General features: G+C 61.3%; 50 protein-coding genes and 1 tRNA gene. 25 read left to right on the top strand and 26 right to left on the bottom strand.

The window, feature by feature from the left end:
• Window positions 1-34 precede the first annotated feature (34 nt).
• Window positions 35-574 carry an IS630 family transposase gene (locus G7Y52_RS08420; protein ID WP_277424295.1) on the top strand — a complete coding sequence of 180 codons (540 nt, stop codon included), beginning with the start codon at window positions 35-37 and terminating at the stop codon, window positions 572-574.
• Between the two features lie 113 nt (window positions 575-687).
• Here G7Y52_RS08420 and G7Y52_RS08415 read toward each other — a convergent pair whose 3' ends face one another.
• From G7Y52_RS08415 to G7Y52_RS08405, 3 genes are read right to left on the bottom strand one after another with little or no spacing between them, the layout of a single operon-like run.
• Window positions 688-981: a DUF4911 domain-containing protein gene (locus G7Y52_RS08415; protein ID WP_165070070.1), complete on the bottom strand. Its 294-nt coding sequence runs from the start codon at window positions 979-981 to the stop codon at window positions 688-690.
• Window positions 981-1,322, bottom strand: coding sequence for an AzlD domain-containing protein (locus tag G7Y52_RS08410; RefSeq protein WP_165070067.1), 342 nt, complete (start codon window positions 1,320-1,322; stop codon window positions 981-983). Before G7Y52_RS08410 ends, G7Y52_RS08415 begins: the two co-directional genes overlap by 1 nt.
• Complete coding sequence (locus G7Y52_RS08405; RefSeq protein ID WP_165070065.1) at window positions 1,319-2,086, bottom strand: AzlC family ABC transporter permease; 768 nt, start codon at window positions 2,084-2,086, stop codon at window positions 1,319-1,321. The genes G7Y52_RS08410 and G7Y52_RS08405 overlap by 4 nt, the downstream gene beginning before the upstream one ends.
• Window positions 2,087-2,493: 407 nt before the next feature.
• Between G7Y52_RS08405 and G7Y52_RS08400 the strand changes: the two genes are divergently transcribed.
• Window positions 2,494-3,288 carry a putative metalloprotease CJM1_0395 family protein gene (locus G7Y52_RS08400; protein ID WP_165070061.1) on the top strand — a complete coding sequence of 265 codons (795 nt, stop codon included), beginning with the start codon at window positions 2,494-2,496 and terminating at the stop codon, window positions 3,286-3,288.
• 106 nt (window positions 3,289-3,394) lie between these two features.
• Window positions 3,395-3,616, top strand: coding sequence for a hypothetical protein (locus G7Y52_RS08395; RefSeq protein WP_165070057.1), 222 nt, complete (start codon window positions 3,395-3,397; stop codon window positions 3,614-3,616).
• A 7-nt stretch (window positions 3,617-3,623) separates the two neighbouring features.
• Here G7Y52_RS08395 and fliS read toward each other — a convergent pair whose 3' ends face one another.
• From fliS to G7Y52_RS08375, 4 genes are all read right to left on the bottom strand, one after another.
• Entirely contained in the window at window positions 3,624-4,283 is a 660-nt protein-coding gene (gene fliS, locus G7Y52_RS08390) for a flagellar export chaperone FliS (RefSeq protein ID WP_165070054.1), read from the bottom strand.
• A 167-nt stretch (window positions 4,284-4,450) separates the two neighbouring features.
• Window positions 4,451-7,594: a flagellar filament capping protein FliD gene (gene fliD / locus G7Y52_RS08385; RefSeq protein WP_165070051.1), complete on the bottom strand. Its 3,144-nt coding sequence runs from the start codon at window positions 7,592-7,594 to the stop codon at window positions 4,451-4,453.
• A 393-nt stretch (window positions 7,595-7,987) separates the two neighbouring features.
• Window positions 7,988-8,623 carry an RdgB/HAM1 family non-canonical purine NTP pyrophosphatase gene (gene rdgB, locus G7Y52_RS08380; protein WP_165070048.1) on the bottom strand — a complete coding sequence of 212 codons (636 nt, stop codon included), beginning with the start codon at window positions 8,621-8,623 and terminating at the stop codon, window positions 7,988-7,990.
• A 97-nt stretch (window positions 8,624-8,720) separates the two neighbouring features.
• Window positions 8,721-9,623: a DMT family transporter gene (locus G7Y52_RS08375; RefSeq protein ID WP_165070045.1), complete on the bottom strand. Its 903-nt coding sequence runs from the start codon at window positions 9,621-9,623 to the stop codon at window positions 8,721-8,723.
• A gap of 428 nt (window positions 9,624-10,051) precedes the next feature.
• On the opposite strand from G7Y52_RS08375, the gene G7Y52_RS08370 reads away from it, so the two are divergent.
• From G7Y52_RS08370 to G7Y52_RS08360, 3 genes are read left to right on the top strand one after another with little or no spacing between them, the layout of a single operon-like run.
• Window positions 10,052-11,113 (top strand): N-acetylneuraminate synthase family protein, encoded by a 1,062-nt coding sequence (locus G7Y52_RS08370; protein ID WP_165070042.1) that lies wholly within the window; start codon window positions 10,052-10,054, stop codon window positions 11,111-11,113.
• 8 nt (window positions 11,114-11,121) lie between these two features.
• Complete coding sequence (locus G7Y52_RS08365) at window positions 11,122-12,837, top strand: LIC12162 family protein (RefSeq protein WP_241159672.1); 1,716 nt, start codon at window positions 11,122-11,124, stop codon at window positions 12,835-12,837.
• Window positions 12,838-12,839: 2 nt separating this feature from the next.
• Entirely contained in the window at window positions 12,840-13,886 is a 1,047-nt protein-coding gene (locus G7Y52_RS08360) for an SEL1-like repeat protein (RefSeq protein ID WP_165070036.1), read from the top strand.
• 30 nt (window positions 13,887-13,916) lie between these two features.
• Here G7Y52_RS08360 and G7Y52_RS08355 read toward each other — a convergent pair whose 3' ends face one another.
• Entirely contained in the window at window positions 13,917-14,084 is a 168-nt protein-coding gene (locus G7Y52_RS08355) for a hypothetical protein (protein WP_206215238.1), read from the bottom strand.
• Between the two features lie 71 nt (window positions 14,085-14,155).
• Here G7Y52_RS08355 and G7Y52_RS08350 point away from each other — a divergent pair, with 71 nt between their 5' ends.
• The 4 genes from G7Y52_RS08350 (at window position 14,156) to G7Y52_RS08335 (ending at window position 17,533) form a co-directional block, all read left to right on the top strand.
• Complete coding sequence (locus tag G7Y52_RS08350; RefSeq protein ID WP_241159671.1) at window positions 14,156-14,452, top strand: hypothetical protein; 297 nt, start codon at window positions 14,156-14,158, stop codon at window positions 14,450-14,452.
• 259 nt (window positions 14,453-14,711) lie between these two features.
• Complete coding sequence (gene tyrS / locus G7Y52_RS08345; protein WP_165070030.1) at window positions 14,712-15,908, top strand: tyrosine--tRNA ligase; 1,197 nt, start codon at window positions 14,712-14,714, stop codon at window positions 15,906-15,908.
• A gap of 61 nt (window positions 15,909-15,969) precedes the next feature.
• The gene (locus G7Y52_RS08340; RefSeq protein ID WP_165070027.1) at window positions 15,970-17,172 is read left to right on the top strand and encodes a 6-phosphofructo-2-kinase/fructose-2,6-bisphosphatase; all 1,203 of its coding nucleotides are present in this window, start codon (window positions 15,970-15,972) and stop codon (window positions 17,170-17,172) included.
• Between the two features lie 166 nt (window positions 17,173-17,338).
• Window positions 17,339-17,533 carry a hypothetical protein gene (locus tag G7Y52_RS08335; protein ID WP_165070024.1) on the top strand — a complete coding sequence of 65 codons (195 nt, stop codon included), beginning with the start codon at window positions 17,339-17,341 and terminating at the stop codon, window positions 17,531-17,533.
• Here G7Y52_RS08335 and tsf read toward each other — a convergent pair.
• The 11 genes from tsf to hisH all read right to left on the bottom strand — a co-directional run bounded on the left by tsf (window position 17,505) and on the right by hisH (window position 29,604).
• Window positions 17,505-18,362: a translation elongation factor Ts gene (gene tsf, locus G7Y52_RS08330; protein ID WP_165070021.1), complete on the bottom strand. Its 858-nt coding sequence runs from the start codon at window positions 18,360-18,362 to the stop codon at window positions 17,505-17,507. The two genes, G7Y52_RS08335 and tsf, sit on opposite strands and share 29 nt — an antisense overlap.
• Window positions 18,363-18,479: 117 nt before the next feature.
• On the bottom strand, window positions 18,480-19,304 hold the full coding sequence (rpsB, locus tag G7Y52_RS08325; protein WP_165070019.1) for a 30S ribosomal protein S2: 825 nt from the start codon (window positions 19,302-19,304) through the stop codon (window positions 18,480-18,482).
• Window positions 19,305-19,670: 366 nt separating this feature from the next.
• Window positions 19,671-21,062: a glutamate--tRNA ligase gene (gene gltX, locus G7Y52_RS08320; protein WP_165070016.1), complete on the bottom strand. Its 1,392-nt coding sequence runs from the start codon at window positions 21,060-21,062 to the stop codon at window positions 19,671-19,673.
• Between the two features lie 318 nt (window positions 21,063-21,380).
• Window positions 21,381-22,142 carry a hypothetical protein gene (locus G7Y52_RS08315; protein ID WP_165070013.1) on the bottom strand — a complete coding sequence of 254 codons (762 nt, stop codon included), beginning with the start codon at window positions 22,140-22,142 and terminating at the stop codon, window positions 21,381-21,383.
• Window positions 22,139-24,409, bottom strand: a complete 2,271-nt coding sequence (locus G7Y52_RS08310) for a L,D-transpeptidase family protein (RefSeq protein WP_241159670.1) — start codon at window positions 24,407-24,409, stop codon at window positions 22,139-22,141. Before G7Y52_RS08310 ends, G7Y52_RS08315 begins: the two co-directional genes overlap by 4 nt.
• Complete coding sequence (gene pyrE / locus G7Y52_RS08305) at window positions 24,333-24,890, bottom strand: orotate phosphoribosyltransferase (protein WP_165070010.1); 558 nt, start codon at window positions 24,888-24,890, stop codon at window positions 24,333-24,335. The genes G7Y52_RS08310 and pyrE overlap by 77 nt, the downstream gene beginning before the upstream one ends.
• 108 nt (window positions 24,891-24,998) lie before the next feature.
• Window positions 24,999-26,309: an adenylosuccinate lyase gene (purB, locus tag G7Y52_RS08300; RefSeq protein WP_165070007.1), complete on the bottom strand. Its 1,311-nt coding sequence runs from the start codon at window positions 26,307-26,309 to the stop codon at window positions 24,999-25,001.
• A gap of 7 nt (window positions 26,310-26,316) precedes the next feature.
• The gene (locus tag G7Y52_RS08295; RefSeq protein ID WP_165070004.1) at window positions 26,317-26,700 is read right to left on the bottom strand and encodes a zinc ribbon domain-containing protein; all 384 of its coding nucleotides are present in this window, start codon (window positions 26,698-26,700) and stop codon (window positions 26,317-26,319) included.
• A gap of 564 nt (window positions 26,701-27,264) precedes the next feature.
• Window positions 27,265-28,200 carry a PP-loop family protein gene (locus tag G7Y52_RS08290; protein ID WP_241159669.1) on the bottom strand — a complete coding sequence of 312 codons (936 nt, stop codon included), beginning with the start codon at window positions 28,198-28,200 and terminating at the stop codon, window positions 27,265-27,267.
• On the bottom strand, window positions 28,194-28,973 hold the full coding sequence (gene hisF, locus G7Y52_RS08285) for an imidazole glycerol phosphate synthase subunit HisF (protein ID WP_165070001.1): 780 nt from the start codon (window positions 28,971-28,973) through the stop codon (window positions 28,194-28,196). The genes G7Y52_RS08290 and hisF overlap by 7 nt, the downstream gene beginning before the upstream one ends.
• Complete coding sequence (gene hisH / locus G7Y52_RS08280; protein ID WP_165069998.1) at window positions 28,963-29,604, bottom strand: imidazole glycerol phosphate synthase subunit HisH; 642 nt, start codon at window positions 29,602-29,604, stop codon at window positions 28,963-28,965. The genes hisF and hisH overlap by 11 nt, the downstream gene beginning before the upstream one ends.
• Window positions 29,605-29,871: 267 nt before the next feature.
• Between hisH and G7Y52_RS08275 the strand changes: the two genes are divergently transcribed.
• The 4 genes from G7Y52_RS08275 (at window position 29,872) to G7Y52_RS08260 (ending at window position 32,833) form a co-directional block, all read left to right on the top strand.
• On the top strand, window positions 29,872-30,819 hold the full coding sequence (locus G7Y52_RS08275) for a sulfite exporter TauE/SafE family protein (protein WP_165069993.1): 948 nt from the start codon (window positions 29,872-29,874) through the stop codon (window positions 30,817-30,819).
• 106 nt (window positions 30,820-30,925) lie between these two features.
• Window positions 30,926-31,753 carry a glutamate racemase gene (gene murI / locus G7Y52_RS08270; protein ID WP_165069989.1) on the top strand — a complete coding sequence of 276 codons (828 nt, stop codon included), beginning with the start codon at window positions 30,926-30,928 and terminating at the stop codon, window positions 31,751-31,753.
• Window positions 31,754-32,337: 584 nt separating this feature from the next.
• A complete protein-coding gene (locus G7Y52_RS08265; protein WP_008682784.1) occupies window positions 32,338-32,613 on the top strand; it encodes an HU family DNA-binding protein in 276 nt (91 codons plus the stop codon).
• A gap of 130 nt (window positions 32,614-32,743) precedes the next feature.
• Window positions 32,744-32,833: transfer RNA gene (locus G7Y52_RS08260), tRNA-Ser, on the top strand.
• Between the two features lie 472 nt (window positions 32,834-33,305).
• Here the strand turns inward: G7Y52_RS08260 and G7Y52_RS08250 are convergent.
• Genes G7Y52_RS08250 through G7Y52_RS15270 form a run of 4 tightly spaced genes read right to left on the bottom strand, consistent with a single transcriptional unit; the run spans window position 33,306 to window position 34,990 of the window.
• The gene (locus G7Y52_RS08250; protein WP_165069985.1) at window positions 33,306-33,536 is read right to left on the bottom strand and encodes a DNA adenine methylase; all 231 of its coding nucleotides are present in this window, start codon (window positions 33,534-33,536) and stop codon (window positions 33,306-33,308) included.
• Window positions 33,527-34,330 (bottom strand): site-specific DNA-methyltransferase, encoded by an 804-nt coding sequence (locus tag G7Y52_RS08245; protein ID WP_165069982.1) that lies wholly within the window; start codon window positions 34,328-34,330, stop codon window positions 33,527-33,529. The genes G7Y52_RS08250 and G7Y52_RS08245 overlap by 10 nt, the downstream gene beginning before the upstream one ends.
• 31 nt (window positions 34,331-34,361) lie before the next feature.
• Window positions 34,362-34,733, bottom strand: a complete 372-nt coding sequence (locus tag G7Y52_RS15275; RefSeq protein WP_241159668.1) for a GyrI-like domain-containing protein — start codon at window positions 34,731-34,733, stop codon at window positions 34,362-34,364.
• Window positions 34,646-34,990, bottom strand: coding sequence for a helix-turn-helix domain-containing protein (locus tag G7Y52_RS15270; protein ID WP_241159667.1), 345 nt, complete (start codon window positions 34,988-34,990; stop codon window positions 34,646-34,648). The genes G7Y52_RS15275 and G7Y52_RS15270 overlap by 88 nt, the downstream gene beginning before the upstream one ends.
• A 945-nt stretch (window positions 34,991-35,935) precedes the next feature.
• Between G7Y52_RS15270 and G7Y52_RS08235 the strand changes: the two genes are divergently transcribed.
• A complete protein-coding gene (locus G7Y52_RS08235; protein WP_165069974.1) occupies window positions 35,936-36,343 on the top strand; it encodes a thioesterase in 408 nt (135 codons plus the stop codon).
• 170 nt (window positions 36,344-36,513) lie between these two features.
• The gene (locus tag G7Y52_RS08230) at window positions 36,514-36,744 is read left to right on the top strand and encodes a hypothetical protein (RefSeq protein WP_165069969.1); all 231 of its coding nucleotides are present in this window, start codon (window positions 36,514-36,516) and stop codon (window positions 36,742-36,744) included.
• Here G7Y52_RS08230 and G7Y52_RS08225 read toward each other — a convergent pair.
• Both G7Y52_RS08225 and G7Y52_RS08220 read right to left on the bottom strand, forming a co-directional pair.
• Window positions 36,704-40,261 carry an FAD-binding and (Fe-S)-binding domain-containing protein gene (locus G7Y52_RS08225; protein ID WP_165069962.1) on the bottom strand — a complete coding sequence of 1,186 codons (3,558 nt, stop codon included), beginning with the start codon at window positions 40,259-40,261 and terminating at the stop codon, window positions 36,704-36,706. The genes G7Y52_RS08230 and G7Y52_RS08225 overlap by 41 nt on opposite strands.
• 498 nt (window positions 40,262-40,759) lie before the next feature.
• Entirely contained in the window at window positions 40,760-41,017 is a 258-nt protein-coding gene (locus G7Y52_RS08220) for a hypothetical protein (protein ID WP_165069940.1), read from the bottom strand.
• A gap of 847 nt (window positions 41,018-41,864) precedes the next feature.
• On the opposite strand from G7Y52_RS08220, the gene G7Y52_RS08215 reads away from it, so the two are divergent.
• The 9 genes from G7Y52_RS08215 (at window position 41,865) to G7Y52_RS08175 (ending at window position 49,783) form a co-directional block, all read left to right on the top strand.
• The gene (locus G7Y52_RS08215) at window positions 41,865-42,665 is read left to right on the top strand and encodes a cytochrome c3 family protein (RefSeq protein WP_165069936.1); all 801 of its coding nucleotides are present in this window, start codon (window positions 41,865-41,867) and stop codon (window positions 42,663-42,665) included.
• Window positions 42,666-42,672: 7 nt separating this feature from the next.
• Window positions 42,673-43,965, top strand: a complete 1,293-nt coding sequence (locus G7Y52_RS08210) for an electron transporter RnfC (protein WP_241159666.1) — start codon at window positions 42,673-42,675, stop codon at window positions 43,963-43,965.
• The gene (locus G7Y52_RS08205; RefSeq protein WP_165069929.1) at window positions 43,962-44,924 is read left to right on the top strand and encodes an RnfABCDGE type electron transport complex subunit D; all 963 of its coding nucleotides are present in this window, start codon (window positions 43,962-43,964) and stop codon (window positions 44,922-44,924) included. Before G7Y52_RS08210 ends, G7Y52_RS08205 begins: the two co-directional genes overlap by 4 nt.
• Window positions 44,921-45,496 carry an RnfABCDGE type electron transport complex subunit G gene (gene rnfG, locus G7Y52_RS08200; protein ID WP_165069921.1) on the top strand — a complete coding sequence of 192 codons (576 nt, stop codon included), beginning with the start codon at window positions 44,921-44,923 and terminating at the stop codon, window positions 45,494-45,496. The genes G7Y52_RS08205 and rnfG overlap by 4 nt, the downstream gene beginning before the upstream one ends.
• A gap of 64 nt (window positions 45,497-45,560) precedes the next feature.
• Complete coding sequence (locus tag G7Y52_RS08195) at window positions 45,561-46,238, top strand: electron transport complex subunit E (protein ID WP_165069917.1); 678 nt, start codon at window positions 45,561-45,563, stop codon at window positions 46,236-46,238.
• 132 nt (window positions 46,239-46,370) lie between these two features.
• Complete coding sequence (locus G7Y52_RS08190; RefSeq protein ID WP_165069913.1) at window positions 46,371-46,946, top strand: electron transport complex protein RnfA; 576 nt, start codon at window positions 46,371-46,373, stop codon at window positions 46,944-46,946.
• A 249-nt stretch (window positions 46,947-47,195) separates the two neighbouring features.
• Window positions 47,196-48,122: an RnfABCDGE type electron transport complex subunit B gene (gene rnfB, locus G7Y52_RS08185; protein WP_165069910.1), complete on the top strand. Its 927-nt coding sequence runs from the start codon at window positions 47,196-47,198 to the stop codon at window positions 48,120-48,122.
• Between the two features lie 12 nt (window positions 48,123-48,134).
• Window positions 48,135-48,629 (top strand): hypothetical protein, encoded by a 495-nt coding sequence (locus G7Y52_RS08180; protein ID WP_165069905.1) that lies wholly within the window; start codon window positions 48,135-48,137, stop codon window positions 48,627-48,629.
• Window positions 48,630-48,730: 101 nt separating this feature from the next.
• Window positions 48,731-49,783: an FAD:protein FMN transferase gene (locus G7Y52_RS08175; RefSeq protein ID WP_165069902.1), complete on the top strand. Its 1,053-nt coding sequence runs from the start codon at window positions 48,731-48,733 to the stop codon at window positions 49,781-49,783.
• A gap of 102 nt (window positions 49,784-49,885) precedes the next feature.
• Here the strand turns inward: G7Y52_RS08175 and G7Y52_RS08170 are convergent.
• Window positions 49,886-50,299 (bottom strand): transposase (locus G7Y52_RS08170; protein WP_165068458.1); only part of this gene is annotated, 414 nt, incomplete at its 5' end.

Here is a 50,299-nt window from a genome sequence, read left to right as displayed (position 1 = left end):
CGAAGATGTAAGAAGGAAACGTGAGGAATGGAAACTGTTCCAGCAAAAAGCTTCATGTAATAGATTGATATTTATTGATGAAACCGGTGCCAAAACCAATATGACGAGATTATACGGCAGAGCCAGAGATGGCCAACGTTGCCATGATCATGCGTCAGAGGGACGTTGGGAAAGGATAAGCATACTTTCAGCAATCCGGGTAACGGGAGAGACTTGCAGTGTTGTTTTTGATGGGGCACTGGATGGAAAAATGTACAATGCTTATATTGAAAAATTTCTTCTTCCAACGCTTAAAGCTAACGATGTTGTTATAATGGATAATTTGAATGTCCATAAATCAAAAACCGCCCAAAACTTGATAAGGGAAAAAGGCTGCAAGTATATTTTCCTTCCAGAATACAGCCCGGATTTAAATCCCATTGAAAAGATGTGGAGCAAAGTGAAACAATTACTTCGGGGTATGAAATCAAAAACATGTGATGAACTGTACAAATCCATTGGAAAAGCATTAAGTTGTATCACACAAAAAGACGCTGAAGGATGGTTTAAATCCTGTGGCTATGTAAAAAGTTAAAAGCAAAATGCTCTAGCTGGCGCCCGCGCCGAATGAGCGTCCAGACCGCGCTCTGGACGCGAAATGATGGCAGCGAAGTGATTGAAAATGAATATTTTCAATCAAAAAATGCTCTAAAAGGGCCAGTCTTGCGTGGTGAAAGGCAGGCTTTGGGCCATTTCCGTCAGGGCCCGGCGCAGGGCGCGCTCGCGCTGGGGCGAAAAGACCAGCTTCAGCAGTGCTGTGCGACGTTCCAGTACGGTAAAATAGGCGAGATTATCGTGCGCTTCCAGCAAAAAACGAAAGAGCGCGATGTGCTCGGGCGCGAGACGCACCAGAAGGCGGCCGCTGCCTGACGGCGCGGGCAGAGGAGGGCCGCAGGCGCGTTTTTTGCGCAGGGCCGGAGGAAGGGCGCAAGGGGCGGCCATTACTGCCAACCGAACCAGCGGGCCGCAATCACCAGGCCGATGCCGAAGGCTATGGTCAGGAAATAATTTTTGCCCCACCAGGCTACCAGCAGCGAGGGCAGGGCCACCATCAGAAAGAGATTGGAAGGGCCGGCGTTGAAGCGCCCTTCGTAAAAAAAGACATCAGGCCCCACCAGGGCGGCCATCACGGCGACGGGCACAAAGGACAGCCAGCGCCGCAACAGGACGGGCAGACTGTCGCCCTTGAGAAACATCACGGGGATCACCTTGGGCAGCACTGTGGCCAGCACGCAGCCCAGGATGCAGATCAGCAGCGCCGCGTGCCCCTCAAACCAGCTCATGAGCGATTCTCCCTTGTGGAGCTTTGGGCTTTGGGGAGGATTGGGTCAGGGCCTTCGGACGCGGCGGGCTGCTTTCGACAGAGCAGCACGGTGCCCAGGCTCGCGCCCAGAATGGTGGCTACGGCCACATTCCATTGGCTCATGCCCGCGCCCCTGAGCCCGATGGACAGGGCCGCGGTGAATACGGCCACCAGCACATGCAGGCGGCTCACGCACTGAGGAACCAGCAAAGCCAGAAACATGGCGGTCAGCGCGTAGTCCAGGCCCAGGGGTTTCACGTCGCTGACCCGTTCGCCGCAAAAGGCTCCCACGGCGCTGCCTGCCACCCAGGAAAGCCAGGTGGCGCTGTTGCAGACGTAGAGCGTGGACAGGCGCAGCTTCCAGCCCTGCTGCAAGGCAGTGACGTGCACCACAAAGGTTTCGTCGGTGAGGCCCAGGCCCAGCAGGAATCGCTGGCAGCGCGGCAACGCGGCCAGCCAGGGCGATTCGGCAGCGGACATCAGCAGATAGCGCAGGTTGACGATGAAGACGGCGGCTATGACCGACAAAATGCCCGCCCCCGCGCCCCAGAGGCTGGCCAGCACAAACTGCCCGGAGCCGGAAAACATCAGCAGGGACATGCCCACCGCCAGCGCGGGCGGGATATTGTTTTTGACCGCCAGCACGCCGAAGGCAAAGCCCACTGGCACATAGCCCAGCATGATGGGCAGAGCGCGGCGCAGGCCTTCCAGGCAGGTGCGCATGGGGGAAGATTCGCTCGACATGCCGGCAGCCTCGTGTGATGAGAAAATTTTTGCCCCCGCGTAGGGCAGGCGCAGCCTCCAACGTCCCAAGACGGCAGCGCAGGGACGGCGGCCGGGCAAGCGGCGTGCAGCCTGCCCCGTATGGCGCGTGCCGCCACGGTGCGCGCACGCGTTTTTATGGTCCCCGGACGCCGCATCCGTCAGATTTGCTATCCCTTTTGGCTGAGGCTGGCAAGCGGCTGGCTCGCCGGGCCAGGGCTGACGCATCTTCTGCGGCAGCCCTGGCGGCGGGCAGGCACGCGAGCTTGAATTTTTTTCAAGTTTGCCGCACGGAGTATACCGGGATCTCTTTCTTTCAGCCCCAAAAAGCTTTAGAATGGTTCCGCATGGCAGTGTTCTGCCAGGTTGCGACAATTGCGGAGTGAACTGTGGGCGAGCCTCTGGAAAGCATCAGCACGCACGCCATAACGGGCATCGGCCCTGAGGCCGGCGGTCGGGAAAAGCAGGAAAGCGGACGCGCGGACCTTGCGAGCCGTTCTGCGCGAGCGGACGCCCGCGGGCCCTCCAGCTTTGCGGACAGTCTGACGTTGAGCCCTGAAGCCCAGAGCCAGTTACGCGCGTTGCAGCAGCGCGACGCAAAGGTGCGCTCGCATGAGCAGGCGCATCTCGCCGCCGGGGGCGCGCATGTGACCGGCGGGGCGAGCTATACGTATCAGAAAGGCCCTGACGGGCGGCACTACGCCATTGGCGGCCAGGTTTCCATTGACGCTTCCGCGGTGCCGGGCGATGCCGAGGCCACCAGGGAGAAAGCCCGCCAGGTGCGCCGTGCCGCCCTGGCTCCGGGCGAGCCTTCCGGCCAGGATCGGCAGGTGGCCGCCAAGGCCGCACGCCTGGAGGCGCAAGCCGCTCAGGACGAGCTGGACGGCAGCCCGGAAAACAAGCAAGATCCTGGCGCATCTCCCGAAGTTGCAGGGCGTTCCGGCGGCGTCGGGCCAATGGATCTTGCCGCGGCGGCGTCAACTGACCGGAGCCGCCGCCTCCCCGATCCGGCCGAAGAGGGCGGAAGAGGCGTGAGCAGAGCCGGCGGCATCCTCCAACATCTTGCCGATGCGCAGGATCGGGCGGCAAGCAGAGCGGCAGGCGTCTATGCCGCCATGGCTATGCGCGGAACAATGCCGACCGCACTTGCTCCCGCCGGCACGGGAATTTCTCTGCAAGTCTGAAAGCCCTTCCCTAGAGCATTTTTTGATTGAAAATATTCATTTTCAATCACTTCGCCGCCATCATTTCGCGTCCAGGCTCCAGCCGTTGCGACGAAGGAAGCTACGGATGAAGACAGCAATGAGTTACCACAAAAAACATGCAACAAAACCGCTGTCGCCAGAGCGTTTAGTTAATTTCATTAGCAAAACGCTCCAGGAGCGTCCGGCGCAAAAAACGGCTAAGCCAAGCCGGGAACGGCGCGCTTCAAAACGCGCCTGCCCTCTCTTCCAGACAGATCTGCCCGCGGCCTTGCGGCTGCCGCAAAGCCTTTTCGGCATCGCAGGCTGAAAACGCGCTACGAATTTCCCGAAGGCTTGGCATACGCGCCGGACAGACGCCCGACAGGAGCCGCAGCGGGCGCAACAGGCGGCACGAAGGGCTGCACATGCGCCCTGGCCGCCACACGCTCATCCGCAGGCGAGGCCTGAGCCGGCGCAGCCGCGCGCAGGGCATTGCGCCCATAAACCGCCTGGGCGTGGGCGCGCGGCACGGCCGCAGCGGTATGGGTCATGATCGGCTGGGCCGTTTTGGTCACCGAGCCGGCGGGCTGCATGCGGCCCGCGATCTCGGCCGCCGCGCGCCGGGCCTCCGGCGTTTCGATGATCTGGGCATACGCGCCGCGCAGGCCGGAAAGAATATGCGCCACGCTGTCCAATTGCTCCACGTTCATTTTCAGATTGGCCTGCAAAAGACGCGCGGTGCAGAGAAGATACAGATTGTTCAGGTTCTCGGCCAAACTGCCGCCTTTGTCCATGTTCAGAGAGGCGGAAAGCTCGTTGACGATGTCGATGACCTTGGAAATGTAGATGCCCTTGGCCGCGAAATCCCTGGCCAGCATTTTATCCCGCGCCTGTTGCAGATAACTGAGCGCCCCGTCGTAGAGCATGAGCAAAAGCTGCCCCTGATCCGTGGTGGTCACCTTGGTTTGAAAATATGCTCGCGCCGCTTTGTTCATAGGTTCTTCCTTCTGAAAAGTCGGTTCTCAACAGTGCCGGGTCGGGGGCGACAGTCATACGCGGCGTGGCGAGCCGCGCAGACTCATGGCGCAAATGTCTCCCGACCGGGGCGGGCCGTTGCGGCAGCCCTGCCAGATCGTTTAGCTCATTTCATGAGCAAAACGCTCTAGCTGGCGCTGCCCGTCATGCCTGCTATCTGGGATTCCAGCCGCTTCTGCTGTTCATCATACTGCTTGAGCAATGTTTCCAGATTGGCGAAGATCTGCTTTTGCCGGGCTTCCCAGGTGTCAATGCGCTGTTGCTCTCGTTCGATCTTCGCATCAATATTTTCCATGATGGTCTTGTAGTTGTCGCGCAAAACCATCAGCGCGCCGTTTTTGGATTTCAGGGCAATGGCGTCGGCAATCTTGTCCGGCGAGGCATTGGGGTTGATCTGCACGTCCGTGAAGACCAGCTCGGCCTTGAAAAAGCTGTCCACCGTCTGCACAAGGCCCTGCTTGATGCGCACCTGGCCCGTGTGCGTTCCCGGGGCCAGATTGTCGATCTGGATAGAGAGGCCGCGCGCGTCGCCCTGGCCCACGCTGTAGTAATACCCGGGCATGCTCTCGTCGCGCGTGGCTTCCACGCCGCCGATGGTCACCCTGGTAATCTTTCCGTCGGCGTCCACCTCATACTTCACATCGTAGCTGCCGGCCTTGGTGATGCCTTCCACATGGCTGCCGTAGCGGAAATCGGCGCTGGTGGAGCTGCCTGTGCCGCTGGTGCAGAAAAAGTCCACCACGGCTTCCAGGTTCTCGTTGATCATCTTGCTGTAATTTTCTTTGTCCAGCGACTGAAGCTCCGCAATGCTCGATTGGGGCGCGATCTCCAGCAGCCCGTACATATCGCTGCTCTCGTCCGTATTGGTCTTGATGCCCATGTTGGCGAGATTGGCGAGCGCGTCGCCGGAAAGAATATCGTCGGCGCTCTGCCGCCCCTTGAAGCCCGGAGGCGAAGAGTTCAACAGGCTCTTGAAGCGGGTCGAGAACAACTGCACCCCGTAGTTGCCCTGCAAAAGACCGCCTTTTTCCGAAGTGAGCTGCGAGGGGCTGTAATTGTCCTTGCCCGCGTCCCTGGGATCGCTGCTGGTGACCTCCTTGTCCTCGTCATACTGGGTGAAATCACGGATAGTCAGCAGCACCGAGTTCACGGCATCCAGAAAATTCTGGATGGACTTCTCCACCGAGGGGATGTCCGTGCTTACGGAAATGCGGGCTTCGCCCACGTCCTGAATGCTGAAGACCACGCCTTCGATTACGTCGCTCACGGTATTGGAGGCCGACTCCATTTCCATGGGCCAGTTGTCCACCTGATAACGGGCGTTGGTGGCGCGCTGGATGCTCCAGTTGGAGGATGTGGCGACCTGGCCCTGCAGGCCGGGACCGCTGGCGTCGGCAATATTGTTCAGTTTCAGATACGGCTGGCCCGTGGATGTGCCCGCCGCCCAGGGCTGGCCCTCGGCGTCCACAATTTCGACGTCCGGCCCCAGCGCGGCCACAAAGGCGTCCAACACGTCCTGCATGCTTGAGCCGCTGGGCAGCGGCCCGATGTTCACCACAGTGCCGTCGTTTTTCCTGACCGTGTAATTGAGGTCCGGCGGCGCTTCCAGCGTAACCCTGGAGGAATCCGCGGGGTCAGTGTAAAACACGTCGTTGGCGGCCACGCTGGTGCTGGTCTTCACCTTGGCCGTGACCCCGGCCATGCCGCCCGAGCCGGTGGTCAGGGCAAAGCCCTGCGCATCGTCCACAGTCAGCGTGGGATTGCCGTCGGCGTCCGTGCCCGCGCTGTAGGTCAGGCCTTCGGCGTCCAGGGTGCCCCTGATCCTGTCCAGCAACTCCTGATTGGTCATGTCGCTGGTAATGTCTTTGACGTAGACGGCGCTGCCGTCCTTTTTGGTCAGCGTGTAAACAAGATCAATGGGCGGATTGGCGTCGCTGATCCTGGAGCTCAGCTTGTTCTGATCGAAAGTCAGGGCAGTTTCGGCCGTGGCTCCGGGGCCGCTCAGCGAGCCGATGATCTGCGCCGGGCTGCCCTTGGCGTCAATAGCCGTATTGGTCAGCGTGCTCATGTCAAATCCGGCGCCGCTCAACAGCGTCAGGCTGCCGTCCTGCACGCCGATCAGGTCCACGCCCCAGGAACCGTCGTCGCTCATGCTCAGATCAACGCCCTCACCGCTTTGCGTGGCCTGGGCCAACTGGATCAGAAATTCCTTTCGGGTGGCGCTGCCCTTGATCTCAAACTCGCGGGTATTGCCGTCGCTCATGGTCAGCTGAAACTTCAGAACTTCCGTGGACGTGCCGGAGATCAAGGGATCATTGATGTTGCTGCCCACGGATATGCGCGTGCCCGCCGGTCTGTAGGCGTCATCCTCGCTCTTGCGCTTGCTGAAGGATTTGACGCGCTCCAGCACCAGGTTGCCGGAGGCGTCCAGGCTGGCCACCGGGTCACCGCCGAGCTGGGTGTTGAGCGCGTCTCGCAGCTCTTCATTGGTGGCATCGCCCTTGAGTGTGATGGTCTTTTTGCGGCCGTCCTGCATGACCACGTCAAAGGCGTAGGTTCCGGGGTTCGTGAGCGTGGCCGAGGGATCAAGGGCCTTGTCGGTCAGCCAGGTGGAGGTGCTGCCCGCCGCGCTCATGCCCTTGAGATAGGCATTGTCGTGGATGATCAGATTATTGTCCGCGCCCGTGTCCTTGCCCGCGATCTGAAAAACATAGCCGCCGCCGCTCTGGATCAGGCTGACCTTGATGCCCGGGTTTTCCGTGGCATTGTTGACCAGGCTGGCAAAGGAATCCAGGGTGGTGCCTTTGGGGATATGAATACTGTGCTCTTTGCCCGCGTAGGTAAAGGTGAAGTCCGTGCCCGCAGCGGGCGTGGATTCATTGGTGATGCTCTCGGTTTTGGAGTCAAAGATCTGGCCGATGTTGGCCCAGATGGCGTTATTGGCCACCTGCGTGACCTTGATGCGGTGCTGCACGTCCTGAGCCGAGGCATTGGCCACGGCCGTGACCACATTCTGATCGCTGCTGGTGACGTTTTTGGCCACAAAGGTATTGCGGTCGCTCAGGCTGCCGAGCATTTTACTGGCGGCCTGGACCTGCTCGATGATCGTGCCGAAGGCATCGTAGCGCAACTTCCAGTCGTCTTTCCAGGCCTCAAGACGGTTCAGTTGCGTGGACTCTATTTTCTTGAGCTTGGCAAGTGCATCGTCAAAATTGGTGTCCGAGCCGCCAAGCCCGGAGATGGCGTTGGAGCCGGAAATGCTGATTGCCATATGCGCCCTCGTGTGCTCGTTGTGCAGCGCTGTCGCTGCCGCGGTTGCCTGTCGCTTTGCCTCAGAGCGGGCGACCGCAACAAGCCGCCGGAGCATTGCCGCGTTTTTCGCCGCAATCCTGCCCCAAACAGAAGATATGCGCCGCGCCAGGACGTGGGCCTGTGGCCAGTGCCACGGGCTTTGGCAAAAATCCATGCAAAATGCGTGCAAAGCATTTTTTGCCTATGCGGCGGCCGGAGCGCGACGCAGCCGCTGCGTGCTTTTCGTCTCCTCTCTCAACGGCAGGCGCGGGAAAAAGTTTAGAGCAGATTGACTGGGCAGGGGCGCGGGATTTCAATGGCGAGGCAGCCCCGTCTCTACGGCAAGAGCGCGGCCCCGCCGATCCGGCAAAAATCAGGGCCGCATGAATTCCCGCCAGCGGGCCAGCAACGCGCGCACAGCGTTGCCGCGATGGCTGCGGGCATTTTTTTCCTCCCGCGAGAGTTCGGCCGCGGCCCGACCGATGACCGGGTCAAAAAACAACGGATCATACCCGAAGCCGTTTTCGCCGCGCGGGGCCATGAGCAGCCGCCCTTCCCACAGGCCGCGCACGGTCATTTCCACGCCGTCGGGCCGCACCGCGGCCATGCAGCTCACAAAACGGCAGCTCCGCTTGCCTTCGGGCACGCCCGCCAGCACATGCAGAAGTTTGCGGATATTGCGCTGATCGCGGCTTTCGCCGGGCAGGCCGGGCCAGTCGTCCGCATACCGGGCCGAATACACGCCGGGCGCGCCGCCGAGCGCGTCCACTTCAAGCCCGGAATCGTCGGCCACGCTCACAAGCCCTGCGATCCCGGCCACGCAGCGGGCCTTGATCAAGGCGTTTTCCTCAAAGGTCGTGCCGGTTTCCTCAATTTCCGCGAGATCGGGGCAGGCTTCGGCAAGCCCCAGCACCTCCACGCCAAAGCCGGTCAGGGATTCCGCCAACTCGCGCACCTTGCCCGCGTTGTGCGTGGCCAGAACAATGCGCTGCGCCTGCGTTTTCGGCATACTGATCTCCTCTGCGCGGCAGCCGGCCCGCGCCTGTTGCCTGCTGTTGCGCCACGGCAACGATATGGCGCACACCTGTTTTCAAACACACAATGCGCTACCGGCCGCGCTGTCGCGGCACAACCAGGGTGGCCACCAGAATGCCGCCGATCACCAGCAGGCCACCCAACACCTGAGGCGGAGCAATGGTTTCGTGCAGCACCAGCACCGAAGCCACTGCCGCGAAAACCGGCAGGCTGTAATACACAATGCCCGCCTGCACCGGGCCAATCCTGTCCACCGCCAGGGTCCAGAACCAGAAAGCGGCAAAGGAGCAGCCTATGCCGGCATACAGAACGCCCGTGATCAATGTCGGGGAAAGCCGGGGCAGGGGCAACAGGCAGGCCTCGGCCACGGTAAAGGGCAGCGCGCACAGCAGGCCCAGGCTGAAGGTGGCCGCATTGAAGCTCAAAGGCGAAATCTGTCGCGGCCGCCGACGCATGAAGAGCGAATACAGGCCGAAACAGAACGCGCAGCCAAGGGCCCAGAAGTCCCCGCTGTTGATTTTGAGCCCGGCCAGACGCTGCCACTCCCCCCGGCTGACCAGAATGAGCACGCCCGCCAGCACCACAAGCACCCCGGCCAGACGGCGCGGCGTGATCGGCTCGCCATAGAGAATGCGGGAGAAGACCAGGATCACAATGGGCGCGGTAGGCACCAGCAGGGCCATGTTCAGGCTTTCCGTACTCTGCCCGGCCTTGTAGATCAGCGTATTCATGAGCGTGACGCCCAGGATGCCCATGAGCGAAAGATAGCCCCAGTGCTTCCTGATGCCGGGCCAGTCCTGCCGCAGATGAGGACCGGCAAAGGGCAGAAGCACCAGCAGGGCCACCAGCCAGCGCCAGAAATTGCACTGCCACGGCGGAATCAGATCAGCCAGGGCCCGGGCCACCACAAAGTTGCCCGACCAGATCAGAGTGGCCAAGAGGGCGCTGCCGTAGCCCAGCGCGGTTTGCTGCATGCTCTTCCCCTGCGAAATATGGCCCGAAACAACGCGCCCGCGCGATGCGCCCTGGAAACATCGCGTTTTTTCAAGGGCTTATCAAGCCGAAACGATACGCCTCGTTGCTGTGGGCAGCGACCTGTGCACAACAATGACGCCGCGCGTCGTGTGCGGCGTGAGAGCACTCAAAGGCAGGCTGCCCCGGCAGCATAGCCCAAGGGGAACGCAAAGGCAAAACGCGGCGGAATCCCCCCGCTCTGCCCGCCGCAACCCGGCGACGCACGCCGTCTTGCGCAGGCAGGATACCTGTTCTTTTCCCTTCTGTACTGCGTTATGCAGCACTCTTTTTTCCATGCCCAGCTCCTGCGGGCCCTGGCCGCACGCTTTTCTTTTGCGACGCAAAGGCGTATAAAAAATGTTTCATTCATTGCTGCAAGGAACGCGTCATGAAACTTACCGATATATTTGCCACCGCTGCTCCGGAAACCCGCATCCCGCTGCCTTATGTGATCGCCGAGGCGGGCGTGAACCACGAGGGCAGCATGGACATTGCCCGGCGGCTCATCGACGAGGCCGCGGAAGGCGGGGCCGACGCCATCAAATTCCAGACGTACAAGGCGGCCAGCCTGGCCTCCAGGGATTCCCCGGCCTACTGGGACACGAGCAAGGAACCCACCAAAAGCCAGTACGAACTTTTCAGAAAGCACGACGCGTTCTGGAAAAATGAATTTGAGGCCCTCAAAAAGCATTGCGACGCGGCGGGCATTGCCTTTTTGTCCACGCCCTTTGATGTGGAATCCGCGCATTTTCTCAACGACCTGATGGATGTGTTCAAAATTTCCTCCTCGGACATCACCAACAAGCCTTTCATTGAGATTCTCTGCGATTTCAAAAAGCCCATCCTGCTTTCCACCGGCGCGGCGCATCTGCACGAAGTGGCCGAGGCTGTGGAATGGATTGAGGCCAAAGGCAACAAGCTGGCCCTGCTGCACTGCGTGCTGAACTATCCCACAGCCGACGAAAACGCGGCCCTGGGCATGATCCCGGCGCTCAAGCGCCATTTCCCGCAGCATGTGATCGGCTATTCCGACCACACCCTGCCCAAAGACATGCACATGCTGGAAACCGCGGTGCTGCTCGGCGCGCGCGTGCTGGAAAAGCACTTCAGCCATGACAAATCCCTGCCCGGCAATGACCATTATCACGCCATGGACAAAGAGGATTTGCGGCATTTTTACGCCCGGCTCACAAACACCCTGGCCGCCGTGGGCGAGCTGGAGGTGCGCGCCCTGCCCCAGGAGGAGCCCGCCCGGCGACATGCCCGGCGCTCTCTGGTCACGGCGCGCGCCGTGCCTGCCGGGCAGGCCCTGAGCGCCGCGGATCTGACCTGGAAACGCCCGGCCCACGGCATTTCCCCGCGGCACTTCGATGAGGTTCTCGGCCTGCGCGCCCGGCGCGATCTGCCTGAAGACACGGTCCTGACCTGGGCGGATCTGGACAGAGCATGAGCGCAGAAATGAAAGACGAGACAAGCCTGATCCTGGGGCGCATGCCCCGCGACGCCGATCCCGAAACGCACTGGGCCGCGGGGCCCTGGTGCTTCGCCGGCCAGGAAGACTTCTTCCCGGACTGGGAGGACAAGTATGTCTTTGCCCCGGAGCCTTTGCGCGAGCTCAAGGTGCTGGAGCAAACCGCCAAAGAGGCCCAGGCCCTCTGCGTGGACAACCTGCCCGCCCTGGCCGCCCGGCTCTGCCCGCACAGCGCCGCCTTGCCCGCGGCCTATTGGGAAACGCTGCTCACGCCCTGGGCCGTGGACGTGGCCACACAGATCGTGGAACGCTGGCAGCGGGTCAAAGCCATGACCGCGGTCTGGGGGCATCTGCCCTTGCGCGTGCCCCTGCTGCCGGAAGAATGCGCCTTCAGCTTTTTGAGCGATCAAGACTTCAGGCTGCGCGGCGCGCTCGGGCATTCCTTCAATCACTGGCTTTTCTCCCGCCTGCTGGAAGCCCGCTGGCCCACAGCCTGGCGCAAGGAAATGCTGCCGCCGCTGGAAAGGACTTACGGCCAAAAGCCTTCCGGGGATCTCAAGCAGGTTCTGCGCCGCTGGGCGCGCCGCCAGATGCTGCGCCTGCCTTTTCCGCGGCTCAAAGGCATGAGCCTCTGGCAGAGCCTGCGCTTTTCCCTGTCCCTGCTGCACATGAGCCACGGCGAGGATCGTTCGCAGCCGCTGGCCGCCACGTTCGGCAGCGCGGCCACGGGCGCGCGCGCGGATCTGCCGCTGGACCCCCTGCCCCTTTTCCTGAAAGCCCTGCCGCACTCGCTGCGGGATCTGCGCCATCCGCAGGAACTCAAGCCGCAGATTCTGCCGCCCCGCCTGCGCGTGGCCGGCATTGCGGCCTATGAGGACGCCGCCTACCGCCAGAAGCTGGCTGTCTGGCGCGGGCGCGGCAACCGCCTGATGTATGTGCAGCACGGCGGCAACTACGGCCAGGTGCGGGTCATTTGCGATACGGCCCTGGTGGAATACAGCCAGCATGCCTTCGCCACCTGGGGCTGGAGCGAACATGCGGGCAGCCGGGGCAATTTCATTCCCCTGCCGTATCCCCAGATTGCCCGCCTGGCCGGGCGCTGGCACGGCAAGCACGCGTCGCATCTGCTCTTTGTGGGCGCGGAAATGCCCGCGTGCCAGTATCGCCTGGACGCCCACCCCACGCCCCTGCAGACGATCCAATACCGCGAGGACAAGCAGTGGTTCTTCGAGGCTCTGGATCGCGCCCTGCAAGCCCGTACCTTTTACCGGCCCTATTTTGACGTGCCCGGCGCCCTGCAGGACGCTGTCTGGCTTTTGCCGCGCTTTCCGCGCGTGCGGCTGTGCACCGGGCCCCTGACGCCGCAGATGCTGAGCTGCCGCCTGCTGGTGCTGGATCACCACGGCACCACCATGCTGGAGGCCCTGGCCGCCAATGTGCCCACAGTCCTGTACTGGACGCGCGATGTCTGGCCGCTGGCCCCGGAAAGCGAGGCCCTGCTGGATGTGCTGGCCCGCGCGGGCATCTGGCATGCCACGGCCGAGGAAGCCGCAGCCAAAGTCAACCGGGTCTGGGAAGATCCGGTCGCGTGGTGGCGCAGCGCCGCGGTGCAGGATGCCCGCCGGACCTACTGCGCCCTGCAGGCCATGATGGTCAAAGGCAGCGAAAATCCGAACTGGACCCAAACGCTGGCGAGTTTATAACCATGAAATCGCGTTGTTTTCTGATCTGCTTTCTGCTGGCCGCGCTCTGCCTCTGGCCGCTGAGCCCGCTGCTTTCCACAGCCCGCGCCGACGAGGCCGCCTCCCTGCGCCAGGCCCAGGAAGCTCTGGACAGGGAGGACTTCGCCAAGGCCGCGGCCCTGCTCAAGCCCCTGGCCGACAAGGAAAATGCCGAGGCCCTCTACGTTCTGGGCCGCCTGACCCTGGAAGGCAAGGGCGTCAAGAAAAACACGCAACGCGCGGCCACGCTGTTCCGCCAGGCCGCGGAAAAGGGCGACATCAGCGCCATGAACGCCTGGGGCACGGCTTTGGCCGCCGGGCAGGGCGTGCGCCGCAATTACCGGGAGGCCGCGCGCTGGTTCCGCAAGGCCGCCGAACAGGGGCTGGCCATGGCCCAGTACAACCTGGGCTATCTTTATGCCTACGGCCGGGGCGTGCGCAAGGACGAAAACGCGGCCGTGGACTGGTACAGCCGGGCCGCCAATCAGGGCCTTGCCTCGGCCCAGTATTCCCTGGGCTGGATCTATATGAACAGCAAGGGCGACAATCAGAGCGACACCAAAGCCGCGCACTGGTTTGAGCAGGCTGCGGAGCAGGATCACCTCAAGGCCCAGAACAATCTGGCCTATATGTATGCCGAGGGCCGCGGCTTTGCCCAGGAGCCGGCCAAGGCCGTGCAGTGGTACACGCGCGCGGCCGAGCGCGGCTACGCCGAGGCCCAGTACAACCTCGGCTTTATGTACGAGCAGGGGCGGGGCGTGCCCCAGGATTACAACAAGGCCGTGGAATGGTACCGCAAGGCCGCGGAGCAGAACGAACCCGCCGCCCAGTACAGTCTGGGCCTGATGTATGATCAGGGCACGGGCGTGCCCCGCAACCTGAGCGAGGCTACCCGCTGGTACCGGCTGGCCGCCAAAAACGGCGACCCGGACGCCAAAGCGGTGCTCCGCGCTCAAGGCAGGAGCGACCCCCGCGCGCCTCAGGCTGCTCCGGCAGCCAGGCAAACGCGCCCCAAGATACACAAGCAATAAGAACTTTTTTAGAGCGTTTTGCTAATGAAATCAGCTAGAGCAGATTACCTTTGACTTTTTATGAAAGTCAAAGGTGGCATTCAGGCGAAAACCGCGTTTTTCGCCTGAATGTACGCCGCGTTGCGGCGGCTGCCGCTTTCGCGTCAGCAGAGCATTTTCAAAGAGAAAATGCTCTGGCAAACCGCTCCAGGAAAACATCCGGCTGTTGTGTCAAATATTCTGGTATTGAACTTGCATATTCCAGAGCAGCCGCCCGCGAGGCGGAAAGTTTGACCCCAACCCGCCGCTTGCGGCGCACAGCCATAAAGGATCGCCTCATGGAAATTTCCGGCATCACCCCTTCGGCTCCCTTTTCTTTTCTTCTGCCCGACAAGGAAGATTCCAGCTCCACCCCGGCAGCCGTGCAGGACACGGTCAACATCAGCGCCCCGTCGCTTTTGCAGGATGATGAGGTGGAGGACGTGCTGGGCGACACCCTGAGCATGATCGCCGGGGACAGCGCGGGGGCTCTTGCCGCGCATGGGGGGTTGAGCGAAAGCCGCGTCTTCGCCCTGCTCGGCTTGTAGCACAGCCGGCCCTTTTCTCTTCCGGCGTGGTCAGGCTCGTCTTTTGCTCCTCATACACAGGCGTGAACTGCATCCGCGGCGCAAAAGAATTCGCCTTCCCTGCCGAAAAAAATTCGCCGGCCTGGCCTGCCATACCCGGGCAGACAGCCGTAAATTTGACAGCGCCGCGTCCAAAAGGGTATCAGATTCCGTCTTCGCGCGACGCCGCCCTGGCGTTGCGCCCGGCATTTTTTACCGCAGCTTTCACAAGGGTACGGCAATGACGGATATCGACAGGCAAATGGCCTTGATCAAGCGTGGCGTGGCCGAGCTTATCGACGAGAACGAACTGCGCAAAAAGCTCTCCCGCGGCGCGCCTCTGCGCGTGAAAGTGGGCTTTGATCCCACGGCCCCTGACCTGCACCTCGGGCACACGGTGGTAATGCACAAAATGCGCCACTTTCAGGAGCTGGGGCACACGGTCATCTTTCTGATCGGCGACTTCACGGGCCGGATCGGCGACCCTTCCGGACGCTCGGAAACCCGTCCCCCACTTACCGGGGAACAGGTTCTGGCCAATGCCGAAACCTACAAAAAGCAGGTCTTCAAAATCCTTGACCCGGCCAAAACCCTGGTGGAATTCAATTCCGGCTGGCTGGGCAAAATGGACGCCGCGGACTTCATCAAACTGGCCTCCAGCTATACTGTGGCCCGGATGATGGAGCGCGACGACTTTGAAAAGCGCTTCCGCGAGCAGCGCCCCATCTCCATCCACGAATTTCTTTATCCGCTTTGCCAGGGCTATGACTCCGTGGCCCTGAAAACCGACGTGGAAATGGGCGGCACGGACCAGAAGTTCAATCTGCTGGTGGGCCGCAACCTCCAGGCCCATTACGGTCAGGAGAGCCAGTGCATTTTGACCGTGCCCCTGCTGGAAGGCACGGACGGCGTGCGCAAGATGTCCAAATCCTACGGCAACTATATCGGCATTGACGAGCCGCCGTCAGAGATCTTCGGCAAAGTCATGGGCATTTCCGACGCGCTGATGTGGCGTTACTACGAGCTGCTCTCAGCCAAAAGCCTGGAGGAGATTGCGGCGCTGAAAGAGGACGTGGAGCAGGGCCGTCAGCACCCCAAGGCCGCCAAGGAAATGCTGGCACATGAGATGGTCTGCCGTTACCACAGCCAGAAAGACGCCGACCAGGCCCGGCAGGATTTTAACGCGGTGTTCGCTGACGGGGGGGTGCCCGCCGACGCGCCCGGGCTGACCTGTGAACACGGCGAGGCCAGCACGCCCCCGGCCTTTCTGGAAGCCGCCGGGCTGGTCAAAAGCCGGGGCGAAGCCAAGCGCCTGATCAAGGAAGGCGCGCTCTCGGTGGACGGCGTGCGTTGCGACGACGCGCTGGCTCCGCTGCCTGCCGGGGAATATGTGATCAAACTGGGCAAAAAGCGCTTTTTGAAGCTGACAGTGCAGTAGGCATACAGTATCTTCCGTTTTGCGAACTTTTCCCCTACCATGATCCCCAGGGGAGGAAAAGATGCAGAAACTCTATGTGGCCATGGTCGGCCTGCCCGCGCGCGGCAAGTCCACCCTGGCCCGCCGCATTCGCGACGGTCTGCTGGCTGAAGGCATTCAGGCCAGAATCTTCAACAACGGCGACATGCGCCGGGCCATGATGGGCGCGGAATCCACGGAGCCGGATTTTTATAATCCTGACAACAGCTTCGGCCGCGAGGCCCGCGAGCTGATCGCCCGCCGCAATATGCAGCAGGCCCGGACCTGGCTGGCCGAAGGCGGCGAGGTGGCCATTCTGGACGCCACCAACGCCAGCCGCGCCCGGCGCGCGCTCATTGAAAAGACGCTCAATGACTACCCCGTGCTCTTTGTGGAATGCGTCAACGAAGACCCGCTCCTGCTCAACGCCTGCATCCGCCGCAAGACCACGCTGCCAGAATACGCGGCCTACAGCGAGGAAGAGGCGCTGCAAAGCTTTCTCAAGCGCATCGACTACTACCAGACCATCTATGACCCGCTAGGCGAGGAAAAATTCTGGCTCTGCGTGGATTCCACGGCCAACCGCATTCTGGACGAGCGCGCCTGCGAAGGTTCGCCCTATTATCCCGCCATTCGCGAAATTCTGGTCAGCGTCTGGGTGCACAGCCTGTATCTGGCCCGCCACGGCCAGACCGAATTCAACGTGCAGGGCCGCATCGGCGGCGACCCGCCGCTCACGGCCAAGGGGCGCGCTCAGGCCGAGGCCCTGGCCCGGCATTTGCGCGGCCGGGAAGTGGAATGGGTCTTTACCTCCACCCGGCTCCGCTCGCACGAGACCGCGGCCCCGGTGCTGGCAGAACGGCCCGGCGCGCATGTCATGGCCCTCAAGGAATTCGACGAAATCTGGGCCGGAGATTGCGAGGGAATGCTCTATACCGAAATCCGCGAGCGCATGCCCGAAGTAACGGCCGGGCGCAATGCCGACAAATTCGGTTACGCCTATCCCAACGGCGAGAGTTACGCCATTCTGCGCGAGCGCGTGCAGCGCGGCCTGAGGCGCGCGCTCTTTCTGGCCGGGGATTCGCCCTTGCTGATCGTGGGGCATCAGGCCATCAACCGGGTGCTGATCACCCTTTTTCTGCGCCAGCGCAGCGAGGATGTGCCCTATATCTATATTCCCCAAAATCAGTATTACCACATTTCCCTGACCCCGCGCCGCAAGGTTTTTGAGCGGATTCCCTATTAGGGCGAGTTCCTGTCAAAAATGCCCCGGCGGCTGCGGGCTTAGAGCGTTTTGCTAATTTCATGAGCAAAACGCTCGAAAACGCGGGCAACATCCGCGCCCTGTTCGTAAAAAACAAAAAAGGGGGCCGAAGCCCCCCTGTCAACCTGACGATAACGCGTGGCGCATTTTGCGCGGCCACAGGCTGGAGCATTTTCTCTTTGAAAATGCTCTGCTGACGCGAAAGCGGCAGCCGCCGCAACGCGGCGTACATTCAGGCGAAAACCGCGTTTTTCGCCTGAATGCCACCTTTGACTTTCATAAAAAGTCAAAGGTAATCTGCTCTGATAGAGCGTTTATTCGGCGGCCAACTGAATGCGCGTGAAGCCCGTCACCGTGATCTCGTCGCCCACGGCCCTGGCCGCTTCGCGCACCACGCCACTGACGCTTTTCTTGTCGTCGCGGATATAGGGCTGCTCCAGCAGGCAGACTTCTTTCTGGAATTTCTTCACCGCGCCGTCGGCGATCTTGTCCACGATATTGGCGGGCTTGCCTTCCTCCAGGGCTTTCTGGCGGTAAACTTCGCGCTCGCGCTCCACAGCAGCCGGTTCCAGGCTGGAAGCGTCCAGGGCCAGGGGGCTGGCCGCGGCCACCTGCATGGCCAGATTCTTGGCCAGCGCCTTGACGTCGGGCGTGTCCACGCTCTCGGCCCTGCCGCAGTTCAGAAAGACCAGCACGCCGATCTTGCCGTTGGCATGAATGTACTGGCCGATGGCCTCGTTGTCGGACTGGCGGGTATGGCGCGCGAACTTGCCGAGCTGCATGTTCTCGCCCACCGCGGCGATAAGCTGCCTGACCTCGTCGCCCACCACGCCGTCCAGGGCCGTGGGGTCAGCCGGATCATGCTCCAGCACGGCCTGGGCCACGCGCGCCGCCATGCTCTGAAACTGCTCGCCGCGCGCCACAAAGTCGGTTTCGCACAGCAGCGACGCCATGGCCACATGCTTGCCGTCCGGGCTGGTCACGGCAGTGACCAGGCCCTCACAGGTGGCGCGACCGGATTTTTTGGCGGCCTTGGCCATGCCCTTCTGACGCAGCCAGTCCACAGCCTTTTCCAGATCGCCGTCCACTTCCACCAAGGCTTTCTTGCAATCCATCATGCCTGCGCCGGTCTTGTCGCGCAGTTCTTTCACCAGTTGAGCACTGATTGCCATTGCATTCTCCAAAAGATGTCCGGCTGCCCGGAGTTGGAACGCATCGCGTTCTATACGGAAGGCAGCGCCGCCCGTCACAGGTTGCGCTGCCCCGAAAAGACACAGCTGAAATCCCGCTTACTCGGCCGGAGCGGCTTGCGGCGCAGGGGCTTCGGGGGCCGGGCTGCTTTCCGCGGCGGCCTCAGGAGCGGGGGCGCTTTCCGCGGCGGCCTTCTGCATGGCTTCCTCGGCATTGGCGGCATCGGCCTTGTGATCCTTGCGCATGGCCTCGCCTTCCAGGCAGGCCTCGGAAAAGGCTGTCACAAAGAGCTTGATGGCCCGGATGGCGTCGTCATTGCCAGGGATGATGTAGTCGATCACGTCCGGATCGCAGTTGGTGTCCGTGACGGCCACAATGGGGATGCCCAGCTTGCGGCATTCCTTGACGGCAATGTCCTCGCGGTTGGGATCAATGACAAAGGCCAGTTGCGGCAGGCGATCCATATTCTTGATGCCGCCCAGGGTCTGCTCCAGCTTGTTCATCTCGCGCTCCAGCAAAAGGATTTCCTTTTTCTGGTAGCGGTTGATGGAGCCGTCGGCAAACATGGCTTCCAGCTTCTTGAGGCGCTCCACGCTTTTCTGGATGGTCACAAAATTGGTGAGCGTGCCGCCCATCCAGCGGTTGGCCACATAGAACTGCCCGGCGCGGCTGGCCTCGGCGGCCACGGCCTCCTGGGCCTGGCGCTTGGTGCCGATGAAGAGCACCTTGCCGCCCCTGGCCACCGCGTCCACCACCTTGTCGTAGGCCACGCGAAAGAGCTTCACGGTCTGTTGCAGGTCAATGATATGAATGCCGTTGCGCGCGCCGAAGATATACGGGCGCATTTTGGGGTTCCAGCGCCGGGTCTGGTGGCCGAAGTGCACCCCGGTTTCCAGCATCTGCTTCATGCTGACGTAAGCCATTGCAATCCTCCAGAGGGTTGTTTCCTCCACTCCGGTTTCTGACGGGCTCCTATCCGCCGGTGGATCAGACGCCACGCGCGCCTGCCGGCCGGACACCCCGAGCCGTGCCGGAGTGTGCGTAATGGAACGGCCTCTATAGCTCAAAGCCTCAATAATGGCAAGAGGACATGGCTGCGCGGCCTGAGGATATGGGCAAGGCGGCTGCTGCGGCTCCAGAGCATTTTCTCTCTGAAAATGCTCTAAAGCTGTGCCCCTTGAGGGGCAGACTGAAGACGCTCCCGGGAAATCGTCTTGTTATGCCAAGAAAAAAGCGCAGGCAGGGAACTTCCTGCCTGCGCGCGCAATGGGCCCTGAAAAGGCGCGGCGTCAGCCCGCGGCGCGCTCCAGACGCGCCAGGGTTTCTTCCCGGCCCAGAAAGGCCATGATCTCGTTGAGATGCGAGCCGCCCATGAAGCTCATCAGGGCGGTGCGCAGCGGCGGAGCCACTTCCTTGAATTTCAGGCCGTTGTCCGCCACATAGGCGTTGAGCGCGGATTCCAGACTCTGGGCCGTGAACGGCTCGCAGGCCTTGAATATCCCGGCCAGAGCACGCAGATGGGCCTTGCCCTGATCCGTAAAATGCCTGGCCGCGTCCTTTTCCGCATAGACCAGTTGGGCGGCGGGCACGAGCAGGGGCCGGAAGCTTTGGGCCAAAGCCTTGAGGTTGTTGGCCCGCTCGCGGAACATGACGCACAAGGCCTCAAGCCTGTCCTGGGAAATATCGCCGTAGCCCTCTTCCGCCGCGAAAGGCCTGACCAGGGCTGCCAGTTCGGGCAGGGGCAGCTCGCGCATGAAATGGGCGTTGCACCACTCCAGCTTGGCCGGATCAAAGGCCGCGGCCGCGGGGTTGAGGTTCGCGCCGTCAAAATACCGTACCAGTTCTTCCAGGCTGAACAGCTCCTGATTGCCGTGGGACCAGCCGAGCCGCACCAGATAGCTGACCAGGGCCTGCGGGAGCAGGCCGTCCTTCTGATACTCAATGACCGCGCGCGCGCCGTGGCGTTTGGAAAGCTTCTGGCGATCCGGTCCCAGAATCATGGGCACATGCCCGAAACGCGGCACAGGCAGGCCCAGGGCTTCATAGATCAGGATCTGGCGCGGGGTGTTGGAAACGTGATCGTCGCCGCGGATTACATGGCTGATGCCCATTTCGTGATCATCCACCACCACGGCCATATTGTAGGTGGGCATGCCGTCGGCCCGGCGGATGACCATATCATCCAGCTCGCCCGCGTCCACGGCGATTTTTCCCTTGACCATGTCGTCAAAAACCACCTTGCCCGCCAGCGGAGCCTTGAGGCGCACGCAGCGGCCCGGGCCCGGGCCGAGATCGCGCGTGCGACACAGCCCGCTGTAGCGCGGCTTCAGGCCCTTTTGCCGGGCCTCCGCGCGCATGGCCTCCACTTCCTCGGTCGAACAGGAGCACCAATAGGCGTGGCCTGTTTGCAGCAGCTTGTCCACATAGCTGTTGTACAGATCCGTGCGTTGCGTCTGATAGGCGGGCTCGCCGTCCCAGTCCAGGCCCAGCCAGCGCATGGAAGCCAGGATGGAATCCGTGTATTCCTGTTTGGATCGCAGCAGATCCGTATCCTCAATGCGCAGATGAAAACGGCCCTTGTAATGGCGCGCCAACAACCAGCAGAAGATGGCGGTGCGCGCGCCGCCGATGTGCAGATGCCCGGTGGGGCTGGGCGCGAAACGGGTGACGACGTTTGGCATGGTTTTTCCTTATCCTAGAGAATTTTTTGAAAGTCAAATTGCTCTAGAGCAGATTACCTTTGACTTTTTATGAAAGTCAAAGGTGGCATTCAGGCGAAAACCGCGGTTTTCGCCTGAATGTACGCCGCGTTGCGGCGGCTGCCTCTTTCGCGTCAGCAGAGCATTTTCAAAGAGAAAATGCTCTAACGCTGTCGCCAGAGCGGTTTGGATAATTTCATTATCAAACCGCTCTAAAACGCTCGCTCCGGCGCTTCACGGCGAAAGTAAATTTCGCCTGCGCCTGTCTCTGAAGAAGATGATGAAGCTCGCGCACCCGGCTCAACGTTCCACGGCAAAGATATTCCGGTAGACCACCTTGTTGTCCTGGGTGCGGACTTCCAGGATGACCTGGGCATTGACGAGGCTCACCTGCCCGGGCAAACGCGCGACCATTACCGTGCGTTTGAACCGGCTGATACGGAAATTGCCCACATCTTCCTGCTCGAATCCGAGCGCGCTCTTTCTCCCGTCAGCGGAGATCAGCGTGCCCAGCACCGTGCCGGAGGCGATCTTCTGATTGTCCGTATTGCGCAAATCCAGGGCAATGCGCAGCTTTCTGTCGTGCAGGGCTCTGGCCTGCACATTGCCGACCTTCACATAGCCGGCGTCAATGGCCGGAAATTCTTCATGGCCGGGCCCTTCGCCCATGAGCGGGCGCGCGCCGTCTTCCGCATTGTCCGCCGGAGCGCCCTGCGCCGGGGCGGCGGGCAGGCGTTGGGCCTCATCCGCGCCGGCCAGCTTGCGCAGCACCAGCTCACGACCCGGCACGCCGTCCTCGCGCAACAGCTCCTCCAGATTTTGCAGACGTTCGGCCGTGGCCTGAGCTTCCTGATAATCACTTTCAAAACGCAGAACATTGTCCCGCAGCAGGGCATTTTCCTGCCAGAGCCGCCAGGTCTGCCAGCCCAGAGCCAGCGCGAGCAAAGGCAGGCAGGCAAAAAAAGCCAGGGTCGCGTAAAACCCGCCCCGATGCACGCGAAAGCTGCGCCGGGGGCCGTTATCGCGCATGAAGATGATGCACAGCCGCTCCTTATATTTCAACGGCCCCCCTCCTGCGCGGGCGACGCGCCGGGCGCGGCAGGCCGGGCGGCCCAATCCTCGCGCTGGATACGCCATTGCGTGCCGTCAAAGCGCAACAGCATGGTCTTGACGCCCCGATCGCCGTGTCCGGCGCTGTCGGCATAGATCTGATTCATGTCCGCGCGGATGCCGCGCCTGTCCATGACCAGCCGCAGCCCGGAAAGCTGCACCAATGTGGGCCTGACCCGCGCCCAGAGGCTTTGCTTCTGGCGGCGGATGTTCTGGGCTCCGCGGCGTCCCTGCTGCACCGCGTCGGCAGCGTAAAAGGCCATGTAGTCGTCCAGCCGCCCCGCTTCCCAGGCCTTTCGCCAGGATTCCAGCGTGGCGCTGACCGCGGCGCTGACGTCTTCCAGATAGTCGGCATCCAGCTCCAGCTCTGCGGCTCTGAAGTCCGAAGCCACAATGCGCAGGCTGCCGTCCTCGCCCCGGTGCCACCAAAGCGTGCGCAAACCCTGCGTCACGCCCCCCGGCCCGGCGATCAACTGCTCCCAGCGGCTCGCAACCGCCTGCCCGTGGACTTCAAACCTGGGCGGGCGATTGATGGCGGTCAGCCAGGCTCCGCGGAAGAGGCGCTCAAGCTCACGCCGTGCCGTTGCGTATCCAGCGCCGCGCGGCACGCCGGGCACACGGTTGTACAGGGCCGGATCGTAAAGCCGGGCAATGGAGCCGGAACGCGCGGCAAAGGCCGTATTCCAGGTGCGCACGGCCTGTTCCAGATCCGCCCGCAGCTCCGCAGTCAGCTCCAGGGCCTGCGGCTGCCCGGCCTCTGCCGCGGGCCTGGCCGCCACTTCGGGAGCTGCCTGATCCTGACGCGTCACTGCCGGGGTATCCGGCGCTTCAGGAGCCTGCCCGCGCGGCGTGTCCGGCACGGGCTGCGCAGCGGGTTCGGCAAACACCTCTGGCGGCTGAGGGGCGGTCTGCGCCGGCGCCTGCTCCGCGCGCTCTTCCCGGCCTTCCAGCCGGGGCTTGCCGCCCCAGTTGACCTCGGCCGGCGGCGGCGCGGGCGTTCGCCGGGGAACCAGCGGCTCGCTGACGACCGGCAATTTTTTGGCGGGCCGGGCAGCGGGCGCGCCGGCCGCGCCGCTCTCGGGCGCCGTCTCGGGCATGTCCAGGCGCGGGGGCAGGGGCGCTTCCGAAGAGGCGTCGGTAGCCACGGGCAGGGCTTCAGCCACAAGCCTGCCTTTTTTAAAGTCCGCCAGCATGCCCACGTCACGCGGCGTCCATTCCATGCCCACAATGCGAAATTTTTTGTCTTTGCCGCGCTGCCAGTACAGACGGCGCACCCCTTCCGTGGAAAGGTTGGAAGCGGTATAAAACTGCTCGGACCAGGTCACCCAGTAGCCGGGCCCTTCCAGCACATGAATTTCACGATTGTAAATTTTGATGAAGGTAAGCATCTTGAACAGGCGTTCCTTATTCCCGCGGAACGCCGCGAAGGTTTCGGGCATGGCTCTGGAATAGGCCTCGGCATCGTAATATTCAAACATCCGGCGCGAGCGGGCGGCCCAGGCATTGCTCCAATGCTGCATCAGGCGGCGCAACTCGCGGGCCGTGCCGTTGTCCGGCCGGGGCACGTTGCGCTCATCCACTTTTTCAGCCAGCACCACGGCCGTGCCGGGCAGAAGCTGCGGCCCCACCGTCTCGATTTCCTTGAGGCCGATGGCCACGCAGCCGCGCGTAGGCACAAGGCCGAAGCCCTTGCTGTGAATCCAGATGCCGTGGCCGGTTTTGCCGCGCAGGCGATCCACCGGGTTCGGATAGTTGAGTGTATAGGCAATGCCGCCGTATTCCTTGAAGTCCAGGCCGCTGGCGATTTTATATTCCACAAAATAAATGCCTTCGGGCGTGCGCAGATCATTGAGCGTCTGCTTGTCGCCCGCCAATTGCCCGGTCACGCAGGGGAAGGCATATTTGAGCTTGAGGGGGCTTTTTTTCTCGAAAAAAAGGAAGGTCTGGCGATTTTTATCCACAGCCACCAGATGAGAAGGCAGGCCCTCGTTGTACAACGATGCCTGCCAGTTCTCGGCCAGCGCGCGCCGGGCGGACATGGGGGCGAAACAGAAGAACAGCGCCAGCGCCAGGAGCAGCGCGGGCCCGAAGGCAGCCGCCGGCCTGAATGCGGCGGCGCGGCCGGAAAGCGGCGGCCGGGCCTCAGCGGGCCAGTTCCACCAATTCCCTGCGAGTGAAAAGCGCCAACAGGTTGTAGCCTGCGTCCTGAAGCTTTTCACGCCCCCCCTCCTCTCTGTCCAAAATAGCGCAGACCGCCGCAATGGAAAGCCCGGCGTCCTTTACCCTGTCGCAGGCCTTGAGCAGCGATCCGCCCGTGGTGACCACATCCTCAAGCATGGCCACGGAATCGCCGGCGCTGAAATTGCCGAGCCCCTCCACAAACTGGCCGGTGCCGTGCCCCTTGGCCTCCTTGCGCACCAGCAGCCCGTGCAGCGGGCGGCCCTGCTCATAGGAGACGACCGTGGTGGCCGAGACCAGGGGGTCCGCGCCCATAGTCATGCCGCCAACGCCCCGGATGTCGAGATCCTTGAGCAGATCATTGAACAGCGTGCCGATGAGCCAGGCCCCTTCGGCCTGCAGCGCGGTGACCCGGCAGTCGAAATAATAGTCGCTCCTGCGGCCTGAGGCCAGAACGAAGTCGCCTTCGCGGTAGGATTTTTCCACCAAGAGGCGGGCCAGACGTCGCTTGATCTCCTGCATGTCGATTCCTCGGGGTAGCCGGTATGCGCCCGCGCGGCTCCGGCCTGATCGGAGCAGGCCGTCTGCATCCGCGTCTGTCCGGCGCGGGGGTGGACATTTTTGTCTGACTCAGTTTGCCGCCGCGCCGGAGTTGAAGACACGCTCGAAAATGGCGTCCTCATGCTGCAGATAAAAGGCGGGGTCAAAAAGCTCCGCCAGACGTGCCTCGCCCAGCCGGGCGCGCATGTCCGCATTCTCCTGCACCAGTTCCGGAAAGGGGCGGCGGCTTTCCCAACTCTGCATAGCCAGGCGCTGTACGGCCTCATAGGCCTGCTGCCGGGGAAGCCCGGCGGCAATCAGGGCCGTGAGCACGCGTTGCGAAAAATAAAGGCCAAAGGAACGCTCCATATTCTCGCGCATCCGCTCGGGCTTGACCGTCAGCCCGCGGAGCAGGCGCGCAAGACGGGCCAGAACATAGTCGGCCAGGATAGTGGAATCGGGCATGATCACCCGCTCCACCGAGGAATGGCTGATGTCGCGCTCGTGCCAGAGGGCCTGATTCTCCAGGGAGGCCAGCGCGTTGGAGCGGATCAGCCGCGACAGGCCGCTCATGTTTTCAGCGGAAATGGGATTCTTTTTGTGAGGCATGGCGGAAGAACCCTTCTGCCCCCTGGCGAAGCCCTCTTCCGCTTCCAGCACTTCCGTGCGCTGGAGATGGCGCAGCTCCACGCAGAGCCGTTCCACGCCCCCGGCCAGAATCGCCAGAGAGGTGAAAAAGTGCGCGTAGCGATCGCGCTGGATGATCTGGGTGGAATGCGGATCGACCCTGAGCCCCAGCCGGGCCAGGGCCTTGCTCTCAAGCTCCGGGGAAAGAAAGGCGTAGGTGCCCACGGCCCCGGAAATCTTGCCCACCCGCACGCTTTCAAGAGCAGCCTGGACCCGGACACGGTGGCGCGAGAATTCCGCATAAAAGCCGGCCATTTTCAAGCCAAAGCTGGTGGGCTCGGCATGGATGCCGTGCGTGCGCCCCATGCAGAGCACGCCCTTGTGCCGGAAAGCCAGATCTTTCAGCACGTCCAGAAGGGCGCCCAGATCCGTGAGAATCACTTCCCCGGCCTGAGCCAGCAACAGGGCGTTGGCCGTATCCACAATGTCCGACGAGGTGCAGCCGAGGTGAATGAAGCGGGCCTCGGGCCCTACCTTTTCCTCCAGCGCGGTCAGAAAGGCAATCACGTCATGGCGCGTGGTTTCCTCAATGGTCAGAATGCGTTCCACGTCGACTTCGGCCCTGGCCCGGATCGTTTGCATGGCCTCGGCCGGAATGCGGCCCATCTCGCACCACGCCTCGCAGACGGCCAGCTCCACGGCGAGCCAGGCGCGATAGCGGTTTTCCAGAGTCCAGATCCGGCCCATTTCCGGGCGGGTGTAGCGTTCGATCATGATTTCCTCATGAAGCCGCATTGACGCCGGTTTTGCCGCCCGCGGGGGACGCCGGGGCTTTGGGCGGGGCTGCGGATGCGTCGTTTTTGGGCGCTGCGGCAGGACTTGCGGGGCTTGCGGCCGGAGCCGCGGCCGATGGCGCGTCAGCCGCCTGGGGCTTGTCGCTCGTGCCCGGAGCCGGAGCCTCGCCCTCTTCCTTGATGCCCTTGCGGTAGCCGTAGTCGCTGACGTACCAGCCGCCGCCCTTGAGCACAAAGGACGTGTGGGAAATAACCCGGGGCGAAGGCGCGCCGCAGTGGGGGCAGGGTTCCTGCCCATGCGCGTCCGAAGCCTTGACCCATTCCTCAAACAGATGCCCACATTGCGGGCATTGATATTCATAGATAGGCATGATCGACGTCAACAGCGGGCCTGACTCGCAGGAGCCGCAGGTCCGCCATGCTGAAGATGAAGCGCCCGTTGCTGCGGACGCCGGGACGTACGGGGTTCTTTCGCGGCAAGCGAACGCGCTTTCCGCAAGGAAGCCAGAGCATTCCTGACAAGCCTTGAACCGGAAAGCCAGGCGGATATTGCCGGCCAACCCGCGCGAACGACACCCCACCCGGAGAGATCCAAGCTTCCGGGCAGGGGCACACAGTACCCTGACGGAACAGGCAAAGGCGCGGGAAAGCATAGCGCAAGCCCGCAGGGCAGATCCCCTCAGGCCACGGCCGCGCTGCGCTGCAACGCGCCTTACGCCTTGGCGGCCCTGGCTTCACGCACGCGCTGCTTCAGACGCTCGGCGCGGCGCTTGCGGCGGCGATCCAGTTCTTTTTTCCGTTCGACTTTCTTGTGAGCCATGATTTTCCTCCTGGCGGGGTGCTCCCCCGGCTCTTTTACGCAAACGATATAAGCAATTATTCTTATGCCGTTTTTTCAATAAAGTCCAGAGCCCCTTTGCGGCAACCCTGGCGGCTCACGCCTTTTTCGCAAGCGGCGCGCACGTTGCAGAATGCAGGCACGCCGCGTGCCGCAAGGGCGCAGCGTCGAAAAAGCCGCTCACGGCGCCGCTTTCCCGCAGCGTGTACGGAGTGAAACCGTAGCGCGCCAGAATTGCGTCCAGCAAGTGCCGCGCGCTTGCGGGCACGCGGGTGACCTGCAAAACAGGGGCCGGGGTCAGGCGCAGGCGAAAATCCCCCAGTGCGGGCTCTTTGTCCTGCGAGGGCAGCCTTGCCAGGGCCGCCTCGGCCGCGGCCAGACGCGCCAGCAGCGCGGAATCGGGCGCAAGGCCGTACTGCAACCGGGTCAGCAGGCAGGGCCGGGCCCGCTGGCCGGGATTGTCCAGGCCGGTGCTCGCGGCCAGCGCGCGGATTGCGGCTTTGCAAAGCCCCGCTTCAGCCAGGGGCGAGCGCACCCCGGCCTCGGCCAGAGCCCGCAGCCCGGGCCGGAAGGCTTTGCCATCGCCGGCATTGCTGCCGTCGCAGAGCAGGCGGGCCGTTTCGCCCCGGGCGGCCAGGACGGCCCGCATGGCCGCGATCAAGCCCTGCTTGCAGACATAGCAGCGCTCGCGGCTGTTGGCCGCCGCCTCCGGCAAAAGCAGCGGATTGAAATGCAGAAGCGCCAGGGGCAGGCCGTTGGCGTGCGCCCATTGGATTGCCGCGCGGCTTTCCTCCTGCGGGATATGCGGCCCGGTCGCGTGCAGAGCCAGCACGTCGACGCCACAGAGCCGCGCCGCGTGGCAGAGAAAACGGCTGTCCAGACCGCCGGAAAAAGCCACGGCCAGACGCGGACCGTTGTTGCGCTTTTGGCCCGGCCCGCCGTCTGCGTCGGCATTTTGCGCGCCGCGCAACAATCGCGTCAATGCAGCGGGCAGCTTTGCCGCCAGCGCTTGCGCCTGCCGGGCGTCTACCATGTCAGCCGCACTTTGGCCCCGGCCGCGGCCATGTATTCCTTGCAATCCCGGATGCTGTACTCGCCGTAATGCACAATGGAGGCGATCAGCGCGGCCGAGGCCCCGCCTTCGCGCACAGCCTCGAGCATGTGCCTGGGCTCGCCCGCGCCGCCGGAGGCGATCACCGGAATGGACACGGCATCGGCTATGGCCCGGGTCAGCGTAAGCTCGTACCCGTTTTTGGTGCCGTCCGCGTCAATGGAATTGACGCAAAGCTCGCCCGCGCCCAGCTCCTCGCAACGGCGCGCCCAGGCCACGGCATCCAGGCCCATGCGCTTGCGCCCGCCGTGGATCACGATTTCATAGCCCGAGGGGACGCTCTCGCCGGCAGGCACGGCCAGCACGTCCATGCCCACCACAATGGCCTGGGAGCCGAAGGCAGCCGCGCCCTCGGCGATGATGCGGGGATTTTGCACAGCCGCGGAATTGACCGAGATTTTTTCAGCGCCGGCCAGAAGCACGGCGCGCATATCCTCCACAGTGCCGATGCCGCCGCCCACGCAAAAGGGGATGAAAATCTGCGCGGCCACGCGCTCCACCACGTCCAGAAAAATGCCGCGCGCCTCGGCCGAGGCGGTAATGTCGTAAAAGACTATCTCGTCCGCGCCTTCTTCATAATAGCGCCGGGCGCTTTCCACAGGATCGCCGATGTCCTCGTTGCCGGAGAATCTGATGCCCTTGGTCAGCCGCCCGGCGCGCACGTCCAGGCAGGGGATGACCCGTTTACTGAGCATGGCGCGCCTCCAGACAATAGTCATAAAAATTGCGCAACAGGGCCAGCCCCGGCCGCCCGCTCTTTTCCGGGTGGAATTGCGCGGCCCAGAGCCCGTCGCGGCCGTAGAGGGAGCAGAATTCGCGGCCATAGCGCGTGGTGGCGATCACAAAGGCGGGATCGGGCTGCGCATAATAGCTGTGCACAAAGTAAAACTCCGCTGCGGGTTCTATGCCCGCCAGCAGGCGGCAGGAAGCGCGCGCGCGCAGGCTGTTCCAGCCCATGTGCGGCACAGGGGCCCGGGAACCGTCCTCCTGCCGGAGATCGTCCTCAAAGCGGCGGCAGATGCCGGGCACGACGCCCAGGCAGGGCGTGGCGTTTTCCTCGCTGCGCTCCAGCAGTATCTGGCAGCCCAGGCAGATGCCCAAAAGCGGTTGCCCGGCGGCCACGGCCCGGCGCAGGACAGCGTCCAGCCCGGCGGCGCGCAGCGCCCGCATGGCCTGCCCCGCCGCGCCCACGCCCGGAAAGATGATGCCCCGGGCGCTTTCCAGAATTGCGGCATCCGCCGTAATGGCGCAGGGTATTGCCAGATGCTCCAGGGCGCGGCGCACGCTTGTCTGGTTGCCTGCCTTGTAATCCAAAATGGCCAGCATGGTCCTCCCTCGGTTTGCAGCGCGGCCTGCGCCAACACGGGCCGTGCGCCAGGAATATAACGATTTCGGGCCCGGCAGGCAATGCGGGAGGATACGGGCGCGCTCCGTCCTGCCGACGCGGCCGGGCGCATTCTTGTGCGTGCGCCCGGATGACAAAAACAATAATCACGGTTATGCTTATAACCGTGATCATCCTGATCGCGCCGCCGTTGCGGCATCAACGGGCGCAGCCCGGCCGGACTTCCGGCGCGACTCGCGGGAGGAGCCATGTATTTTCCCACCGCAGGCATTGACTGCTCGCCTTTTCTGCCCTTTGCCGTGGCCCTGGGCGTTTCGTTCGTAACTTCCATGGGCGGCGTTTCCGGCGCGTTTTTGCTTCTGCCCTTTCAAATGAGCGTTCTCGGCTACGTTAACCCCAGCGTCAGCGCCACCAACCAGTTTTTCAACGTGCTGGCCTGCCCCGCCGGGGTATGGCGCTACTGGCGCGAAGGCCGCCTGCTCTGGCCGCTGACCCTGACCGTGGCCCTGGGCACCCTGCCCGGCGTCTTTGCCGGGGCTCTGATCCGGATCAACTGGTTGCCTGACCCGCATCACTTTAAAATCTTTGCGGGACTCGTGCTGCTTTATGTGGGCGGCAGAATGCTTTGGGATTTGTGGTCCAGGCGGCGGGGCGTGGTTTCTCCGGGCCGGGACAATGCCGCGAGGGCCGAGCGGGCCTTCCACGCCGCCCGCGACGGCAAGAGCCGTGCCACTGGCCTGGAGAGCTCCTGCCGGGTACAGGTCTGGAACAGCCGGGAACTGATCTTCAGCTTCCAGGAGCAAACATTTGCGGTCTCCAGCCGGGGCATTGCCCTGCTCAGCCTGATCGTGGGTCTGGTGGGCGGCATTTACGGCATCGGCGGCGGCGCGATAATGGCTCCCTTTCTGGTCTCCTTCTTCGGCCTGCCGGTCTATGCCGTGGCCGGGGCCTCGCTTTTCGCCACCTTTCTGACCTCCGTGGCGGGCGTCGGCTTTTACGCCCTGCTGGCCCCTTTCTACCCCGGCCTGACGATTGCGCCGGACTGGCGGCTGGGGCTTTTGCTGGGCCTGGGCGGCATGGCGGGCATGTATGCGGGCGCGCGCTGTCAAAAATTCGTGCCTGCCGCAGCCTTGAAATATCTTCTGGCGGCTATTTTACTCTTTACAGCTATCCGCTATTTGAGCCAAGCTTTCTGAATCCTGCGGCGCGCTTGTCCTGGACAACGCCTGGCGGCGCAACGGCACACAGAAAATCAGGCCGTTGAAAAACGGATGCCTTTTACGGCTGCCCTGAAGGATGATCATGAAAGACGTTTCCACGCTGCCTGTGGCCCTCTTTGATTCGGGCATGGGCGGCCTTACTGTGCTCAAGGCCCTGTCCCGCCGTCTTCCGACCGAAGATCTGCTCTACCTGGGCGATACGGCTCGCCTGCCCTACGGCACCAAGGGCGCTGAAACCATCGTCCGCTACACGCTGAAAGCCGCGCAAAAACTTGTGGACAGCGGCGTGAAGATGCTGGTGGTGGCCTGCAATACGGCCACGGCCGCCGCCCTGCCCCAGTTGCGCGAACGGCTCTGGCCTCTGCCCGTGCTGGGCGTGGTGGAGCCCGGCGCGCTGGCCGCGGCCAGAGCCAGCCGCAACGGGGAAATTGTGGTCATCGGAACTGAAGCGACAATCTCCGGCGGCGCATACCAGCGGGCTATTGCCCGCATCCGGCCCGAGGCGCATGTTCTGGGCAGGGCCTGCACGCTGTTTGTGCCTCTGGCCGAAGAGGGCTGGATGGACGGCCCCCTGGTTGAAGGCATAGCCCGGCGTTACCTGGCAGACATCTTTTCCCCGGCGGTCACGGCTGCGCGTCCCGACACCCTGCTGCTGGGCTGCACGCACTTTCCTCTGCTGCAAGCGGCCCTCCAGAAGGTAGTAGGCCCCCAGGTGCGCATTGTCGACTCCGCGGCTACCACCGCGGAAAGTGTGGAGGCCGAGCTCACCCGCCTGAACCTGCTGCGCCGCGGCGGCGTCGGGCACTGCCGTTTTTTGACCACAGATAATCAGAGTCGCTTTGCGCGCACCGGCAGCCTCTTTCTGGAGCAGCCGCTGAAAACAGCGGAAGTTGAGCTTGTTGACATTTAGAGCATTTTGCTTTTGAAATTATTCAATTTCAAAAGCGGCGCTGCCATCATTTCGCGTCCAGGCTTCAGCCGTTGCGACGAAGGAAGCTACGGATGAAGACAGCAACTGGTTACTGCGGCAGCCAGTCAACGCAACCGCTGTCGCTATCCGTAAGCAAGCAAAGCTTGCTAACGGCTACCGCAACGCGGTCTGGACGCTCATTCGGCGCGGGCGTCCGCTCCCGCGGCCGCCAGAGCAATTTCAAAGTGAAATTGCTCTAACACATAGAGAACCTTGCAACAACGCTACGCGCTTTCCCCACGCCTTGCCGCAGACACGGGCGCATGCGGGCTTTTGCCGAGAAAACCAGAGCGGACGGGCAAATCCGCGCTTTTTATATTGACACGGCAGGCCGCATTCCTTAGAGAAAGCAAAGTTACGGTCGCTGGGCCCTGCCCGCGGCCACGCTGCATATACTCAATGGCGCGAACCGTGGCTGAGCTTGCCGAGCAACGTATCCGAACCGCACACGATGCCGACCGGACCCGGCTCAGTCAGGCTCGGCACAAAACGGGGAACCCCGAAATCCTCTACGGAGAAATATCATGACGAAAGCTGAGCTTGTAGAAAAAATTCATGCCAAGGCCGGCTTGCCCACCAAAGCCAAGGCGGAAGAGGCCCTTGACGCCGTTGTGGCCTCGCTGCGCGAAGCCCTCGCCGACGGCGAATCCGTTACTTTCACCGGTTTCGGCAGCTTCAAGGTTGTGGCCCGCGCCGCCCGCAAAGGCCGCAATCCCCGCACCGGCAAAGAAATTACCATTCCGGCCAGCAAAGTTGCCAAGTTCACCCCCGGCAAGGGTCTCAAGGACGCCATCAAGTAAGCACGGCGGCAGCCATGTTTATTTTCGGCGGCGCCTTTGCCTCTGGGAAAGGCGCCGTCTCCCTTTTGCGACTGTTGGGCAGGAAGCGCCTCATGTTGTGGCGTGTGAAGATTTGCGGCTTTTTCCGTGTGGAAGGGTGGCAGAGCGGTTTAATGCGGCGGTCTTGAAAACCGTTGATGCCGTGAGGCATCCGGGGGTTCAAATCCCTCCCCTTCCGCCAGAAGAAATAACACTATAGACTGCGAACTGAAGATATCCGGCATAAAATTTGCTGAGGAATTTTTTTCCAAAGAATACATGCAGATGCAAGATATACCATGCCCATAAAGTTCCTCAGTCTCCGACAATACCGCGTTCGGACACGACGAAATCCTTTCAGCCACGCGAGTGTTCGTTAACCGTGCTTTTGGAACCGCAACAGGCAGGCAGCATATCCCACTGGCAGCCAGTACGGCACTTGCAGATGATGCCAGCATAGGATATTCTCTAAAATAGAACTAATTGTCTTTTGTGTAGCTTCTGTTATATTCATTATAAAATCCTTTTTAGTACTCCATCTTCCAAATCTTGAATATTGTATACTGTATCCAAAACATCAAAGGTTTCTTCGAGATTGTTTTTAGCGCTATGCCAACCACAACCATCAGTAAACCAAATAAAAGTTACGCCATCTATCGTTGCAACTTCCTTGGCTAACGTCTTATAGCTTCTTGCTGTTTCATTGAGTTTAGATCCACCGCAATATATGCATTTTGAGGTTGCAATGCAAAAAATAATGCTCCACCGCCAATAAAAGGTTCAAAATAACGATTGTAAGATTTTGGCATGTTTTTAATCAGTTCAAACATAAGTTGACGCTTGCCGCCAACCCACTTGACGATTGGATGTGTTTCACTTTTTAACTGTTCAAGAACTACTGCCATACTTTGGCCTTTTTTAAAAATACTTGTTCAAACCTTTTGATAGAAAGGTCTAAATATTCTTTTTCTACGTCTATTCCAATAAATTTCCTACCTAGCTCTACTGCCATTATACCAGTTGTTGAGCTTCCTGTGAATGGGTCGAGTATTAAATCGTCTTTGTCAGTTGAGGCGAGGATTATGCGTCTTAACAATTCTAAAGGTTTTTGTGTTGGATGTTTTCCAAAATCTTTTTCTGATGGCTTTGGTGTCTCTATCTGCCAAACCGAACGCATTTGTTTGTTTGGTTTTTTAAGAATATCATCGCCCCAATCTCCATTTTTCATAGTTTCATAGTTGAAAGTATGCCTGCCTTTCGGGTCTTTTCTTGCCCATAATAAAGTTTCATGGCTTGCAGTAAAATAGCGACAACTCATATTAGGAGAAGCGTTTGGCTTAAACCAGCAAATGTCATTCAGAATTTTAAAACCGGCTTTCTGTAAAGCAAAACCGCACATATAGATTGAATGATAGGTTCCTGAAATCCAAATAGTTCCGTTAGGTTTTAAAACTCTTTTGCAAGCATTAATCCATTTTTGCTGGAATTCAAAATCTTCATTTAAACCTTTACTTTCATCCCATTTTCCTTTGTTTACGGGAACAATTTTACCAGATTGACAAGTCATTCCGCCGTTAGAAAGCATGTACGGCGGATCTGCAAAAATCATATCAATAGATTCTGGAGTTGCCTTACTTAAAATTTCAATACAATCACCCTGAAATAAAATTACATCTTCTTTTTCATAAAATTTTTGCATGGCCTTATTTTACTATAAGCCCGTGGCTTTTTCAGTTGCGCGCCTTGCCCGGGCACACTTTTGTTACAGTCGGCGCACCGGGATTCTGAAAGTCTTCGGGCAGAACCACGCAGGCGTCGTAGCGGCATCGCTCGGGCGGCGTCAGCTCCGGATTGTCCCAACTGATGCCGAGCGCGGCGGTTTCCGGGCCGAGCAAACCATTTTTTCCGGCCCATTTCGTACTCCTGGTCCAGGCGTCCTGCAGGGTCGGCCCGTAGGGCCCGATCTGCCGCACACAGGCCACCCGACAGCCGGGAAAATTCTTGATCTCGACCTTCACTGCACCTTCTTTCGCCTGCACGGCGGCATTGGCTGCCATTGTGACGCGGACGGCATTGCCCGCAACATCGGCAACATACTCCAACAGAGAGGCCTGACAAACGGCTGCTTGCGGTTTTGCGCTCGCGGCGCAGGCGGCTTGCCTTGGCCGCAAGCTGCCCGAAACCGGCCTGGACTCTCACCCATCCATTCCCGGAACATGCGGGCGAAATTCTGTGAAGAGAAAAAAACGCAAGCATGCGCAATGGCCGTCACCGTTTGGCCCGGAGAATAACGCAGCATATTGGCCGCGGTTTCCAAACGCAGACACCGCAGGCGCGCGCCCGGCGTTTCGCCGGTCATGGCGCTGAACACCCGATGCAGATGAAAAGGGGAAAGGCAGGCTATGACTGCCAGCTCCTCAAGGGAAAAAGCATGCGCCGGCTCTCGGGAAACGGCATCCAAAACCTTGTTACTGCGCTGCTCGTAAAATTGACATTCTCCCCGCCTGAAGTCGGGGGATTTCTATCGGCAGCGGCTCTACCGAGCCGCGCCACAGGCGGGCTCCTGCTTCCTCGAGACTGCCCAGAGGAGCAAGGCTTGGTCTTCGCCGCAAACATTCCCACATGGGGAATTTACGGGTACGAACCAACCCCCTATTTCCCCAAGTCTCACTATCTCCACAGGCTGACACGGCATGCCCTGCGCCGTGTCACCTGTTAGCAAACAAAGGCAGGAAAGTCAAAATTCCAGTCACAGCGCGCCTTATATCCTCCCCCTGAAGGGAAGTTTTACGGCGCGTTGGATAAAGGGCGGATTGCGGCAAGGCATACTTTTTCCTCTCTGAAACAATCCGGGCTGGCACGACGCATTACAGCAGATCCGCGCCTGAAAGGCGCTTCGCTGCGTGCGCTTTTTTGCCCTGCGCGCAAGGCGGGAGACATTCACCTTTGTGATGATTTTTGAACTTTTTTTGCTGTGATTTCGCCTTATTCGTGTATCGCGTTCATTGAAAACGTGAATGCCTCCAAGGCGGTTTACTCTTGACAACTGCCCGGCTTGCAAGGAAAGCTTAGGGTCAGCTCTCATTGCAATGCCATCCGCGAAAGCTGCATTTTTTCGGGCGGCAAGGCGCAAAACGGAAAACAGGCCACGCTGTATGGAACTGCCGCAAGGTCAGTTTTCGTTTTGCAACGCCGACGCGCGGAAAAATGCAGCTTTGCAGCAGGCGGTGTAATGAGGACTGACCCTGGTGCGACGCCGCGCAAAGCGGCGCGCCAAACTCTGTGCCGCAAACGAGGTGTGCGCATGAAGACGACTCTGCAAACCGGGCTGCAAGGCAACTCGGAGGCGATTGTCACGGAGGCCTTGCTGGCCGACAGGATCGGCAGCGGCCTGGTGTCCGTGTATTCCACGGCCATGATGATCGCGGGCATGGAAGGCACGGCCGTGGCTACCGTGCAGGACGCCCTTGAGCAAGGCCAGACCACGGTGGGCACGCGCGTTGACGTTTCCCATCTGGCGGCAACGCCCAGCGGCATGAAAGTTCGCTTCTTCGCCGAGCTGATTGCCGTGTCTTCCAACGGCAAGGGCCTGACTTTCAGGGTGGAAGCCCATGACGAGGCGGGTCTTATCGGCAAAGGCATCCATGAACGCGTGGTGGTCGACAAGGAAAAATTTGAAAACAGAACCCGGGCCAAAGCGTCCCGGCCCTGAACCGGACGGCTTTACGCTTCTCGTGTTTGCGTGCCCGTGCAACAGACGCCGGGTCATGCCTGAACAGGCGCCCGCCGTCCGCGTGTCGAGCCATGCCCGCCGCGAGCGCCAGCCGTTGGCGGCTGTGCCGCCTTACGGATGACGACAGCAGAGAGAGGCGCAGGCGAAATGTGCTTGCGCCGTTACACGCCGCGGAGCGAGCGTTTCAAAAGCAAAACGCTCCAGAGCATTTTCTCTTTGAAAGTGCTCTGCTGACGCGAAAGCGGCAGCCGCCGCAATGCGGCGTACATTCAGGCGAAAACCGCGTTTTTCGCCTGAATGCCACCTTTGACTTTCATAAAAAGTCAAAGGTAATCTGCTCTAGATGTCAATCACGCGCACTTCCCCGCGGGTCTCATTGACCTTTTTGCGAAAACTCTGCCGCCGGTCCTCGCCGTCCAGCAAAGAGGCCAGCCACTCGACCGCATGCAGCACCGGGCGCTTGTCGTGCATCCTGATCAGGCAGCGGGCAATGCCGATCTTGCAGGAGGGACAGCCCACCACCACCGGCCCCTGGCAGCCCTCTTCAAACGCTTTGCCCAGGCGAGCCTGCTTGCGCGAACGCAGCAGGTTGTAGATCTGCGGCGAGGTCATGGCCCCCATGCCCGACTCGCCGCAGCAGCCGGGGTTAAGGCTGATTGCACGGCCGCTGAACTCCGCCAGCGCCTTGACCAGTTGTTTCTGGCCCTTGATTTTATGCACGTCCGCCCATTCGCAGTGGCAGGCCCCGTGATAGATCAGACTGCCGCCCCCTTCCGTTCCGGCCGCGCCGGTCAGGATTGCGTTTTTATCCAGCAGGGGCAGCACAAGCTGGCTCACATCCCGCCGCCGGAGTTCCGGGAACTGCTCTTCGAGATGCAGACGTTCCAGGCCGTCGCGGCAGGAGCCGCAGGCCGAAACCAGATATCCGCACGCAAAGCCCTGCTTGGCCAGATTGCGCAGCATGGCCGCCAGATACTGGCGATTCCGGGCCAGATTGTCTTCAAAAGCCGTATCCATGCCCGCGGCCAGCAACGGATAGCCGCAGCAGAGATGCCGGGGCGGCACGGCCACGGCGAAACCGGCCTTGAGCATAAGCATGATCGAGGACATGCCGATGCGATCGTAAAAGAGCGCGCCCCCGCAGCCCGGAAAATAGAGCGCGCAGGGCATGTCGGCCCGAGGCTCGCCGGGCGTGAAGAGCGAGCCTCTGTGCAGCTTGAGCGCCTCGTACAGATTGGTGTAGCCCATCTTGGGCCCGCGCCCGGAAAAGAGTGGATTTTGCATCCGCTTTTTCCAGATCTCCGGCACAAAGCCCAGAACCTTGTTCTGCATCTTCTGGCCCAGGGAAGCCATTTTGGCGGCCTTGGGCGCGCGGCGCGCAACGTCGCGCGCCAGCCATTCCAGGGCCCGCTCCTTGAGCGGGTGGCCGCCCGCGCCTTCGTGCGCCAGCATGGCGCGCAGGCTCAGGGCCACTTCGCCGGAAGGGATCTTCACCGGGCAGTTGGCCATGCAACGCCCGCAGGCCGTGCAGTGCTCCACCAGATCACGCAGCCATTTGAGCAGGCGCTCGTCAATGCGGCCCTTGTTGACCTGAGAATAATAGACCGCCTCCAGCAGCATGCCCAGCACCATGTTTTTGTTGCGGGGATGGTACTGCATGGAGCGTTCGGGATAGCACATGGCGCAGACCTGCTTGCACTTGCCGCAACGGGTGCAGATCTGAATGGCCGTGAGCAGGCTGATCAGGGTTTCCTTGTCCGGCAGGCCGCTCTCGCGGATGTCGCGGATCAGACGGTTGAAGGAAAAGGTAAAGGGGCGCACCGGCAGCTCGCGGTGCACCAGTTTGGCCGGGTTCATCACGTCGCGGGGGTCCACGCGCTCTTTAAAGGCGCGCAGGGCATCCATTTTGTCCTTGCCGAAAAAAGCGATCTTGGTGATGCCGATGCCGTGCTCGCCTGAAACCTCGCCGCCCATTTCCTGGCATTCGGCCATGACCCGCGCCGCTGTTTCCTCGGCCTCCTCCAGCATGTGCGCGTCGTTGGAATTGACCGGAATATTCACATGGCAGTTGCCGTCGCCCGCGTGCATGTGGCTGGCCACCACAATGCGGCTGGCCTCCATGTACTCGCGGATCTTGCCGATTTTTCCGGCCAGATGGGGATATTTTTCGGCCAGTTGCGCCAGAAAGGCCTCGGCCCGCGCGGTCATTTCGCTGTCCGAAAGATCCGTGGCCGTCACGTCGCCGGACGCCGCCCTGGAAGCCTGGGAAAACTCGCGGTTGAAATCCTTGTCCTCCAGGGGAAAGCCCGGCAGGCGGCCCACTTCCTGCAAGGCGTAGCGATAGGCCGCGGCAGTGCACTCCAGGTTGAGCTGTTCCAGAAAGAGCGCGAAATCCGGGATGCGCTCCATGGGGATGACCACGTCCTCATTGAGTTTGAAGCCCGAGGTACGCCTGGCAATGGCCGAGAGACGGTGGCGGTCCTCCCAGAAGCGCTCGGCCTCCTTGTCATCCCGGGCCACGATGATGTCCACGTTGTCCTGCTTCTCCACCACGCAGACGATGTCGCCCACGCATTTATCCAGCAGATAGGGGTCGTCGCCGTCGGCCTGGAGAATGATCACGGAAATGGGCAGGCCCTCGTATTTTTCGGACTTGCGCTTGTATTCAATGGCCTGCACGTATTTGGCGTTGAATTCCTCCAGGGCCGAAAGATGGGCGTAGTCCCCCTCCTGCCGGATGCGGTTGCGCAATTCCACCAGCTCGCGCACCACCACGGCCGCCGGGTGCATGGAGCGGCCGAAAAATTCCAGGACCATGACCCGGCTGTGTCGCGGCTTTTTGTGGATGATGAAACAGGCCTCGGTGATGATGCCGTCCACGCCTTCCTTCTGCATGCCGGGCAGGCCGCCCAGGGCTTTGTTGGTCACGTCCTTGCCCAGGCCGGGCAGGCGGATCTCGTCGCCGCGCAGGTGCACCACGTTGCGCACGCCTCCGCTGACGTCCTTGACCGCAAAGACGGCCGTTTCATCGGGCAGGATCTTGTGGCGGGGATGATTTTCGCGCTCCACAGTGATGATTTCGCCGGTTGGCGTGACCATCCGCCACCAGAGCAGATTGTCCAGGGTGGTGCCGTATTCAAAGGCGCTGGGACCGCCCGCGTTTTCCGAGACATTGCCGCCGATGGACGAGGCCTGCTTGGAGGCCGGATCAACAGTAAAGAACGCGCCCGCCGCATCCACGGCGTTGATCACGTCCTGGGTGATGGCTCCGGCCTGGCAGGTGACCGTCATCTGTTCCAAATCAATGGGGCCGATGCCGGTCAGGCGGGTCAGGCTGACAATCAGGGTGCGCTTGCGCGCGGGCACGGCCCCGCCGGTCATGCCCGAGCCGCCGCCGCGCGGGATCAGCGCAAACTTCATATCATTGGCCAGCCTGACCAGCCCGGCAACCTGCTCGGTGGTATCCGGCTCCACCACCAGCAGCGGCAGCTCCATGCGCAGATCCGTGGCGTCCGTGGCCGTCTCCACCAGGGCGGACGGCTCAGTGAGGATACATTCCTCCGGCAGGTGGCGGCGCAGGGCGTCAATGAGCCTGCCCCGGAATTCGGCCTCCGCCTCATAGGCGGACCAGAACATGGTGATGCCCTCGCCGATGGCCGTGGCATAATAATGCGCCAGGGCCACGGATTCCCGCTCGAAGCTCTCGCGCACGCTGCCGCGCACGGTATCGGCGTCGATAAAGGGATTATAGGCCACCAAAAAGAGCTCCTCGGCAATGGCAATGGCCAGATTGCGCACGGATTCGGGCCATTCCGCGAAATCGTCGATATTGATCTTCAGGATGCGGTTCACCACATAATCGGGCGAAATGGAAATATGCGGACCCTTATGGGGCATGATCATCTACCTCAATATGCTGCGGATGGCTGTCGTGAGTATACGGGGGCTCGTGGGGGAAGCATTTAATCTACGTTTTCCGGGCGTCAATGGCAAGCAGAGGCTGTTGCGGGAGGGATTCGCCGTTGAGAGGATTTCCGTAAAAAATTCATTGTAATTTTACATGGTTGAGAAAGGAATTTCACTCCAGAAGTGAATCCTCCCATGAGGTTGGCTTTGTTTGCCAGGTTCAGGGTCAATGGAAGTATTAGAGCGTTTTGCTCATGAAATCAGCTAAACGCTCTGGCAGGGCGGAGCCATGCCCGCCGCGCGCGTCAGCCGTTGGCGGCTGTGCCGCCGTACGGATGACGACAGCAGAGACAGGCGCAGGCGCAAGGCAAACATTGGACGAAGCTGTATTGAACATACCGCAAGGTCAATGTTGGCCTTGCAACGCCGCCGGACGTAAAAAAGCGGCTTTGCATGGTTTGATGAGGGCTGACCCCAGGCTGAGCGTTGTTATTCTTCCAGCCAGGAATCGTCTTCCAGCACTTTATAGCCGCGCACTGTAAGGTAGAACACGCCGTCCGCCTCTTCCAGCAGGCCGGTGGCCTCCACGGGCACGCTGACCTCGTCGTCCAGATCCACCCCGGCGCCCCTGGGCATCACGCGATATTCCACATCGTCCTGCACCACCGCTACGCGGGCCTGGCGGCCGTCCAGCTCGCGCGGCACTGCCGTCACATAGCCTTTGACAACAATAGGGCTCTTGTTCATACGCTCTGACATCGCCTCTGTAGAGCAGATTGGTTTGCAACGCTCCCCGGGCAAGGCCTGGAGCGCGCTCTGCAACACCGGAGCATTGTCACAGCATCAACGCTCCGCACGGTTTTTTTGCCTATAGCCTCTTTTCGCCAGCGAGGCAAGCGGCAAGGGACGATATTGCTGCAATCACGGGCCATACGCGCTTTTCCCCATGACTGCCCGCCGGGCGGCTTCCGGAATTCGCTTCCTGCTTGAGAGCATCTTTTGATTGAAAATATCCATTTTCAATCACTGCGCTGCCATCTTTTCGCGTCCAGGCTTCAGTGGGGGGCACTCTGCCGCAGTGCACAACACGGGGGAGGAATCCGTATTGTATGTCGAGCTTCATTGAATGCTCAAACAATCCAACAGGCGGCCAGGCGCGCTCTTTTTTTTCACGGCAGGCGGCTCGTGAAAAATGGAGCAGCAAAAAAAGATTCTAACTTGCCTTCCCAAAAGGAAAAATATTTGATAAGAAGGCTGAGAAGTCTCAAGAAAGCTGCGTCCGGGGCACGGCACAATTTGCATCATGCCGTATACCTTGTGCGGGCGCGTTCCGCTTCCATCACGGCCGGAACAGAGAGGGCGGCGCCTTCAGGGGCGTGAGGCATGTTCGGGGGGGGTAGGGTCAGCCCTCATTACTCCACCTGCTGCAAAGCCGCCTTTTTCCGTCCGGCGGCGTTGCAAGGCCAATTGACCTCGCGGTATGTTCAATACAGCTTCGCCCAATGTTTGCCGTGCGCCTTGCCGGCCGAAAAAATTCGGCTTTTCGCGGACGGTGTTTTCATGAAGGCTGACCCTAGCGAAGGAGTGCGAGACGTTGCAAAAGCGGTATCTGCCCATTGCGTTGTTGACTGTGGTTCTGGCGGCAGTGGCTGCTGTGGGCTATCTGCTGCCGGAGCCGCGCGAGGCGACGCCCCGGCGCGTGCTGCTGGATAATGCCGGCGGCCCGGTGGTGTTTCAGCATGCGGATCACGCCTTCCAGCTGAAGATCCCCTGTCAGAAATGCCACCATGAAAGCCCGGTACAGCGTGAAAACGTCCAACGCTGTGAATCCTGCCACGGAATCGCCGTGAACGCGGCTTTCAAAAAAAATCATATTGTCGCCTTCAATGACAATGCCGCCTGCGCCACCTGTCACCATTATGAGCTTGGCCCCAAAAAGTGGGGGCACAAAAAGCATCAGGAAGACTACGGCCTGGATTGTCGCGAATGCCACCACAAAAATACCGAAATCGAGCCTGAGCCGCAAAATTGCGCCGACTGCCATGAGTCCGGCGCGCCCACCAGCAAGAAAGCCGAGGAAGGCACGCCGCCCAATCTGGCCGATGCCGTGCACGCTCGCTGCCTGACCTGCCACGAAGAGATGTTCGCGGCCAAGGCCAGGGGCTGCGCCCAATGCCACAGTCAGAAAGCCGTGCGCGACATCCTGCCCGAAGAGGGGCTCGTCAGGCTCAATCCCATGTTCACCAATTGCGCCGTCTGCCACGGCCTGCCCGCGGAAAAGCTGATCCCCGGGCGCATGGACGCCTACCATACCTTGTGCATGGGCTGCCATGAAAAGGAGAAAAAGGGACCCTACGGCAAGGAACAGTGCGCGCAATGCCATACCAGCAAGTGAGGCGGGGATGAAAGAGTTATTCCAGATGTTGAACGACCCCCGTTTCCATTTGCTCTACGGGGTGACGCAGCGCTTCAGCACAGGGCCCGAGCCCCGGCTTGTGCGGCTCAATCGCGAAGGCTTCAAGCTGGTGGAGGGCGTCAAGAAAAAGACCCTGGTCTATCCCCGGATGCGTCTGGCCGTGCACCCCTCGCCACAAAAGGGCGACGCCTTTTCCCCCATTTTCGGGCAGATCACGGAAATCAGCAAGCGCAGTATTTTCGTGGAGGCCGTGGAGCCCGATGAGAAACTGCGACAGGCCGCCGACGCCGTGGAAAAAGTGGATCTTGCGGCCCGGCCCGAGCGCGGCGCGGATCTGGCCAAAATTCTCAAAGGATTGGGCCTGAACACCCGCTCTCTGGGCCAGGACTGCAAGACCCTGATCATCAATGGTCTGAATCCCGATCCCGGCGTGGCCTGGGCCGAGCCCATGCTGCTCACCCATCTGGACAATCTCAAGGCCGGGCTGGACGTGCTGCGCCGTCTGTCTCCGGCGGAAAAGATTTTACTGGCCGTGCCCAAGGAAATGCGCCTGCACTATCACGATATTGAGGTAGTCCATGTGCCGGCCTGGTATCCGGCCAGCGTCAACGCGCTGGTAATCAAGGCCGTCACCGGCAAGGAGCGCCCCGAGGGCGTGGGCATCGTGGGCCTGCACAATGTCTGGAGCCTTGGGCGCGTGGCGCGCACCGGCCTGCCGCTGATCGAAACCGTGCTGACCCTGGGCAGCTACACGCATTCGGGCAATTATATCGTCAAAGAGGGCAGCACGCTCGGCGAACTGCTGCACTTTGCCAACATTGAATTGCACAACGGCGATACTCTGGTGCGTGGCGGCCCGTTGCGCGGAGAAAGCCTGGATAAGCTCGATCGCAGCGTCACCAAGGGCTCCACCGGTGTATTCGTGGTGGAGGAGGGGACCATTCCGCCCATGGAGGGCCACAGCCCCTGCATCAATTGCGGCGCCTGCGTGCTGATCTGCCCGGCCCGTCTGAGCCCCAGCTTTCTGAGCCGCAATGCCGAGTTCGCCCTGCACGAACGCAACCGCGCCGAGCATATCGACTGCTGCCTTGAATGCGGGCTGTGCGGCTATGTCTGCATTGCCCGGCGACCGGTGCTGCAATATATCCGCCTGTCCAAATACAAACTGGCCCAGGCCGACGCAGCGGCCAGACTCCGGGAACTTCAGATCGCCGCGCCGCAGGGCCCGACGGCGGGCGCGGCCGCGTCCCCGGCTGCCGCGGCGCAGGGAGGTGAATGATGTCCGCCGCAACGCCGTCCGTGCTCCTGGCCATGAGCGCCCCGCCCTACTGGCATTGCGGGAGGACCATCCGCAAGACCAGTTTGTACATGCTGGCGGGCCTTGCCCCGGCCGTGCTCTCGGCCCTCTGGAACTGGGGCTTGCCCGCGGCGCGGGTTATGGCGCTGTGCGTGACAGCGGCCGTGCTCACTGAGGCCCTCTGCCAGAAAGTCATGGGCCGCGAGCTTTCCATAGACGATTTCACGGCCGTCAACTCCGGCCTGTTGCTGGCCTTTCTGCTGCCTGCCGCCGCGCCCTGGTGGCTGGTCATGCTCGGCGCGTTCGTGGCCGTGACCCTCGGCAAAATGGCCTTCGGCGGCCTGGGGGCCAACCCGGTGAACACGCCTTTGACGGGCTGGGCCGTGCTCTTCCTCTCCTTCCCTCTGCTCATGGACCCCAACGCCATGCAACTGGCCACGGATTTTGTCGATCCTCTGGCGCGGCTCAAGTATTTCGGCGCGTCTGCCGCGGCCGCCGTTCCTTTTCAGGATCTGCTGCTGGGCAGGCAAATCGGGGGCCTGGGCGCAAGTCAGGCGGGCGCGCTCTTTTTGGGCGGCTCCTTTCTGGCCGCGCGCGGGATTGTCCGCTGGCAGATCTCCCTGGGCTTCTTTCTGGGCGTGGCCGGTCTGGGGGCTCTCTACTCTATGATGGAACCGGCGCTCAACGCCTCGCCCTTTTTTCATCTCTGCACCGGCTCGGTGATGCTGGGCGGCTTCTTTCTGGCCACGGAATCGGCCAATGCCCCCTCCAGGCCGCTGCCCATGTTCATTTACGGGCTGCTCGGCGGCGCGCTGGTGATCATCATCCGCAAATACGGGAGCTATGTGGACGGCGCGCCCTTCGCCATCCTGCTGATCAATCTGCTGACCCCTTATCTGGATATGATCCGTCCCAAACCTTTTGGAGCGCGCTCGTCATGATCGGTATGCTGCGAATGGTGGTGGTGCTCTCGGTCCTCTGCGGGCTGTCCGGCTTCGCCCTGTCGTATTTGAAAATGGTCACTGCGCCGCGCATTGAGGAGCAGGTGCTCACCTATGTGCAGGGCCCGGCCCTGGCGCGGGTTTTCAGCCACATCCAGAATTCCCCCATAGCCGACCGGCGCGCCTTTGACTCGCCAGACGGCAAGGTCATGGTCTTTCCGGCCTTGCGCGACGGCACGCTGGTGGGCGTGGCCCTGGAAGAAAAAGGAAAGGGCTATGGCGGCGAGATCGGGGTCATGGTGGGCTTTGATGTGGGCAGCGATGCGCTGGCCGGCATCGGCATCACAACCCTGAAGGAGACGCCGGGCCTGGGCATGCGGGTCACGGAATCGGCCTTTGCCGGGCAGTTCTTTGGCGCTGGCCTGCCCGTGGCTCTTGCGTCGCAGGGGGGCAGCATTGATGCCGTTTCCGGCGCGACCATTTCCTCAGGCGGCGTTGTGGCTGCCGTGAACAAGGCCGCCAGGGTGTACAGCCAGCTCAAGCCGGAGATTCTCAAAGCCTGGGGCAAGTAAGCGGGCCGCGCGGGCAGGCCCCGCTCGCCGCCTTGTGCGCCGCCCTTGCCTTATGGAGGCAGTCATGACCGTGATGAAGGAATTTACCAAGGGGCTCTGGAAAGAGCTGCCCCCGTTCCGCCTGGTGCTGGGCCTCTGCCCCACCCTGGCCGTGACCAATTCGGCCGACAACGGCCTGGGCATGGGCCTTGCGGTTATTTTTGTGCTGGTGCTCTCCAATATGCTGATCTCTATGGTGCGCGGCATTATTCCGAAAAAAGTGCGCATCGCCTGCTTCATCGTCATTGCGGCCTCCCTGGTGGTGGCCGTGGAACTGCTCATGCAGGCCTATGCGTATCCACTGTATCAGCAACTGGGCATCTTTGTGCCTTTGATCGTGGTCAACTGCATCATCCTTGGCCGGGCCGAAGCCTTTGCCGCCAAAAACGGCGTGGCCGGGTCCGTGGCCGACGGCCTGGGCATGGGCCTGGGTTTTACGCTCTCCCTGACCTTTCTGGGCTCGTTGCGCGAAATTCTGGGCAATGGCACCTGGTTCGGCCACAGCGTCATGTGGGAAAACTTTGAGCCGTTCCGGATCATGGTCCAGGCCCCGGGCGCCTTCATCTGCCTGGGCCTGATCCTGGCGGGCATGAATGTGATCAATGTCTGGCAGGCCCGACGCAAGGGCGCGCAGGTTCAGGCCATGAACCAGGGGTGCGGCGGCTGCCGGGCCTGCGGCCTGGGCGCGCGCGAGGAGCAGTAAGCATGTCGGCGCGGGAGCCGATCCACAGTGCCTGTTTCCGGGTACGGTCGCGCCTGCGGCACGCGCGCTCTGAACAACGGCATCACGGCTATCTGCCCCGGGCCTGTACGCCATAGCGGCAAGGAGCGGCACATGGAAGTTTTTGCGATTTTTATTTCCGCCATTTTCGTCAATAACATCGTCCTGGCGCAGTATCTGGGCAACTGCCCTTATCTTGGCTGTTCCAGGGAAAAAGGCGTGGCTCTGGGCATGGGCAGCGCGGTGATTTTCGTGACCCTCGTCGCCACGCTGTGCACCTGGCTCATGCAGCGCCATGTGCTCGATCCGTATAATCTGGACTATTTGCAGACTATTGTCTTTATTGTGGTTATTGCCTCTCTGGTGCAGTTTGTGGAGATGTTTCTGAAAAAAGCCGTGCCCCCGCTGTATTCGGCGCTGGGCATTTTTTTGCCGCTGATCACCACCAACTGCGCGGTGATGGGCGTGGCCATTCTGGTGCAGCGCGAGGGTTTTGAGCTGGTCGATTCCCTGCTCTGGGCAGCGGCCTACAGCGTGGGCTTCACGCTGGCCCTGCTGCTGATGGCCGGCATCCGCGAGCGCCTGGACACCTGTCGCCTGCCCAAAGTCATGGCCGGAACGCCCATTGCCCTGATCATGGCCGGGCTCATGTCACTGGCCTTCATGGGCTTCAAGGGCATGGGCCAGTGACGCCCCGCGCGCGCCGGTTTTTTTGTTCTGCCCGGCGGCGGGCGCGATCCACGGCCTGAAGTTTCGGCCTGAAGCTTCGAACGACGCTTGCGGAAAGGGAAAACAGGACTATCTGATATGTACGCATTTCACGTTGCAATGCGCGTGCGACGGGCATTTGCGCCCACTGAATCAATGCGCAACGCGCTTTCGCCGATCTGGCCGGGAGCGGCGTTTTTCCGGTAATCTGTTCCAGCCGAGGATGCCGTTATGGTTGTTGTCTCCATTCTGACCCTGTTGGCCCTGGGGCTTGCGGCCTCGATCATCCTGGCCGTGGCCTCGCGGATTTTTTACGTCAGGGAGGACCCCAGGGTGGAAGCCGTGGTGGAGGCCTTGCCCGGAGCCAACTGCGGGGGCTGCGGTTTTGCCGGGTGTGAAGGGTATGCCACTGCGGTTGTGAACGATCCGGCGATTCCGGCCAATAAATGCTGCGCCGGAGGCGCGGAAACGAGCATTGCCGTGGGCGAGCTCACGGGCAAGACCGTGGCCGAGGCCGAGCCTCTCTATGCGTTGCGGCGTTGCGACAAGCTGAGCGGCAAGGTGGCCCCGCGCTATGAGTATCAGGGCATGCCTTCCTGCGCGGCCGCAGCCTTGATGCGCGGCGGCACGGACGTCTGCGTGTATTCCTGTCTGGGCTTCGGCGACTGTGTGCAGGCCTGCCCCTTTGGGGCTATGCAAGTGCGCGACGGCCTGGTGCGCGTGGAGCCGGGCAAATGCACGGGCTGCGGCGTCTGCGTCTCCGTCTGCCCGCGCGGGGTGCTGGAGCTTGCGCCGCAACGGGCCAGAGTCGCCGTTTACTGCAATACCAGAGACAAATTGCGCGCGGTCATGGATGTCTGCAACGTGGGCTGCATCAAATGCGGCAAATGTATCAAGGCCTGCCCGGCCAGGGCCGTGCGCCTGGAAGACGACCGCATTGTCATTGATCAGCTCCAATGTCTTTCTTACGGACCCATCTGCGAACAGGCCTGCGTGAGCGCCTGCCCGCGCCACATTTTCCGGGACACCCGCGCGGCCGGCGCGCTTGAGACCGCCTCCGGCACGGGCCAGGACGCCGGAAACGCGGTTCGCGTCGCGGCTCCCGCAACGGCGCGGGCGCCTGAGCAAAATGCGGCCCAGCCCCAGATCTATGGGTAGGAGGATTTTGTTATGGCGCGTCAGAACACCACCCCGGTATACGATCCCACGACCGGCCGGCTGAATCTGCATCCGGCCGCCAATTTGGAGGAGCTGAGGGCACAGATTCAGCAGTCGCTGGACGCGGGATTTGACTCCATTGACGCGAAGATCGCGTACGCCATTTTGCAGCCGAACCAGCGTAATGAGCCGGATTCCGTCCAGATTGCGTGCGACAATTTGCAGAATGCTATCGTCGCCGTACAGGGCACGCTCGCGAACATGAAAAAACGCACCGGGGTGTCCTGTATCTATAATGTGCTGGACGGGCGCGACTGCCACCATGTGAAGTGCGAAAGGATCGCAAGGCGTCTGGAGAATTCCAAAAAATTGTCGGAGTTTATCGACACGACGATGGGGCAATGCATGACCCGTACCGGGGATACGGGATTGGGTATCCGCGAGAGCCGCAACGGTAAGGAATACACCTGCGACCGCCGCCAATACGTCGCTGTTTCTCAGACGTAGCAGCATGATAATTGCATTGTTGTGGCTAACACTTGTTATAACAGGGGGCATGATTTTTGCGCGATACAGAGTCTGAAATCATGTCGCAAGCCGGAGGCAGCATGTCGAAACAGTATAGCCGTCGTTATTTTTTGCGCGCCGCGCTTTTGGGCGGCGGCGTTCTTGCGGCCGCATCTCTGGCGCCTGCGCTGCTGCCCATGACCGCCCGCGCCGGCGCAGGCGCGGTGGACACGGGGCATGCTCCCCTGACCCGGACAAGCCTGTTCATGGGCGCCATTGTCAGCCTCAGCGTGGCCAATGCCCCGGCGGCGCAGGCTGAAGAGGGCATGGGCCGCGCCTTTGCCGTGGGCCGCGGCCTGGCGGACGTGTTCAGCCGCTTTGCCGCGGGCTCGGCCCTGAGCGCGCTCAATGCCGCGGGATCGCTGGCGGATGCGCCGCCGGCGCTCATGGCGCTGCTGGAGCGCGCCCGGCGCATGGGCGTGGTGACCAACGGCGCTTTTGACGTGACCGTGCTTCCCGTGTTGCGTCTTCTGGAGGCCGGGCGCAATCCTCAAGGCGTCATGCGCGTGGACGCCGCCGAAATGCGCCAGGCCCTGGAACTGGTGGGCGCGGATCATCTGCGCTGCGGCGCGGGCCGGATCGATTTTGCCCGCGCAGGCATGGGCGTCACCCTGGACGGCATTGCCAAGGGGCATATTGCCGAGGCCATGTCCCGGGAGCTTGCGGCCGCGGGCTGCCCGGATCATCTGGTCAATGCCGGAGGGGATATTGTGGCGCGCGGTCGCAAAGCGCTGGATACGCCCTGGCGCGTGGCCGTGGAAGATCCTCAGAAGCGCGGGCGTTTTCCGCAGATCGTGGAGCTTGCCTCGGGCGGCGCTATGGCCACTTCCGGCGGCTATGAAGTTTTTTACGACGCCGCGCAAAGGCATAATCATCTGGTCAGTCCGGCCACGGGCCAAAGCCCGGCGCTGGCCGGAGTGACCGTGACCGCGCCCGACGGCCTCACGGCCGATGCGCTGGCCACGGCCCTGGCGGTCATGCCTGCGCGCGAAGCCCTGCAACTGGCGGATGCCCTGCCGGGCTGCGCCTGTTGCCTGCTGCGCAAGGACGGCCTCATGCACGTTTCAACGCGCTGGCCGGGCCGGGCAGCCTGATGCCGTCGCGCATGGGAATTTGGCGGACAATGGGATCGTAGAGCATTTTCACTTTGAAAATGCTCTAATTTTATTAGCAAAACGCTCTAGAGCATTTTGCTTTTAACTTTTTACATAGCCACAGGATTTAAACCATCCTTCAGCGTCTTTTTGTGTGATACAACTTAATGCTTTTCCAATGGACTTGTACAGTTCATCACATGTTTTTGCTTTCATACCCCGAAGTAATTGTTTCACTTTGCTCCACATCTTTTCAATGGGATTTAAATCCGGGCTGTATTCTGGAAGGAAAATATACTTGCAGCCTTTTTCCCTTATCAAGTTTTGGGCGGTTTTTGATTTATGGACATTCAAATTATCCATTATAACAACATCGTTAGCTTTAAGCGTTGGAAGAAGAAATTTTTCAATATAAGCATTGTACATTTTTCCATCCAGTGCCCCATCAAAAACAACACTGCAAGTCTCTCCCGTTACCCGGATTGCTGAAAGTATGCTTATCCTTTCCCAACGTCC

Origin of the sequence: Desulfovibrio sp. ZJ200 (genome assembly GCF_011039095.1) — a bacterium.
Taxonomy (GTDB): Bacteria; Desulfobacterota; Desulfovibrionia; order Desulfovibrionales; family Desulfovibrionaceae; genus Desulfovibrio.
This window is presented reverse-complemented; position numbering and strand designations above follow the sequence as displayed.

Coding starts and splice junctions, on each gene's coding strand:
- G7Y52_RS08415 (WP_165070070.1), bottom strand. CDS start 981: ATGGCCGCCCCTTGCGCCCTTCCTCCGGCCCTGCGCAAAAAACGCGCC.
- G7Y52_RS08410 (WP_165070067.1), bottom strand. CDS start 1,322: ATGAGCTGGTTTGAGGGGCACGCGGCGCTGCTGATCTGCATCCTGGGC.
- G7Y52_RS08405 (WP_165070065.1), bottom strand. CDS start 2,086: ATGTCGAGCGAATCTTCCCCCATGCGCACCTGCCTGGAAGGCCTGCGC.
- G7Y52_RS08395 (WP_165070057.1), top strand. CDS start 3,395: ATGAAGACAGCAATGAGTTACCACAAAAAACATGCAACAAAACCGCTG.
- fliS (WP_165070054.1), bottom strand. CDS start 4,283: ATGAACAAAGCGGCGCGAGCATATTTTCAAACCAAGGTGACCACCACG.
- fliD (WP_165070051.1), bottom strand. CDS start 7,594: ATGGCAATCAGCATTTCCGGCTCCAACGCCATCTCCGGGCTTGGCGGC.
- rdgB (WP_165070048.1), bottom strand. CDS start 8,623: ATGCCGAAAACGCAGGCGCAGCGCATTGTTCTGGCCACGCACAACGCG.
- G7Y52_RS08375 (WP_165070045.1), bottom strand. CDS start 9,623: ATGCAGCAAACCGCGCTGGGCTACGGCAGCGCCCTCTTGGCCACTCTG.
- G7Y52_RS08370 (WP_165070042.1), top strand. CDS start 10,052: ATGAAACTTACCGATATATTTGCCACCGCTGCTCCGGAAACCCGCATC.
- G7Y52_RS08365 (WP_241159672.1), top strand. CDS start 11,122: ATGAAAGACGAGACAAGCCTGATCCTGGGGCGCATGCCCCGCGACGCC.
- G7Y52_RS08360 (WP_165070036.1), top strand. CDS start 12,840: ATGAAATCGCGTTGTTTTCTGATCTGCTTTCTGCTGGCCGCGCTCTGC.
- G7Y52_RS08355 (WP_206215238.1), bottom strand. CDS start 14,084: ATGTTTTCCTGGAGCGGTTTGCCAGAGCATTTTCTCTTTGAAAATGCT.
- tyrS (WP_165070030.1), top strand. CDS start 14,712: ATGACGGATATCGACAGGCAAATGGCCTTGATCAAGCGTGGCGTGGCC.
- G7Y52_RS08340 (WP_165070027.1), top strand. CDS start 15,970: ATGCAGAAACTCTATGTGGCCATGGTCGGCCTGCCCGCGCGCGGCAAG.
- tsf (WP_165070021.1), bottom strand. CDS start 18,362: ATGGCAATCAGTGCTCAACTGGTGAAAGAACTGCGCGACAAGACCGGC.
- rpsB (WP_165070019.1), bottom strand. CDS start 19,304: ATGGCTTACGTCAGCATGAAGCAGATGCTGGAAACCGGGGTGCACTTC.
- gltX (WP_165070016.1), bottom strand. CDS start 21,062: ATGCCAAACGTCGTCACCCGTTTCGCGCCCAGCCCCACCGGGCATCTG.
- pyrE (WP_165070010.1), bottom strand. CDS start 24,890: ATGCAGGAGATCAAGCGACGTCTGGCCCGCCTCTTGGTGGAAAAATCC.
- purB (WP_165070007.1), bottom strand. CDS start 26,309: ATGATCGAACGCTACACCCGCCCGGAAATGGGCCGGATCTGGACTCTG.
- G7Y52_RS08295 (WP_165070004.1), bottom strand. CDS start 26,700: ATGCCTATCTATGAATATCAATGCCCGCAATGTGGGCATCTGTTTGAG.
- G7Y52_RS08290 (WP_241159669.1), bottom strand. CDS start 28,200: ATGGTAGACGCCCGGCAGGCGCAAGCGCTGGCGGCAAAGCTGCCCGCT.
- hisF (WP_165070001.1), bottom strand. CDS start 28,973: ATGCTCAGTAAACGGGTCATCCCCTGCCTGGACGTGCGCGCCGGGCGG.
- hisH (WP_165069998.1), bottom strand. CDS start 29,604: ATGCTGGCCATTTTGGATTACAAGGCAGGCAACCAGACAAGCGTGCGC.
- G7Y52_RS08275 (WP_165069993.1), top strand. CDS start 29,872: ATGTATTTTCCCACCGCAGGCATTGACTGCTCGCCTTTTCTGCCCTTT.
- murI (WP_165069989.1), top strand. CDS start 30,926: ATGAAAGACGTTTCCACGCTGCCTGTGGCCCTCTTTGATTCGGGCATG.
- G7Y52_RS08265 (WP_008682784.1), top strand. CDS start 32,338: ATGACGAAAGCTGAGCTTGTAGAAAAAATTCATGCCAAGGCCGGCTTG.
- G7Y52_RS08250 (WP_165069985.1), bottom strand. CDS start 33,536: ATGGCAGTAGTTCTTGAACAGTTAAAAAGTGAAACACATCCAATCGTC.
- G7Y52_RS08245 (WP_165069982.1), bottom strand. CDS start 34,330: ATGCAAAAATTTTATGAAAAAGAAGATGTAATTTTATTTCAGGGTGAT.
- G7Y52_RS15270 (WP_241159667.1), bottom strand. CDS start 34,990: ATGACCGGCGAAACGCCGGGCGCGCGCCTGCGGTGTCTGCGTTTGGAA.
- G7Y52_RS08235 (WP_165069974.1), top strand. CDS start 35,936: ATGAAGACGACTCTGCAAACCGGGCTGCAAGGCAACTCGGAGGCGATT.
- G7Y52_RS08225 (WP_165069962.1), bottom strand. CDS start 40,261: ATGCCCCATAAGGGTCCGCATATTTCCATTTCGCCCGATTATGTGGTG.
- G7Y52_RS08220 (WP_165069940.1), bottom strand. CDS start 41,017: ATGAACAAGAGCCCTATTGTTGTCAAAGGCTATGTGACGGCAGTGCCG.
- G7Y52_RS08210 (WP_241159666.1), top strand. CDS start 42,673: ATGAAAGAGTTATTCCAGATGTTGAACGACCCCCGTTTCCATTTGCTC.
- G7Y52_RS08205 (WP_165069929.1), top strand. CDS start 43,962: ATGATGTCCGCCGCAACGCCGTCCGTGCTCCTGGCCATGAGCGCCCCG.
- rnfG (WP_165069921.1), top strand. CDS start 44,921: ATGATCGGTATGCTGCGAATGGTGGTGGTGCTCTCGGTCCTCTGCGGG.
- G7Y52_RS08195 (WP_165069917.1), top strand. CDS start 45,561: ATGACCGTGATGAAGGAATTTACCAAGGGGCTCTGGAAAGAGCTGCCC.
- G7Y52_RS08190 (WP_165069913.1), top strand. CDS start 46,371: ATGGAAGTTTTTGCGATTTTTATTTCCGCCATTTTCGTCAATAACATC.
- rnfB (WP_165069910.1), top strand. CDS start 47,196: ATGGTTGTTGTCTCCATTCTGACCCTGTTGGCCCTGGGGCTTGCGGCC.
- G7Y52_RS08180 (WP_165069905.1), top strand. CDS start 48,135: ATGGCGCGTCAGAACACCACCCCGGTATACGATCCCACGACCGGCCGG.
- G7Y52_RS08175 (WP_165069902.1), top strand. CDS start 48,731: ATGTCGAAACAGTATAGCCGTCGTTATTTTTTGCGCGCCGCGCTTTTG.